General features: G+C 64.0%; 54 protein-coding genes and 2 tRNA genes (2 of these 56 only partly in view). 30 read left to right on the top strand and 26 right to left on the bottom strand.

The genetic code is table 11. From position 1 onward, the window contains the following. On the top strand, positions 1-9 hold the 3' portion of the coding sequence (locus ACTJKX_RS04210; protein WP_440724460.1) for a tyrosine-protein phosphatase. Its footprint begins 888 nt before the window's first position; 9 of the gene's 897 nt are visible here — the last part of the coding sequence; its start codon lies beyond the left edge, outside the window; the stop codon is at positions 7-9. A 39-nt stretch (positions 10-48) separates the two neighbouring features. On the opposite strand, the gene ACTJKX_RS04205 is transcribed toward ACTJKX_RS04210, so the two are convergent. Beyond that, a tRNA-Ile gene (locus ACTJKX_RS04205) sits at positions 49-124 on the bottom strand. Positions 125-271: 147 nt separating this feature from the next. On the opposite strand from ACTJKX_RS04205, the gene ACTJKX_RS04200 reads away from it, so the two are divergent. Both ACTJKX_RS04200 and ACTJKX_RS04195 read left to right on the top strand, forming a co-directional pair. Continuing rightward, positions 272-985, top strand: a complete 714-nt coding sequence (locus ACTJKX_RS04200; RefSeq protein WP_311934386.1) for an SIMPL domain-containing protein — start codon at positions 272-274, stop codon at positions 983-985. Between the two features lie 194 nt (positions 986-1,179). Further along, a complete protein-coding gene (locus ACTJKX_RS04195; protein WP_082979703.1) occupies positions 1,180-1,665 on the top strand; it encodes an Lrp/AsnC family transcriptional regulator in 486 nt (161 codons plus the stop codon). Here ACTJKX_RS04195 and ACTJKX_RS04190 read toward each other — a convergent pair. From ACTJKX_RS04190 to ACTJKX_RS04175, 4 genes are all read right to left on the bottom strand, one after another. Next, the gene (locus ACTJKX_RS04190; protein WP_394309757.1) at positions 1,662-2,144 is read right to left on the bottom strand and encodes a hypothetical protein; all 483 of its coding nucleotides are present in this window, start codon (positions 2,142-2,144) and stop codon (positions 1,662-1,664) included. The genes ACTJKX_RS04195 and ACTJKX_RS04190 overlap by 4 nt on opposite strands. A 144-nt stretch (positions 2,145-2,288) precedes the next feature. After that, complete coding sequence (greA, locus tag ACTJKX_RS04185; RefSeq protein WP_311934384.1) at positions 2,289-2,762, bottom strand: transcription elongation factor GreA; 474 nt, start codon at positions 2,760-2,762, stop codon at positions 2,289-2,291. Between the two features lie 122 nt (positions 2,763-2,884). Continuing rightward, the gene (carB, locus tag ACTJKX_RS04180) at positions 2,885-6,190 is read right to left on the bottom strand and encodes a carbamoyl-phosphate synthase large subunit (RefSeq protein ID WP_394309759.1); all 3,306 of its coding nucleotides are present in this window, start codon (positions 6,188-6,190) and stop codon (positions 2,885-2,887) included. A 235-nt stretch (positions 6,191-6,425) separates the two neighbouring features. Further along, on the bottom strand, positions 6,426-6,644 hold the full coding sequence (locus tag ACTJKX_RS04175; protein WP_440724459.1) for a hypothetical protein: 219 nt from the start codon (positions 6,642-6,644) through the stop codon (positions 6,426-6,428). A gap of 211 nt (positions 6,645-6,855) precedes the next feature. Here ACTJKX_RS04175 and ACTJKX_RS04170 point away from each other — a divergent pair, with 211 nt between their 5' ends. Beyond that, positions 6,856-7,053, top strand: coding sequence for a DUF6795 domain-containing protein (locus ACTJKX_RS04170; RefSeq protein ID WP_440724458.1), 198 nt, complete (start codon positions 6,856-6,858; stop codon positions 7,051-7,053). Positions 7,054-7,395: 342 nt separating this feature from the next. Here ACTJKX_RS04170 and ACTJKX_RS04165 read toward each other — a convergent pair whose 3' ends face one another. The 3 genes from ACTJKX_RS04165 to carA all read right to left on the bottom strand — a co-directional run bounded on the left by ACTJKX_RS04165 (position 7,396) and on the right by carA (position 10,992). Next, on the bottom strand, positions 7,396-8,265 hold the full coding sequence (locus tag ACTJKX_RS04165) for a LysR substrate-binding domain-containing protein (protein ID WP_367625699.1): 870 nt from the start codon (positions 8,263-8,265) through the stop codon (positions 7,396-7,398). A gap of 442 nt (positions 8,266-8,707) precedes the next feature. Further along, positions 8,708-9,772, bottom strand: a complete 1,065-nt coding sequence (locus tag ACTJKX_RS04160; RefSeq protein WP_367625698.1) for an extensin family protein — start codon at positions 9,770-9,772, stop codon at positions 8,708-8,710. A 20-nt stretch (positions 9,773-9,792) separates the two neighbouring features. Continuing rightward, positions 9,793-10,992, bottom strand: a complete 1,200-nt coding sequence (gene carA / locus ACTJKX_RS04155) for a glutamine-hydrolyzing carbamoyl-phosphate synthase small subunit (RefSeq protein ID WP_311934377.1) — start codon at positions 10,990-10,992, stop codon at positions 9,793-9,795. Positions 10,993-11,237: 245 nt separating this feature from the next. On the opposite strand from carA, the gene ACTJKX_RS04150 reads away from it, so the two are divergent. Continuing rightward, positions 11,238-11,699: a GatB/YqeY domain-containing protein gene (locus tag ACTJKX_RS04150; RefSeq protein WP_311934376.1), complete on the top strand. Its 462-nt coding sequence runs from the start codon at positions 11,238-11,240 to the stop codon at positions 11,697-11,699. Positions 11,700-11,774: 75 nt separating this feature from the next. Next, the gene (locus tag ACTJKX_RS04145) at positions 11,775-12,914 is read left to right on the top strand and encodes an alpha/beta hydrolase (RefSeq protein ID WP_394309764.1); all 1,140 of its coding nucleotides are present in this window, start codon (positions 11,775-11,777) and stop codon (positions 12,912-12,914) included. A gap of 3 nt (positions 12,915-12,917) precedes the next feature. On the opposite strand, the gene ACTJKX_RS04140 is transcribed toward ACTJKX_RS04145, so the two are convergent. Then, positions 12,918-13,844 (bottom strand): NAD-dependent epimerase/dehydratase family protein, encoded by a 927-nt coding sequence (locus tag ACTJKX_RS04140; protein ID WP_394309766.1) that lies wholly within the window; start codon positions 13,842-13,844, stop codon positions 12,918-12,920. 56 nt (positions 13,845-13,900) lie between these two features. Between ACTJKX_RS04140 and ACTJKX_RS04135 the strand changes: the two genes are divergently transcribed. Beyond that, positions 13,901-14,839: a LysR family transcriptional regulator gene (locus tag ACTJKX_RS04135; RefSeq protein WP_440724457.1), complete on the top strand. Its 939-nt coding sequence runs from the start codon at positions 13,901-13,903 to the stop codon at positions 14,837-14,839. Positions 14,840-15,340: 501 nt separating this feature from the next. Continuing rightward, complete coding sequence (locus tag ACTJKX_RS04130; RefSeq protein ID WP_440724456.1) at positions 15,341-16,666, top strand: porin; 1,326 nt, start codon at positions 15,341-15,343, stop codon at positions 16,664-16,666. A gap of 86 nt (positions 16,667-16,752) precedes the next feature. Here ACTJKX_RS04130 and ACTJKX_RS04125 read toward each other — a convergent pair whose 3' ends face one another. Next, positions 16,753-16,887 (bottom strand): hypothetical protein, encoded by a 135-nt coding sequence (locus ACTJKX_RS04125; protein WP_440724455.1) that lies wholly within the window; start codon positions 16,885-16,887, stop codon positions 16,753-16,755. Positions 16,888-17,092: 205 nt separating this feature from the next. On the opposite strand from ACTJKX_RS04125, the gene dnaG reads away from it, so the two are divergent. Beyond that, complete coding sequence (gene dnaG / locus ACTJKX_RS04120) at positions 17,093-19,000, top strand: DNA primase (protein WP_440724454.1); 1,908 nt, start codon at positions 17,093-17,095, stop codon at positions 18,998-19,000. Positions 19,001-19,515: 515 nt separating this feature from the next. Then, positions 19,516-21,519, top strand: a complete 2,004-nt coding sequence (gene rpoD, locus ACTJKX_RS04115) for an RNA polymerase sigma factor RpoD (protein ID WP_311933054.1) — start codon at positions 19,516-19,518, stop codon at positions 21,517-21,519. Between the two features lie 164 nt (positions 21,520-21,683). On the opposite strand, the gene ACTJKX_RS04110 is transcribed toward rpoD, so the two are convergent. From ACTJKX_RS04110 to ACTJKX_RS04100, 3 genes are all read right to left on the bottom strand, one after another. Then, complete coding sequence (locus ACTJKX_RS04110) at positions 21,684-24,857, bottom strand: efflux RND transporter permease subunit (RefSeq protein WP_394309774.1); 3,174 nt, start codon at positions 24,855-24,857, stop codon at positions 21,684-21,686. 10 nt (positions 24,858-24,867) lie between these two features. Then, positions 24,868-26,034, bottom strand: a complete 1,167-nt coding sequence (locus ACTJKX_RS04105; protein ID WP_440724453.1) for an efflux RND transporter periplasmic adaptor subunit — start codon at positions 26,032-26,034, stop codon at positions 24,868-24,870. 348 nt (positions 26,035-26,382) lie between these two features. Next, the gene (locus ACTJKX_RS04100) at positions 26,383-26,625 is read right to left on the bottom strand and encodes a hypothetical protein (RefSeq protein WP_440724452.1); all 243 of its coding nucleotides are present in this window, start codon (positions 26,623-26,625) and stop codon (positions 26,383-26,385) included. Positions 26,626-26,676: 51 nt separating this feature from the next. On the opposite strand from ACTJKX_RS04100, the gene ACTJKX_RS04095 reads away from it, so the two are divergent. The 4 genes from ACTJKX_RS04095 (at position 26,677) to ACTJKX_RS04080 (ending at position 29,953) form a co-directional block, all read left to right on the top strand. Next, a complete protein-coding gene (locus ACTJKX_RS04095; protein WP_311933059.1) occupies positions 26,677-27,120 on the top strand; it encodes an HlyU family transcriptional regulator in 444 nt (147 codons plus the stop codon). A gap of 85 nt (positions 27,121-27,205) precedes the next feature. After that, a tRNA-Arg gene (locus ACTJKX_RS04090) sits at positions 27,206-27,282 on the top strand. A 170-nt stretch (positions 27,283-27,452) separates the two neighbouring features. Beyond that, positions 27,453-29,075 (top strand): ABC-F family ATP-binding cassette domain-containing protein, encoded by a 1,623-nt coding sequence (locus ACTJKX_RS04085; RefSeq protein WP_394309782.1) that lies wholly within the window; start codon positions 27,453-27,455, stop codon positions 29,073-29,075. Between the two features lie 119 nt (positions 29,076-29,194). Beyond that, a complete protein-coding gene (locus tag ACTJKX_RS04080) occupies positions 29,195-29,953 on the top strand; it encodes a YbaY family lipoprotein (RefSeq protein ID WP_440724451.1) in 759 nt (252 codons plus the stop codon). A gap of 12 nt (positions 29,954-29,965) precedes the next feature. Here the strand turns inward: ACTJKX_RS04080 and ACTJKX_RS04075 are convergent, their stop codons facing one another. Next, positions 29,966-30,856 (bottom strand): LysR family transcriptional regulator, encoded by an 891-nt coding sequence (locus tag ACTJKX_RS04075; RefSeq protein WP_440724450.1) that lies wholly within the window; start codon positions 30,854-30,856, stop codon positions 29,966-29,968. A 110-nt stretch (positions 30,857-30,966) separates the two neighbouring features. Between ACTJKX_RS04075 and ACTJKX_RS04070 the strand changes: the two genes are divergently transcribed. From ACTJKX_RS04070 to ACTJKX_RS04055, 4 genes are all read left to right on the top strand, one after another. Continuing rightward, on the top strand, positions 30,967-31,641 hold the full coding sequence (locus ACTJKX_RS04070) for a cysteine hydrolase family protein (RefSeq protein WP_440724449.1): 675 nt from the start codon (positions 30,967-30,969) through the stop codon (positions 31,639-31,641). Next, positions 31,641-31,973 (top strand): GYD domain-containing protein, encoded by a 333-nt coding sequence (locus ACTJKX_RS04065; protein WP_440724509.1) that lies wholly within the window; start codon positions 31,641-31,643, stop codon positions 31,971-31,973. The genes ACTJKX_RS04070 and ACTJKX_RS04065 overlap by 1 nt, the downstream gene beginning before the upstream one ends. Before the next feature lie 111 nt (positions 31,974-32,084). Next, complete coding sequence (locus ACTJKX_RS04060; protein WP_440724448.1) at positions 32,085-32,894, top strand: transporter substrate-binding domain-containing protein; 810 nt, start codon at positions 32,085-32,087, stop codon at positions 32,892-32,894. 20 nt (positions 32,895-32,914) lie between these two features. After that, positions 32,915-33,586, top strand: a complete 672-nt coding sequence (locus tag ACTJKX_RS04055) for an amino acid ABC transporter permease (RefSeq protein WP_149254617.1) — start codon at positions 32,915-32,917, stop codon at positions 33,584-33,586. Between the two features lie 4 nt (positions 33,587-33,590). Here the strand turns inward: ACTJKX_RS04055 and ACTJKX_RS04050 are convergent, their stop codons facing one another. Continuing rightward, complete coding sequence (locus tag ACTJKX_RS04050; protein WP_440724447.1) at positions 33,591-34,058, bottom strand: N-acetyltransferase family protein; 468 nt, start codon at positions 34,056-34,058, stop codon at positions 33,591-33,593. A 200-nt stretch (positions 34,059-34,258) separates the two neighbouring features. Here ACTJKX_RS04050 and ACTJKX_RS04045 point away from each other — a divergent pair, with 200 nt between their 5' ends. After that, positions 34,259-34,675 carry a VOC family protein gene (locus ACTJKX_RS04045; protein ID WP_149254616.1) on the top strand — a complete coding sequence of 139 codons (417 nt, stop codon included), beginning with the start codon at positions 34,259-34,261 and terminating at the stop codon, positions 34,673-34,675. Positions 34,676-34,681: 6 nt separating this feature from the next. Here the strand turns inward: ACTJKX_RS04045 and soxR are convergent, their stop codons facing one another. Next, positions 34,682-35,125, bottom strand: a complete 444-nt coding sequence (gene soxR, locus ACTJKX_RS04040; RefSeq protein WP_440724446.1) for a redox-sensitive transcriptional activator SoxR — start codon at positions 35,123-35,125, stop codon at positions 34,682-34,684. A 122-nt stretch (positions 35,126-35,247) separates the two neighbouring features. Between soxR and ACTJKX_RS04035 the strand changes: the two genes are divergently transcribed. The 8 genes from ACTJKX_RS04035 to ACTJKX_RS04000 all read left to right on the top strand — a co-directional run bounded on the left by ACTJKX_RS04035 (position 35,248) and on the right by ACTJKX_RS04000 (position 41,583). After that, entirely contained in the window at positions 35,248-36,681 is a 1,434-nt protein-coding gene (locus ACTJKX_RS04035) for an MFS transporter (RefSeq protein ID WP_440724445.1), read from the top strand. A 130-nt stretch (positions 36,682-36,811) separates the two neighbouring features. Beyond that, a complete protein-coding gene (locus ACTJKX_RS04030) occupies positions 36,812-37,219 on the top strand; it encodes a hypothetical protein (RefSeq protein WP_149254613.1) in 408 nt (135 codons plus the stop codon). 173 nt (positions 37,220-37,392) lie between these two features. Next, complete coding sequence (locus ACTJKX_RS04025; protein ID WP_367625683.1) at positions 37,393-37,611, top strand: hypothetical protein; 219 nt, start codon at positions 37,393-37,395, stop codon at positions 37,609-37,611. Positions 37,612-37,658: 47 nt separating this feature from the next. Continuing rightward, a complete protein-coding gene (locus ACTJKX_RS04020) occupies positions 37,659-39,065 on the top strand; it encodes a TolC family protein (RefSeq protein ID WP_440724444.1) in 1,407 nt (468 codons plus the stop codon). A 17-nt stretch (positions 39,066-39,082) separates the two neighbouring features. Then, positions 39,083-40,471: a multicopper oxidase family protein gene (locus ACTJKX_RS04015; RefSeq protein ID WP_440724443.1), complete on the top strand. Its 1,389-nt coding sequence runs from the start codon at positions 39,083-39,085 to the stop codon at positions 40,469-40,471. Between the two features lie 21 nt (positions 40,472-40,492). After that, a complete protein-coding gene (locus ACTJKX_RS04010) occupies positions 40,493-40,975 on the top strand; it encodes a cupredoxin domain-containing protein (protein WP_440724442.1) in 483 nt (160 codons plus the stop codon). After that, positions 40,975-41,259: a copper-binding protein gene (locus ACTJKX_RS04005; RefSeq protein WP_440724441.1), complete on the top strand. Its 285-nt coding sequence runs from the start codon at positions 40,975-40,977 to the stop codon at positions 41,257-41,259. The genes ACTJKX_RS04010 and ACTJKX_RS04005 overlap by 1 nt, the downstream gene beginning before the upstream one ends. A gap of 63 nt (positions 41,260-41,322) precedes the next feature. After that, positions 41,323-41,583 (top strand): hypothetical protein, encoded by a 261-nt coding sequence (locus ACTJKX_RS04000; protein ID WP_394309804.1) that lies wholly within the window; start codon positions 41,323-41,325, stop codon positions 41,581-41,583. A 16-nt stretch (positions 41,584-41,599) separates the two neighbouring features. Here the strand turns inward: ACTJKX_RS04000 and ACTJKX_RS03995 are convergent, their stop codons facing one another. The 5 genes from ACTJKX_RS03995 to ACTJKX_RS03975 all read right to left on the bottom strand — a co-directional run bounded on the left by ACTJKX_RS03995 (position 41,600) and on the right by ACTJKX_RS03975 (position 47,454). Continuing rightward, positions 41,600-42,637, bottom strand: coding sequence for an NAD(P)-dependent alcohol dehydrogenase (locus ACTJKX_RS03995; RefSeq protein WP_440724440.1), 1,038 nt, complete (start codon positions 42,635-42,637; stop codon positions 41,600-41,602). Positions 42,638-42,808: 171 nt separating this feature from the next. After that, positions 42,809-44,338, bottom strand: coding sequence for a sugar ABC transporter ATP-binding protein (locus tag ACTJKX_RS03990; RefSeq protein WP_440724439.1), 1,530 nt, complete (start codon positions 44,336-44,338; stop codon positions 42,809-42,811). A gap of 2 nt (positions 44,339-44,340) precedes the next feature. Continuing rightward, positions 44,341-45,300, bottom strand: a complete 960-nt coding sequence (locus ACTJKX_RS03985) for an ABC transporter permease (RefSeq protein WP_440724438.1) — start codon at positions 45,298-45,300, stop codon at positions 44,341-44,343. Then, complete coding sequence (locus tag ACTJKX_RS03980; RefSeq protein ID WP_440724437.1) at positions 45,300-46,334, bottom strand: ABC transporter permease; 1,035 nt, start codon at positions 46,332-46,334, stop codon at positions 45,300-45,302. The genes ACTJKX_RS03985 and ACTJKX_RS03980 overlap by 1 nt, the downstream gene beginning before the upstream one ends. Before the next feature lie 94 nt (positions 46,335-46,428). Then, positions 46,429-47,454 (bottom strand): sugar ABC transporter substrate-binding protein, encoded by a 1,026-nt coding sequence (locus ACTJKX_RS03975; RefSeq protein ID WP_311933092.1) that lies wholly within the window; start codon positions 47,452-47,454, stop codon positions 46,429-46,431. Between the two features lie 211 nt (positions 47,455-47,665). On the opposite strand from ACTJKX_RS03975, the gene ACTJKX_RS03970 reads away from it, so the two are divergent. Genes ACTJKX_RS03970 through ACTJKX_RS03960 form a run of 3 tightly spaced genes read left to right on the top strand, consistent with a single transcriptional unit; the run spans position 47,666 to position 50,872 of the window. Then, a complete protein-coding gene (locus ACTJKX_RS03970) occupies positions 47,666-48,391 on the top strand; it encodes a GntR family transcriptional regulator (RefSeq protein ID WP_440724436.1) in 726 nt (241 codons plus the stop codon). Positions 48,392-48,395: 4 nt separating this feature from the next. After that, complete coding sequence (locus ACTJKX_RS03965) at positions 48,396-49,865, top strand: mannitol dehydrogenase family protein (RefSeq protein ID WP_440724435.1); 1,470 nt, start codon at positions 48,396-48,398, stop codon at positions 49,863-49,865. Beyond that, positions 49,862-50,872: a zinc-binding alcohol dehydrogenase family protein gene (locus tag ACTJKX_RS03960; RefSeq protein WP_440724434.1), complete on the top strand. Its 1,011-nt coding sequence runs from the start codon at positions 49,862-49,864 to the stop codon at positions 50,870-50,872. The genes ACTJKX_RS03965 and ACTJKX_RS03960 overlap by 4 nt, the downstream gene beginning before the upstream one ends. A 212-nt stretch (positions 50,873-51,084) precedes the next feature. Here the strand turns inward: ACTJKX_RS03960 and ACTJKX_RS03955 are convergent, their stop codons facing one another. The 5 genes from ACTJKX_RS03955 to ACTJKX_RS03935 all read right to left on the bottom strand — a co-directional run. Further along, the gene (locus ACTJKX_RS03955; protein WP_367625671.1) at positions 51,085-52,452 is read right to left on the bottom strand and encodes an FAD/NAD(P)-binding protein; all 1,368 of its coding nucleotides are present in this window, start codon (positions 52,450-52,452) and stop codon (positions 51,085-51,087) included. Positions 52,453-52,560: 108 nt separating this feature from the next. Further along, positions 52,561-53,010, bottom strand: coding sequence for an RrF2 family transcriptional regulator (locus ACTJKX_RS03950; protein WP_105865248.1), 450 nt, complete (start codon positions 53,008-53,010; stop codon positions 52,561-52,563). Positions 53,011-53,080: 70 nt separating this feature from the next. Next, positions 53,081-54,466 (bottom strand): LLM class flavin-dependent oxidoreductase, encoded by a 1,386-nt coding sequence (locus ACTJKX_RS03945; protein ID WP_415083685.1) that lies wholly within the window; start codon positions 54,464-54,466, stop codon positions 53,081-53,083. A 166-nt stretch (positions 54,467-54,632) separates the two neighbouring features. Further along, on the bottom strand, positions 54,633-55,826 hold the full coding sequence (ssuD, locus tag ACTJKX_RS03940; protein ID WP_440724433.1) for an FMNH2-dependent alkanesulfonate monooxygenase: 1,194 nt from the start codon (positions 55,824-55,826) through the stop codon (positions 54,633-54,635). 149 nt (positions 55,827-55,975) lie between these two features. Continuing rightward, positions 55,976-56,122, bottom strand: the 3' portion of a protein-coding gene (locus tag ACTJKX_RS03935; RefSeq protein WP_311933104.1) for an SfnB family sulfur acquisition oxidoreductase. 1,113 nt of this gene lie beyond the right edge of the window; the window shows 147 of its 1,260 coding nt (coding positions 1,114-1,260); the start codon falls outside the window, past its right edge; the stop codon is at positions 55,976-55,978.

Below are 56,122 nucleotides of genomic sequence, written 5' to 3'. Positions count from 1 at the left end.
CGGCGCTGACTGGCAGCCACGGGACCAGCAAATTCCTGCGTGGAGGTCTGGTGGGCCCGGAGGGACTTGAACCCCCAACCAGACCGTTATGAGCGGCCGGCTCTAACCATTGAGCTACAGGCCCGGCTGTGCCAGACGCCGCATCTATAGGCAGAGTCTCGCCCAGGTTCAATCGGCATCCGCAATTGCGATGCCCGCCGCAAGCCCGTCATCATCCCGCCGCCTTCGATTGCAAGGTTCCGACCGCAATTTTCTTCACTGGAGTTCACCGATGCTACCGTCTTTCGTCGCCCGCCCCGCCCTCGCCGCCCTGCTGCTGGCCGGAGCGCTCGGCGCCGCTCAAGCCGAGGATTTCAAGCGCGTGGTCGCCATCAACGGGGAGGCGACGGTCGGCGCCAAGCCTGACCTGGCCTATGTCAGCATCGGCGTACAGAGTGCGGGCAAGGTGGCACGCGACGTGCTGACCGCCAATTCCAAGGCAACCGGTGAGGTCCTCGCCGCACTCAAGGCAGCCGGCATCGATGCCAAGGACTTGCAGACCTCGGGCTTCAGCGTGCAGCCGGCGAGCCCCCAGAACAGCAAGTTCTCGTCAAGTTCCGAGGACGGCCCGACCATTGCAGGCTACACCGTCTCCAACACCGTAAACGTGACGCTACGCGACCTGCCCAAGCTCGGCGACATCCTCGACAAGGCTGTCAGCGCCGGCGCCAACAGCATCGAGGGCATCCAGTTCATCGTCTCTAACCAGTCGGTGCTGCTGGATGGCGCCCGCAAGACCGCCCTGGACGATGCCAGGCGCAAGGCCGAGATCTATGCCAAGGCATCCGGCCTGCGCCTGGGCAAGCTGGTGGATTTGAGCGAGAATACCGGCCCGATCGGCGGCGGTCTCTATCGCGCCAAGGCGGTGCAGGATTCGGTGCCGATCGAGTCCGGCGAGAGTACGCTGAACGTGACTGTTTCCGCGCGTTTCGAGCTGGAAGACTGATCCTTCATACCTCCTCCCAGTATCGGACAAGACTCCACGGGCCGGCAGCGCATCTGCTGCAATGCTGGCCCGGCAGATTTTCCGCACACGCAAGTTTGTTTCACGCAGCAAGGCCGATTGGGTAACAAAGATGCTTGCTTGACTGTTCTCCCCGGTTTAGGACGGCGTAACCGCTGTTAATCGGAAAGCTTATCGTGCGCGCACGCCTTGATGCTGTTGACTGGAAAATCCTGCAGGAACTACAGGCCGATGGCCGCATGACCAATGTGGAACTGGCCAAGCGCGTCGGCATTTCCGCGCCCCCCTGTCTGCGACGCGTGCGGGCCCTCGAAGATGCCGGCGTGATCAAGGGCTATCGTACCCTGCTCGACGAAGCTTCTCTCGGCTACGAGATCACCATCTTCGCCATGGTCAATCTGACCTCGCAGGCTGGCGCGGACCTGCAATCCTTCGAGACCTATGTGAAGAATCAGCCCTTGGTGCGCGAATGCTGGATGCTGTCCGGTGACGTCGATTTCGTGCTCAAATGCGTGGCGAAGGACCTACGTTCCTTCCAGGCCTTCGTGGCCGAGCTGACGGCCGGGCCGGCCGTGCGCAACGTCAAGACGGCGCTGACCCTGCGTTCCATCAAGGACGATCCGATCGTTCCCCTCGAACTCGACGTGAGCGAAGGGGCCTAAGCCAGCTTGCTCAGCAGCCAATGGGCATAGCTGGATGCCAGCCAATCATAGCGGCGCGGCGTCGGGTCAGGCACTTCAGGAGCAGCATCCACCGAACTCGTGGTGGCAAAGAGCGGGAAGCTCTTGATCACGCCGCCCGATGACGACAAGAGCGTGACACGGCCATCGAGCGTGTCGACGCTGTCGAAGCTGATCAGGCCGCCATCCGAATCCACGGGAAAACTGATGTCGGTAAGCGCCACCGACAATGTCGCGCCGCCCTTTGCACCGGGCTGGTAGCGCGAGCCGAGCTGCCGGACGAGATTGCGCTGGAGAAAAGGCGGCATGCGCTGGAGCCAGAGATTGCCGCTCCCGCTGACCTGCACCCGGCGGATGACCGGAATGGCCGGATTGTCGGCGTAGGAAGTGGCGCAACCGGTGAGCAGCAGACCGGCACCCATGGCCAGGAAGCTTCTGCGCCCGACATGTCCCGAAGTCATGATAGCCTCCTGCTCACGATATTCACTGTCTATAGAATGCGTCGCGCCGCCAATCGAAGCAAATTCGCGCGACCACACAGCAAAACGCCGCATCCGGTGGGATGCGGCGCATTGTGTCGACAGGGTCTGAGATCGGCAGGCGGCTCAGCGCCAGGCGACGTTGGCGATCTCATAGGCCTTGGGGCCCTTGGGCGTGTTGACCTCGACGGAAACGCCGATCTTCTTGCCCACCAGTGCGCGGGCAAGCGGCGAGCCGATCGAGATCTTGCCGGAGCGCACATCGGCTTCGCTCTCGCCGACGATCTGATAGGTCTTCTCTTCCTCGGTGTCCTCGTCGATCAGCGTGACATGAGCCCCGAATTTGACGGTGTCGCCGGACAGCTTGGTAATGTCGATTACCTCGGCGCGCGACAGGATGTCCTCGAGCTCGGCGACGCGGCCTTCATTGTGGCCTTGGGCTTCCTTGGCCGCATGGTATTCGGCGTTCTCGGAAAGGTCGCCATGGGAACGGGCCTCGGAAATCGCCGCAATGATGCGCGGCCGTTCGATCTGCTGCCGTTCCCTCAATTCTGCCTCGAGCGCGGCATGGCCTGCCGGCGTCATCGGGATCTTGTCCATAGCTTCGTCTTCTCTTTCCAAACGCAAAAAAGATACGCGCCGGACGGACTTCCCCGGCGCGGCTGACATATCGAATTTGCAATATTACGGTACCCCCGCCCCGATGGGCGAAGGCGCCTCCTTCAGAAGTAGGATTGCAGCGCCCGCACTTCCAGATCTCCGCCCTTATTGGCTTTGATCCCCTGCGCAGCCGCCACCGCTCCGAAGAGAGTGGTGTAATATGGGACTTTATGCAAGAGGGCGGCACGTCGCAACGAACGCGAATCCGCCAGGGCCTGCGCACCCTCCGTGGTGTTGAACACCAGCTGGACGCTGCCATTCTTGATGGCATCCACGATGTGGGGACGCCCTTCCAACACCTTGTTGATCCGCGTGGCCTCGACGCCGTGGCCGGCCAGGAACTGCTGCGTACCATCGGTGGCGACGATCGTGAAACCCAGATCGGCAAGCAGCCGCATCGAATCGAGAATGCGCGGCTTGTCGCTCTCCTTAACCGACACGAACACCGTGCCGCCGGAGGGAACGGTGACACCGGCGCCGAGCTGGCTCTTGGCGAAGGCCACGGCATAGTCCCGGTCGAGACCGATGACCTCGCCGGTCGAACGCATCTCTGGGCCCAGCACGGTGTCGACGCCCGGGAAGCGCGCGAAGGGATGCACGACTTCCTTGACCGCGATGTGATCGAGCTTCTTCGCCTTCAGGTTGAAGGAAGCCAGGCTCTCGCCGGCCATGACGCGAGCGGCAATCTTGGCGATCGGCTCGCCGATCACCTTGGCCACGAAGGGCACCGTGCGCGAAGCGCGCGGATTGACTTCGAGCACGTAGATCAGGCCGTCCTTGATGGCGTATTGCACATTCATCAGGCCGCCGACATCGAGGGCCAGGGCCATCGCCTTGGACTGGCGCTCCAATTCGGCCAGGATCTCGGGGCTCAGCGAGCGCGGCGGCAGCGAGCAGGCCGAATCGCCGGAGTGGATACCCGCTTCCTCGATATGCTCCATGATGCCGGCGACGAAGACATCCTTGCCATCGGCGAGCACGTCGACATCGACTTCGACGGCATCGGACAGATAGCGATCGAACAGCAGCGGGTTCTTGCCCAGCAGCGTATTGATCTGGCCGGTCTTGTCGTTGGGATAACGCGTCTTGATCTCGGGCGGCACCATCTGCGGCAAGGTACCGAGCAGATAGTCGTCGAAGGCGACCTCGTCGCGGATGATCGCCATGGCGCGCCCGCCCAGCACATAGGAGGGGCGCACCACCAGCGGCAGGCCGAGATCGGCAACGACCAGGCGGGCCTGCTCGACCGAATAGGCGATGCCGTTCTTGGGCTGGCGCAGGCCGAGCTTGTCGAGCAGGCGCTTGAAGCGGTCGCGGTCCTCGGCGAGGTCGATGGCGTCGGGCGTGGTGCCGAGGATGGGAATGCCCGCCTCCTCCAGCGCGGCCGCCAGCTTCAGCGGCGTCTGGCCGCCGAACTGCACGATGACGCCGTGCAGCGTGCCCTTCGACTTCTCGACCCGCAGGATCTCCAGCACGTCCTCGGCCGTCAGCGGTTCGAAATAGAGCCGATCCGAGGTGTCGTAGTCGGTCGACACCGTCTCGGGATTGCAGTTGACCATGATGGTCTCATAGCCCGCATCCGAAAGCGCGAAGCAGGCATGGCAGCAGCAATAGTCGAACTCGATGCCCTGGCCGATGCGATTGGGACCGCCGCCGAGGATGACGACCTTCTTACGATCGGACGGGTCGGCCTCGTCGGCCGGCGCGCCGACGAAGGGCGGCGCATAGGTCGAATACATATAGGCGGTGGGCGAGGCGAATTCGGCGGCGCAGGTGTCGATGCGCTTGAAGACGGGGTGCACCTCGAGTTCGGCGCGCAGGTTCTTGACCGTTCCTTCCGGAACGCCTGCGAGCGCATCGAGGCGCCGATCGGCAAAGCCCATCGCCTTGAGGGAGCGCAGGGCGCCCGGCGTCTTGGGCAGGCCGATCTCGCGCACCTTCTGCTCGGTCTCGACGATGCCGCGGATCTGGGCCAGGAACCAGGGGTCGACCTTGCACACGCCGTGGATCTCGGTGTCGGACAGGCCAAGGCGCATGGCCTGGGCGATGTTGAGCAGGCGGTCCGGCGTCGGCTTGCCGAGCGCAGCGCGGATGGCATTCTTGTCGTCGCCCTGGCCAAGGCCCTCGATCTCGATCTCGTCGAGGCCGTTGAGGCCGGTTTCGAGCGAGCGCAGCGCCTTCTGCAGGCTTTCCTGGAAGGTGCGGCCGATGGCCATCGCCTCGCCGACCGACTTCATCGCGGTGGAGAGGATCGGCTCGGCGCCCGGGAACTTCTCGAAGGCGAAGCGCGGGATCTTGGTGACGACGTAGTCGATCGTCGGCTCGAAGGAGGCCGGGGTCGCGCCGCCGGTGATGTCGTTCTCGATCTCGTCGAGCGTATAGCCGACGGCGAGCTTGGCCGCGACCTTGGCGATCGGGAATCCCGTGGCCTTGGAAGCCAGCGCCGAGGAACGGGACACGCGCGGATTCATCTCGATGACGACGAGGCGGCCCGTGGCCGGATCGACGGCGAACTGCACGTTGGAGCCGCCGGTCTCGACCCCGATCTCGCGCAGCACCGCGATCGAGGCGTTGCGCATGATCTGGTATTCCTTGTCCGTCAGCGTCAGCGCCGGCGCGACGGTGATGGAATCGCCGGTATGCACACCCATCGGATCGATATTCTCGATCGAGCAGACGATGATGGCATTGTCCGCCTTGTCGCGGACGACCTCCATCTCGAATTCCTTCCAGCCGAGCACACTCTCCTCGACCAGGACCTGGGTGGTCGGCGAGGCGTCGAGGCCGCGCTCGATGATGTCGATGAATTCGGCCTTGTTGTAGGCGATGCCGCCGCCCGTGCCGCCCAGCGTGAAGGAGGGCCGGATGATCGCGGGCAGGCCGATATAGTCCAGCGCCTCCAACGCCTCGGAGAGGCTGTGGGCCAGGCGCGAACGCGGCGTCTCCAGGCCGATCTTGGTCATCGCCTCGCGGAAGCGCTCGCGATCCTCGGCCTTGTCGATGGCGTCGGCGTCGGCACCGATCATCTCGACGCCGAACTTCTCCAAGACGCCCATCTCGGCAAGCTTCAGCGCGGTGTTGAGTGCCGTCTGGCCGCCCATGGTCGGCAAGAGCGCGTCGGGGCGCTCCTTTTCGATGATCTTGGCGACGATCTCGGGCGTGATCGGCTCGACATAGGTCGCATCCGCCAGGTCCGGATCGGTCATGATCGTGGCCGGGTTGGAATTGACCAGGATGACGCGATAGCCCTCCTCGCGCAGGGCCTTGACGGCTTGCGTACCCGAATAGTCGAATTCGCAGGCTTGGCCGATGACGATCGGGCCGGCGCCGATGATCAGGATGGAGGAAATATCGCTACGTTTTGGCATCGCTCGTCCGATTTGGGAGGGCCGGCATGAAAAAGCCGCGGAGGGAACTCCACGGCCAAGAATTCATGGCTCCAGCCTGACTCAATCGGCCCGAACGCGGTTCGGACCGATTGAGTCAGGCTGCGGCGGATCGAGCGGACCGACTAAACCATTTTGGCGTCTTGCGAAAGGGGCCGTTTGCGGACTGTTGCGGAAAGTGACGGTTGCAAGAGGAAATCCAAGGTTCGCCCCGCCCTTACAGCGGCTTTTGCGACGTGCATTTCGCCGTCTGGCCGCTCGGCATGCGCAGGATATAGACATACAGCTTGTCGCGCGGACCGAAGTCCATGACATAGCTATCGATCACCTTGCCCCCGCGCTGGGTCAGGAAGTGGCAGGATTCTTCCGCCTGCACCGCCGGAGGCATCCCCAGCACCACTGCGGTAACGAGTAGGCGAATCAAGGTCCAGGCCATCGGCCCTCCTTTCGGGATGGGATCGTGTTCGGGATCATAAGCGATGATGACGCAACGTCATTCTGAAAAACGGCCCCATTTCGCCATCATCCCCCTCACACCGGTGACTGCCACGTTCCAGTTGTGGAGATTTTGCATGATCGGGCCGCGATTTACCCTGCTTGCCTGCTGCCTGGCATTGGTGGCCTGCCGTCCCGCAGGATGATCCGCCTTGGACCGGCCCAGCATGACAGGCGCGCTTCTCGACGAAGGCCGTCCTGTCGCTGGTGCACAGATCCGGGTGACCAATTCGCATCGGCCAAGCCGCTCGTCATTCACCAGCACCGACCAGCAGGGACGCTTCTCGCTCGGCACCGGCGAAGCCGGATCTGCCTCCTCTAGAGCAAAAGCAAAACGCGTTCAAATGTGAACGCCTATTTGCTCTAACTCTTTGTTTGGACGCGTCTTTGCGATTGTTGGTGACACCGTCAGATCGCAAAACGCTCTCGCGGAGACGTGTTGCGCATCGAAGCGAGTGGCGAGGATTACCACGCAGTCGGGTTGGTTGGGGCCGGTCCCGCTCCCCTCTCCTGCCAGATCGACGCGCGTGCGGCCTATGCCCCGGACAGGCAAGAGCGCTTCTGGAGCGGCAATGATATCGAGTGGAAGCCGGGGTAACCGGTCAAGGCACTGAACTGCAGTAAGGCCGAGGCGGATGCTGGGGAGCACGGTCGCCCTGCAGGAGGTGGAGAGCGGATACGATGTCCCGCCCTCAGCGGGCCTGCGCCAGCACGAAGCGCCGGAAGGCCGCCACTTTGGCCAACGCCAGGGCGCCGGGCGGATAGGCAAGATAGTAGCCATATCCCAATGTGACCTGCCGATCGAACAGCGCTACCAGGCGTCCCTGGCGGATCAGGCCTTCGACCACGCTGCCGACGACCAGGCCCACCCCCTGCCCTGCGAGCGCCAGTTCGATCAGCACGTTCTCGTCGTCGAAGGTCGGTCCGGACTGCGCCAAAGCCGGATCGAGATGCGCAACAGCCAGCCATTCCCGCCAATCGCTGCGGTCCTGGTCATGCAGCAATCGCGCCCGGGCAAGGTCCGCCGGCTCGACGAGACGCAAGCGCTCGACATAATCCGGCGCAGCCACCGGTAGCGTGACGGAGGGGCCGATCAAGTCCGCCGTCAGGCCAGGCCATTTGCCGAGGCCGCCCCGGATGGCAAGGTCGATCCCCTCGGCCACGATATCCAGCGGCGTCTCGGTATGACGCACCGACACCTCGATGTCCGGGTGAAGCTCGGCAAAACGCGGCAGGCGCGGTGCCAGCCAGCGGGCGCCAAAGGAGGGTGTGGTGGTGATCGAGAGCAGGCTCTGCGCGCGCCTGATGCCGGCAACCGCCCGCTCGAGTTCACCGAAGGCCGCGACGGCGGCCGGCAGCAATTGCTGTCCGGCGGCGGTGAGTTGCAGACTGCGGGTGGTGCGCTGGAACAGCTTCGCGCCGAGTTGGTCTTCCAGCACCCGGATCTGATGCGACACGGCGGCCTGGGTGACGTTGAGCGTCTGAGCGGCGCGCGTGAAGCTGAGCGCCCTGCCCGCCACGGCAAACACACGCAGCGCCGGAAGGGAGGGCAGCGTCTCCATGTATTTCACTCACAAGTAAAACTCATGAGTGAGGCACTATATTCAAGCCGAACTCATTTGTCGAATGCCAGAATTTTCCGGACAATAAGCGCTATTCCACCGGATTCTCACAACCGGCGAGGAGGCGTTCATCATGATTGATTCTTATCTGACTGCAGGCCTGACCAGGGGCCTTAGCCTTGCTCTGTCGCCACAAACAGCGCTGCATGGTGAGGGCCGGCCGGCCCCTCGAGAAGCAAGCGAGCCGCCCAGGCGAACGAAAGCCCCGCTCATGGCGCGCCTCGCCAGGTTCATGACCTTGGCCCGCGCCGAACCGCTGCCGTCATGCCCGGACACCGCGAAGGCCGCCAACCTTCACGGCTGAAGGCCGGCCGTCGATAATGGCCGGCCGAGAGCGTCGATAATGGCCGGCCGAGAGCGTCGAGGAGAAAAGAAGAGGGCCTTACCGGCAGCTCTTCCAGCGGCCGAGATCCATGTGGAAATGGTCCTCGTGGTAGCCATCCGAGCCGGGGCCTAGCACGACCTGGAACACGCCGCAGGTCACGCCATGCACCTGTTTCAGGAAGGCGGCCTTGGCGCCCCCGCCCTTGAAGTCATGGCGGACGGTGATCTCCTTGCCGCTGGCCGTGATATAGCCGGAAATGTCGATGGCATTGCCCTTGGCGTGCTCGGACAGCTTGGCGCCGCGAATATTGTTCATGCCACGGCAGACATAGGAGGCGGCAACCTTGATGGCGACGACGTTCTCGCCGAGATATTGCTTGGCGGCGGCCTGCATGCCGGCTTCCCAGCGCACCAGCCCATTCACCATGGCGTAGTCGACGGTCGCGGCCGGCACCAGCGTGGTGCGGCTGCTCGGCCCCAGCGCCATCAGGCGATAGGGCTGTGCGACGCTGCAGGCCCCCTTGACGATTGCCGCTTCCGGTACGGCGCGCGCCAGATTGTTGATGGCGATGCCCGCCCCCGGCATGCCGCCAAGCATGGCGACCTTGGTCTCCGGCGGCGGTGCGTTGACGCCGGGATTGGTAGTCATGCGGTCATCGATGCCGCCAGGTCGGCGCACGGGCAGCGGCACGAAGGCATGCGACAAGGTTCCCGGCGGCAAGGCCGCGTCGGGCTTGGCGTTCGGCGTGGCATCGGCCTGGGTCGACGCTCCATCGGGCTCCGGCCCCGCCATGTCGATATCGGTATCCGGACGCTCCGGCGGCAAGGGCGTGTCGGCGGCATAGGCCGACACCACGGGAGAGTCATTCGGGCGCGGACGCTCCGGCGGAGTGGGCACACCACCATGCACGATCAGGTCCGGCAGGCCTTCCAGCCCGGTCGAAGCCCGGATGGCCCGCATCTGGCTGGGCTTGGGCTTGAGGGGCGGCAACGGCTTGGCGTTCGCCGCGGCGATGCTCTTCTGAAAGTAATCCGGCAGAGGAACCAGAGCCCCGTCTGCCGATTGCGCCGACGCAGTGGCGCAAGAAACCACCAGGAAGAGACAGGCGACGCTTGCTCGCATGCACACTGCTCCGGTTGCGATCAGGCGTTGTGTTGCGCAACTGCGGCAACACCATGGCGAGACGCCATGTTTTCGACAAACCGCTTAAAGAGGTAGTGGCTATCCTGTGGACCAGGCGACGCCTCGGGATGGTGCTGCACCGAGAACACCGGCTTGCCTGTGACGGCGATGCCGCAATTGGAACCGTCGAACAGCGAGGCATGGGTTTCGATCACGCCGGCCGGCAGGCTGTCGCGATCCAGCGCAAAGCCGTGGTTCATCGAGACGATCTCGACCTTGCCGGTGGTGAAATCCTTGACCGGGTGGTTGGCCCCGTGATGACCCTGCTTCATCTTGGCCGTGCGGGCACCGAGCGCGAGGCCGAGCATTTGGTGGCCGAGGCAGATGCCGAAGATCGGAATATCCTTTTCGAGCAGCGTCTTGATCGCCGGCACCGCATATTCGCCGGTGGCGGCCGGATCGCCCGGGCCGTTGGAGAGAAAAATGCCATCCGGCTGCAGAGCGATGATCTCCTCGGCCGGGGTGGTGGCCGGAACCACGGTGACGGCGCAGCCAGCCGCTGCCAGCAGGCGCAGGATGTTGCGCTTCACGCCATAATCGATGGCGACGACTTTGTATTGCGGGGCGTCCTGCTTGCCGAAGCCCTGCGACCATTCCCAGGTGGTCTGGTCCCAGTCGAAACGCTGGGCCGTGGTCACCGGCGGCACCAGGTCGAGACCGTCCATCGAGGGCAGGCCGGCGGCCTCGCGCTTCAGGGCTTCGACGTCGAAATTACCGTCGGGATCGAAGGCAAGCACGGCATTGGGCATGCCGCCCTCGCGGATACGGGCCGTCAGCGCCCTGGTATCGATGCCGGCAATGCCGGCGATGTTGCGGGCCTTGAGCCAGGCATCGAGATGGCGACTGGCGCGGTAATTGGCAGGCTCGGTGATCGGCGCATGCAGCACCACGCCCCTCACCCCGGAGGAAGAGGCCATGTTGACCGTCTCGATGTCCTCGTCATTGACGCCGACATTGCCGATATGGGGGAAGGTGAAGGTGATGATCTGCCCGGCATAGGACGGGTCGGTGAGGATTTCCTCATAGCCGGTCATCGCGGTGTTGAAGCACAATTCACCCGCCGCCTTCGTCACGGCGCCGAGCCCGGTGCCCTCGATCACGGTGCCGTCTGCGAGGACCAGGAGCGCGGTTGCCTTGGGTTCCGCCCAGCCATTTTCCATCTGTCTAGTCCTTGCGCTCGCTTGTGTGACGGTCATTTTCATCTTAAGTGCCGGATGAATGGCGGCGGCATACTCGGCTCCGCCCGGCAGTCGCGGCGGAAAGTAGGGGGCGGACGGCTTGCCGTCAACCCTTGGACACACTCGAAATCATCAGCATTTTCAATGATTTGAGGTGATACCACCAAATATTTCGCTGCCACGTGCCGCTCGGTGAACAATTTTGATTCCAAGAAAGGTAGGGCATCATGTCTCTGCGTGACGATTTCACCACCGCCGTCAAGGACGCCATGAAGAGCGGTGACAAGGCTCGCCTGTCGGTCGTGCGTATGATCCAGGCCGGGCTGAAGGATCGTGACATCGCCGCTCGTGGCGGCGAGCATGACGGCAAGATCCCGGAAGCCGAGATCTTGTCGATGCTGCAGAAGATGATCAAGCAGGCCCACGAAACGCTGGAGACCGCCGTAAAGGCCGGCCGCGACGAAATGGCGGCAGCCAGCAAGGCCGAGATCGAGACGCTCTCCTCCTTCCTGCCCAAGCAGATGGACGTGGCCGAGACCAAGGCCGCCATCGCCGCCGTCGTGGGCGAAATCGGCGCTGCCGGCGTCAAGGACATGGGCAAGGTCATGGCCGTGCTCAAGGAGCGCTTCGCCGGCCAGATGGATTTCGGCAAGACCAGTCCGCTGGTCAAGGAAGCGCTCGGCGGTTAAGGACGTCGAAACTCCGGGCTTTTCCGAGACTGATGCGCCCGCTAGATTGCCGGCCGCTGCAACGATGAGGCTGGCATGGCGCCTTCACCACGCTTCCTGGTTCGGTTTTCGGTGATCCTGCTTGCCCTGGCCGGCTTGGCGTCCTGCGCCGACCGGCCCGGTGCGTTGATGCTGCATCCGGTCTCGGCATCGGCCGGTATCGGCACGCCCGTCAACATCCTGGTCGCCACCACCCGCCAGCGCTCCGAGACCGACAAGCGCGACTTCACCGCCAAGCGCAATTTCGGGCTGAGCTACGAAGCCTACACGATCTCGGTGCCACCCAACCATGCCGTCGGCAATATCGAATGGCCGAAGAAACCTCCCGGCAATCCGGCCGTCAACTTCGTGGTGACCAACTCGGCTCCCCTCGACCAGGCTCGCTTCGATGCGGCGGTGGTGAAGGACACCAAGGGCACCGGCGAAGTCATCGTCTTCGTGCACGGCTATAACACCAATTATCAGGAAGCCGTCTATCGGGTTGCCCAACTCGAGAAGGACAGCGGCTTCCCCGGTGCCGTGGTCGCCTTCGCCTGGCCCTCGCTCGGGACCTTGACCGGCTATGTCGCCGACCGCGAGAGCACCACCTATTCGCGCGATTATCTGGAGAACACGCTGAACGGCCTTGCCCGCACGCCGGGCGTCAAGCGCATCCACATCATAGCGCATTCCATGGGCAACTGGCTGGCGGTGGAAACCCTCCGCCAGGCCCGGATCCGCGGCAACTCGGCCTTCCTGCCCAAGCTCGGCGAAGTCTTCCTGATGTCGCCGGATATCGACATCGACGTCTTCCGCACCCAGCTCGACACCATCGGCAAGCTGAATCAACCCATCACCGTCGCGATTTCGCGCGATGACCGGGCCCTCGGCTTTTCGCAGCGGCTGGCGGGCGACGTACCGCGCGTCGGCAATGTCCTGATCGACAACAAGAAGGCCCAGGAGGCCATTGCCCATTACGGCCTGCGGGTCATCGACATGTCGGACGCCAAGAGCCTGGATTCGATGAATCACAGCAAGTTCGTCGGGCTGCTGCCTTCCCTGAATCAGATGGCCAAGAATGATGCGGCGGCTGCGCGCGGCAATCCGATCTCCCGAACCGGGCTGTTCGTCGTCAACACGGCCGGCACCCTGCTCCAAACCCCCTTGCGTCTGGGCGAAGCCATCGTCGGGCAGTGAGATTCAAGATTTTCGGAAGCTGGCGGCGGTGGCCGAGATGCCCTGTTCGAGCGGCATCGGCCGGAAGCCGAAATAGCGCTCGAAACTGCTGCCATCGACCAGGAACGGACGGTCGTGCTGATAGGACGTCTCGGTCCACTCCCCGAGAAAGGGCACGAACCGGCCCATCACCTTCTGCAGCCAGCCCGGAAGCGCTTGCAAGCGCGGCTTCACGCCGAGTGCGGCGGCGGCCATGCCGATCACCGCGCGCGGGGTGCGCGCCGGAGCGCAGGGCATGATCCAGGCCCGGCCATAGGCGTCATCCGCCGCATCGGCGAGCAGGATCGCCGCCGTAGCGACATCCGGCGCATAGGCGAAGGCGTGCGGCTCGTCTGCGGCGATGCCCAGCTGTGCGGCGCGGCCGGCGGCCAGACGACCGATGGCCTCCTGGCCGAGTACCGACAACACCACGCCGGGACCGTAGAAATCGGCCACCCGCAAGGCCGCGGTCTTCACCGCGCTCATAGCCTGCCACTGTCGTGTAATGGCGGCGCGCACCCTGCCCTTGCGGCCCGGGGCATCGAGGGGGGTGTTCTCGTGGAGCGGCCCGCGCTGGGGACCGTGCATATAGAGGTCGTCGACAAAGACCAGACGCGCGCCGTTCGCCTCGCAGGCTGCCAGCATATTGGTCATCAGCCGGGGCCAGTCCCTCTCCCAGATGGCCGCGTCATAGGCGAGGCCGATGGTGCAGATCAGCACATCGTGCCCCTGAAGCGCGGCAGTCAGGCTGGCTCGGTCGAGAGCATCGCAGGCTCGAAACCGCGCGCCGGACGGCAGATTGGCGGGCTCGCGTCGCTGGGCGACAAGCGCCTCGCGTCCCGCATCCGACAGCTGGCGTGCAACGGCGCGGCCGATGGGCCCGTAGCCCAGGATCATGATCTTGGCAGGCATGGTGCGTTCTCCTTGATGAGGAGACGCTAGCAACGACTATACCATAATTCCAATGCATGCTTTATATCCAATACATGCGTGACGTGCATTTGAAGGCGATCGATCTCAACCTCCTGACAGCCCTCGGCGCCCTGCTCTCCCAGCGCAGCGTCAGCCGCGCGGCGCGCGAGATCGGGCTCAGCCAGCCGGCGATGAGCCGGGCGCTCGATCGCCTGCGCCATCTGTTCGGCGACGAACTGATGCTGCGCTCGGGCGCGGGCATGGTACTCACGGCACGTGCCGAAGCCTTGGCGCCGCAAGTGCAGGAACTCCTGGCCGATATCCGCGCCCTCGTCACCGAACCGCTTTTCGATCCTTCCACCGAGCGCCGCACGCTTCGGATCGCGGCGGTCGATTCGCTGACAACCCTGCTCTTTCCCGGCGTGATGGCGCGGTTGCTCCGGGAAGCCCCCCATATCGACCTGCGGGCCGTGCCGATCGGAACGGATATCGCCCATCGCCTGCAAAGCGGTGACATCGACATGACCTTCGCCCTGGCCAATTACCCGCTCGCGGCCGGGACCCACAGCGAGATGCTGATGGACGATCGCCTCGCGCTGATCATGCGACGCGATCATCCCGCCGCGCGGAACGGGCCGCCCAGTCTGGCCGCCTATGCCGCCCTCACCCATGTCACCGTCTCTGTCTTCGGCGACGGCAGCACCGAGGCGGATGCGGCGTTGGCCGCGGCGGGCCTGGAACGGCGCATCGGCCTGACCACGCCGCATTTCACCTCGGCCCTCATGGCCGTTGCCCGCACCGACATGGTGACCGTGCTTTCCCGCGCCTTCGCCCGGCAATTCGCGGAAGCCTTCGATCTCGTTCTGCTCGAGCCCCCGCTCGAGCCAGCCGATCTGAAGGTCACCATGGTCTGGCACGCATCCCGCAAGCATGATCGCCTGCTCGCCTGGCTGCGGGGAATATTCAAAGAGGTTGCCGCCGACATGGCGGCATAAACCTTGCTGAAGGCTCCGGCTTCCAACCAGGGGCTGCGAAATACAACCCATGGACGTTTTTCAGCATCATGGCGTAACGGATGCGTGCACGCCGAGAACGCATCCTGTCTAGAAGAGGGCCGACCCGATCCAGACTTGGCGAGAACGGCTCTCCAAGCCTCTGACTTTTTTTGATTACCTAGAATTATTTTGAATTCTATAAATAAATTTTATGAATATACACATATATTACAAATATTTATTTCAAAAAATAAGTATTTCATAAAATTGTCATAAAACTATATGTGGCTTTTTAGAGACACTTCCTAGTTATAAATACGTCACACCAATCAAAAGTTGTATTTTCAATTGTGAATCTTTTGAAGATTCCGCAAAGACGCCTCGGTTCCCGTTCGGCGGGTGCCTGGCCGTCGTCTCGCCTTTCGAGCGAATTGACCGGGCCCCGACGCCGGAACGAGCCAGCCCGATGCACTCAATCCAATTTGCTCAGTGAGCCTTCAGATGACGATGAAATCTCTCCTCCTCGGCGCCGCGGCCAGCCTTGCCGCCCTTGCCACCGCCCAGGCCGCCGACCTCCCCATGACCAAGGGGGAAGCCGTCGAATATGTGAAGGTCTGCTCCGCCTTCGGCCCCGGCTTCTTCTACATCCCCGGCAGCGACACCTGCCTCAAGATCGGCGGCGAGATTCGCGCCGACTATCGCTTCTACAACCAGAGCGGCGACGGTTTGTCCGGTAACAACAATTACCGCGTCGATGGCTATAAGCAGAACCGCAACATCCACAGTTCTGCTTTCAATACCGAAGCACGTATCTCCTTCGACGCCCGCACCCAGACCGAATTTGGCTTGCTGCGCTCCTTCTTCCAGATCCGCGGCAACAGCCATCCCATCAACTGGGATTCCTCGAAGGACACGTCCGGCAACACCTTCTCGATCAAATACGCCTACATCCAATTTGGCGGGTTAACCGCCGGTTATGCGCACTCCTTCTTCGGCTTCTACGACCTCGACTTCGGCAACACAGTCTGGGGGCCCTATTACGCCCAGTCCAACGTTGTGAATCTGTTGGCCTATACGGCCGACTTCGGTGGCGGCTTCACGGCGACCCTCTCGATCGAAGACGGTCGCGACCATCGTCAGAATGCTTTCCGCAGCACACAGCAGGGCGGGCAGCAAGTGCCCGACGTCGTCGGGCAGATCCGGTTGAAGCAAGACTGGGGTTCGGTGTCGGTGCAGGCGGCTGCACATCAGTATCGCACGGCCGAACCTGCGGTTGACGCCAACGGCGTCCTGATTCCTGCAGGCACGGCTGGCTATTATCCCCGCGAGAATAAGTGGGGCTATGCAGTGGGCGGTACGTTGCTCGTCAACATCCCCGTCATTGACAAGGGCCACTTCGTGATTGAAGGCCAGTATGCCGATGGCGCGCTGGACTATCTCGGTATCGGCTCCAGCAAGCTCAAGGGCCAGGACTTCTTCGTGACGTCCAACAATCGGACGATCGACGGCGGCAAGGGCTGGTCGGTAACGGCTGAACTTGGCGGCAACTTCACGCCGCAGTGGGGTGCCAACCTGGTCGGCGCCTATATCGACACCACCTATGACAAATTCAGCAATCTCGGCGACCGCAAGGTCCAGGAGTATTCGCTGACGGGCAATCTGACCTATACAATCGTCAAGGGCCTGACCGTCACCGGCGAAGTGACCTACACCCATCAGCAGATCGACAATCTGTCCTATGTACCGGCGGCTGGCGTTGCTGCGATCGCCCGCGACGCCAAGTCGGACTTCTGGACCGGCGGCGTGCGTATCAAGCGTACCTTCTGATCCGTCTCTGCGATCATCACATCAAGAAAGGCCCGGCTTTTGCCCGGGCCTTTTTCATGTGCTCCGTTCCATGATTGGTAGCAAGGCTAAAGGAAATCCTCGGGATGCCAGAAGCCGGGTCGATCCCGAATGAGGGAGATGCCGCCGCAGACCAGCACTACGAGAAAGGCAATGGCGCCCATGATCCGTGCGATGGCGCCGATACTGTCAATCAGTCCCATGATCTCGGCCAACGGCTCCTGCCCGCGCATGGCATTGCAAGCAATCATCGAGAGCGGGCGTTTTCATGGCCGCAAGCCGCCATCACTCCTCCCGGAGCATGGATGGCTCCAACGCCCTGAGGACAACGGGGAAAGATTCGACTCACCCCTCCGTGCTAGACTGAGGGCTCTTGCGTCGATAGCCATCGTCCTCACATAAGAGCCCATGAAATACCCACCTTCCCTGCTCGACGAGATCCGTGCCCGGCTGCCCGTGTCGGAGGTGGTCGGCAGGCGCGTCAAGCTCAAGAAGCAGGGCCGGGAATGGCGCGGCCTTTCGCCCTTCAACGCCGAGAAGACGCCGTCCTTCTATGTCAACGACCAGAAGGGCTTCTATCACTGCTTCTCCTCGGGCAAGCATGGCGACATTTTCCGCTTCCTGAGCGAGGTCGAGGGCATTTCCTTCCCCGAAGCGGTGGAGCGTTGCGCCAACGATGCGGGCGTCACCCTGCCCAAGATGACGGTGGAGGATGTCCGCCGCGAGGAGCAGCGCGCCTCGCTGCATGAGGTGATGGAGCTTGCCGCCACCTTCTTCCAGTCCCGCCTGCAGGCGCGGGAAGGCGCCGCTGCCCGTGGCTATCTCGCCGATCGCGGCCTGACGCCGGCGATCCAGGCCGAATTCGAGATCGGTTACTCCCCGAACGAGAAATTCGCCCTGCGCGATCATCTCGCCGGCAAGGGGGTCGACCGCGATGCCATGATCGAAGCGGGCCTGCTCATCCATGGCGAGGACATCCAGGTCCCCTATGATCGCTTCCGCGACCGCATCATGTTCCCCATCCATGACGTGCGCGGCAAGGTGATCGCCTTCGGCGGCCGCGCCATGGACAAGGAGGCATCCGCCAAATATCTCAACTCGCCCGAGACATCGCTCTTCCATAAGGGCGCCTGCCTCTACAACCATCATCGTGCCCGCAAGGCCGCCCATGAGAAGGGCGGCGTCATCGCGGTCGAAGGTTATGTCGACGTCATCATGATGAGCGTGGCGGGCTTCGGGCATACGGTCGCCCCGCTCGGCACGGCCCTCACCGAAGACCAGCTCAACCTGCTCTGGCGCATGAGCGAGGAGCCGGTGCTGTGCTTCGACGGCGACAAGGCCGGCCGGCGCGCCGCCTACCGCGCCGTCGACGTAGCGCTGCCACAGATCGGACCGGGCAAGACCTTGAAATTCGCGCTGCTGCCGGGCGGGCAGGATCCGGACGAACTGGTACGCAGTTCGGGTGCCACGGCGGTTTCGGAAGTCCTGCAAGGTGCCCTTCCCCTGTCCGACATTCTCTGGGAACGGGAAACGCAGAGTGGTGACTTTTCGACGCCGGAGCGGCGGGCCGCACTCGAACGCAAGCTGATGGATGCGTTGGCGCCGATCCGCGACGAAACGGTGCGCAAGCATTATCGCGCGGACATGGACAACCGCCTGCGCAGCTTCTTTGCCCCGGCCCGGGCCGCCCAATCCGGTTTTGCAGGCGACCCGCAACGGGCGTGGCGCCAGGGCGGCGGCCGGCGCGAAACATCGCAGGCCACGCATCTGGTGACACCCGCGGTGAGGGAAAGTGCACGCATGCGGGGTGGCCATGGCAGCATTCCCGCGCGCGAGGCCCTCATCCTGGCCGTCGTGGTCGCTCATCCCTATTTGCTCGACGACCATTGCGAATTGCTGGCAGGGCTCGAATTCGAGAATGTCGAGGCGAGCCGCCTGCGCCAGGCTTTGGTCGACTGCGTGGCACACGGCCTGCGCGAATCAGTTGCGCTCGAAGCAGAGCTGATGCTGCAGGGATTCGAACGTTTGCTTGCCCATATCGCCGCTTTGAGCGGTCCAACCCACTTTTGGGTGCGACGGGACGCCGCGTTTCCCGACGTTCGGGACGGATTCGTGCATGCAGTGGCCTTGCATCATAAGAATCGTACGCTACATAAGGAACTCAGGCTCGCCCAGGCGGCCATGGATCAGGACTTCACCGAAGAGAATTGGGCTCGGCTCACCGACATCAAGGCACAGATCGCCGCGATGGAAGGAACCGAGGCAACGATCGAGGGGTTTGGAGCTTCGTCCGGGCGGACTTCGCGAGCCGTGTAGGAGCTGTCAGGGTTAACGGCGGATTAGCCATTACCCCGGTAGTGATAGCGCCAGTTCCTGGAACTGGATTTCGATTCTGGCAGTTGCTGCAAGGCGTTGCATGGGCGAATCGAAGGTCTTTCCCAGGGCGCTGGAGCAAGGCGGCGACAAGTCGGGTGGCTCCGGGTACCGGATGCTGCCCTTTTTGGTGTTGGCGAACGGTCCGGGTAGGCGGGAACTTCCCGCGAAGTGCAGGGTTTTGGGCCAGGGTTCCCACCCGATACCAAGATCGGGCGCCAAGGCCTTGAAGTTGTTCGGAATTGCTCGGACGCGCCGGCAGGCGAATCTGAGAGTTTCCACATCGGGTTTGGCACAGGGTGCGCGGATGCGCCAGTGCTTGCGGACCAAAATCTGTGGTCCCGGAGAATTGGCAATCGCCGGGCTCGGACCGGCAGGGACGTATTGCAGGATTTCAGAGCTCTACCCGGCGGGGCGAGCTGCGAAATCCTGCTTTGAGCGAGTGAGGGAAAGCAACGATGGCGAAAAAGGAAGCTGACAAGGAAGAAACGCCGGACACCGAAGCGCCGAGCCAGGACAGCCCCTTGCTCGACCTGTCGGATGCCGCGGTTCGCGCCTTGATCAAGCGCGCCAAGAAGCGTGGCTATGTCACGCATGAAGAGATCAACAACGTCCTGCCTTCCGATCAGGTCGATGGCGACCAGATCGAGGACGTGCTCGCCATGTTCTCCGAAATGGGGATCAATGTCGTCGAGAACGAAGAGAACGAGGAGTCCGAGGAGGCTGCTCAGGGCGAGGAGGAGGAAGCCGAGGGCGGCGACCTCGTCGAGGCCACCACCTCTTCACGGGCGATCGCTTCCACCACCACGGCCAAGGAGCCGACCGACCGCACCGACGATCCCGTGCGCATGTATCTGCGCGAGATGGGAACGGTGGAGCTCTTGTCCCGCGAAGGCGAAATCGCCATCGCCAAGCGCATCGAGGCCGGCCGCGAGGCGATGATCGCGGGGCTTTGCGAAAGCCCCCTCACCTTCCAGGCCATCATCATCTGGCGCGACGAGCTCAATGACGGCAAGATTCTCTTGCGCGACATCATCGACCTCGAAGCGACCTATGCCGGCCCCGACGGCAAGAACCCGCCGGCAGTGGCGGGTGAAGGCGAGGCCGAGGCCGGCGAGGCCGAGCAGCAGCAGATGGACGACGACGCCTTGCCGCCGATGGACGGTGACATGGACGAAGACGACATGGAGAACAACGTGTCGCTCTCGGCCATGGAAGCCGAGCTCAAGCCCAAGGTGCTCGAGACCTTCGATCGCATCGCCGACGACTACAAGAAGCTGCGTCGCCTGCAGGACGTGAATGTCGAGAGCCGGTTGCAGAACCGCTCGCTCTCGCCGTCGCAGGACCGCAAATACAAGAAGCTGAAGGAAGAGATCGTCGTCAACGTCAAGAGCCTCTCGCTGAACCAGGCGCGTATCGATGCCCTGGTCGAGCAGCTCTACGACATCAACAAGCGCCTGATCAGCTATGAAGGCCGCCTGATGCGCCTGGCCGAGAGCTATCGCGTCGACCGGACGGACTTCCTGAAGACCTATCAGGGCTCGGAGCTCGATCCCAAGTGGATCCTGCGCGTTTCCAAGCTCGGCTCCAAGGGCTGGAAGGAGTTCGTGGCCCACGAGCTCGAGACCATCAAGACGATGCGCGAGGACATCCACAACCTCGCCACCGAGACCGGGCTCGAGATCACCGAGTTCCGCAAGATCGTGCATATGGTGCAGAAGGGCGAGCGCGAAGCCCGCCAGGCGAAGAAGGAAATGGTGGAGGCCAATCTGCGCCTCGTCATCTCCATCGCCAAGAAATACACCAATCGCGGCCTGCAGTTCCTCGACCTGATCCAGGAAGGCAATATCGGCCTGATGAAGGCGGTCGACAAGTTCGAGTATCGCCGCGGCTACAAGTTCTCGACCTACGCCACCTGGTGGATCCGGCAGGCGATCACCCGCTCGATCGCCGACCAGGCCCGCACCATCCGCATCCCCGTGCACATGATCGAGACGATCAACAAGATCGTGCGCACGTCGAGGCAGATGCTGCACGAGATCGGCCGCGAGCCGACCCCGGAGGAACTGGCCGAGAAGCTCGCCATGCCGCTCGAAAAGGTGCGCAAGGTGCTCAAGATCGCCAAGGAGCCGATCTCCCTGGAAACCCCGATCGGCGACGAGGAGGATTCGCATCTCGGCGACTTCATCGAGGACAAGAACGCCATCCTGCCGATCGACGCGGCCATCCAGTCCAATTTGCGCGAGACCACCACGCGCGTGCTGGCTTCGCTGACCGCCCGTGAGGAGCGCGTGCTGCGCATGCGCTTCGGCATCGGCATGAACACCGACCACACGCTGGAGGAAGTCGGCCAGCAATTCTCGGTGACGCGCGAACGTATCCGCCAGATCGAGGCCAAGGCCCTGCGCAAGCTCAAGCATCCGAGCCGCTCGCGCAAGCTGAGGAGCTTCCTCGACAACTGATTCCCCGGAGCGCGGACTTCTCAGCGACATGCAAGCATGTCGCGATATCCGCTCTTGGAAGCTGAGAGCACACCAAGAAAGGGCGCGAACCTCACCGGTCGCGCCCTTTTTTCGTAGGATGTTGCTTCCAAGAGCGGACTGGAAGTCCGCGCTCCGAAGAGGCGCTACTCCGCAGCCGGCGCAACCTCCGCCGGCTTGGCCTCCTTCTTCTTCCTGCCGGGCGCGATCAGGCGCATGGTGACGTAGAACACCGGCGTCAGGAACAGGCCGAAGAAGGTGACGCCCAGCATGCCGAAGAACACGGCGGTGCCGAGAGCCTGGCGCATTTCGGCGCCGGGGCCTGTAGCGATCAGCAGCGGCACCACGCCCAGGATGAAGGCGAAGGCCGTCATCAGGATCGGGCGCAGGCGCAGGCGGCAGGCCTCCACCACCGCTTCGATCGGGCTCTTGCCATCCCGCGCCTCGGCCTCGCGCGCGAACTCCACGATCAGGATGGCGTTCTTGGCGGCCAGGCCCACCAGTACGATCAGGCCGATCTGGGTGAGGATGTTGTTGTCCATGCCGCGCGCCATCACGCCGAGCAGCGCCGAGAGCACGGCCATCGGCACGATCAGGATGATGGCGAGCGGCAGCGACCAGCTTTCATACTGGGCGGCCAGCACCAGGAAGACGAACAGCACCGACAGGGCGAAGATGAAGATCGCGGTATTGCCGGTCGCCCGCTCCTGGAAGGCCAGGTCCGTCCATTGGAAGCTGGTGCCCTGCGGCAAGGTTGCCTTGGCCAGGGCCTCCATCTCGTCCAGGGCCTGGGCCGTGGAGACGCCCGGGCCGGCATTGCCCTGCAATGGCACGGACGGGTACATGTTGTAGCGCTGGATCAACTGTGGGCCGGAGACCTCCTTCACCTCCACCAGCGTGCCGAGCGGCACCAGGGCCCCCGACGCCGAGCGTACGCGCAGGCCCCCGATCTGTTCGGGATCGTTGCGGAAGCGCTGGTCGGCCTGGGCTTGCACCTGGTAGACGCGCCCGAACGCATTGAAGTCATTGACATAGGCCGTGCCGAGATTCTGCTGCAGCGTGTCGAAGATGTTGGTGATCGGCACGTTCAGGATCTCGGCCTTCTGCCGGTCGATATTGAGGAAGAGCTGCGGAGAATTGGCCGAGAAGGTGGTGAACACGCCCGACAGCTTCGGATTCTGGCGCGCCTTGCCCATCATCTCATAGGTCGAAGCAAGGATGCGCTGGATGTCCGAGCCCAACCGCTCCTGCACCTGCAGCTTGAAGCCGCCGGCATTGCCGATACCACGCACCGGGGGCGGCGGGATGGCGATGATGAAGGCCTCCTCGATCACCTGCATGCGGCCGAACAGGTCCTTGATGATCTTGTCGGCCGTCAGCCCTTCCTTGAGGCGCTCCTCGAAAGGCTTGAAGGGCACGAAGACCGCAGCCGAATTGGTGGCATTGGTGAAGGTCGCGCCAGAGAAGCCGGCAAAGGCGACGGCATCCTGCGCACCGGGCGTTGCCCGCGCGATTTCCGAGACCCGCCGGGTGACGGCATCGGTGCGCGAAAGCGCGGCACCGTCCGGCAGCTGCACGACCACGATGGCATAGCCCTGGTCGAGCGTCGGGATGAAGCCTTGCGGTACCTTCTGCACCGCCCATACCGTGCCGGCCAGCAGTCCCGCATAGAGCGGAAGCATGATGATCTTGCGCCTGACGACACGATTGACGCTGGAGGCATAGCCATTGGACAGGCCATCGAAGCCGCGGTTGAAGCCGCCAGCCAGGCTCTTGCCGAGCTTCGTCAGAGGGTTGCGCGGCGGCTCGTGACTGTGCGGCTTAAGCAGGATCGCTGCGAGCGCCGGCGACAGGGTGAGCGAGACGAAGGCGGAGAGGAAGGTCGAAACTGCGATCGTCAGCGCGAACTGCCGATAGAACTGGCCCGATATCCCAGGAATGAAGGCGGTGGGAATGAAGACCGCGCCCAGCACCAGGGCGATGGCGATCACCGCCGTGCCGACCTCGTCCATGGTTTCATGCGCCGCATCGCGCGGCGACATGCCCAGGCTGATGTTGCGCTCGACATTCTCCACCACCACGATGGCGTCGTCGACCACGATACCGATCGCCAGCACCATGCCGAACAGGGTCAGCGTATTGAGCGAAAAGCCGAAGACGGCCATGATCGCACAGGTGCCGATCAGTGAGATCGGAATGGCGATTACCGGGATGAGCGCCGTGCGCCAGCTCTGCAGGAAGATGATGATCACCACCACCACCAGCACCACGGCCTCGCCGAGGGTGTGGTAGACGGCATTGACCGATTCCGCGATGAACTGGGTGGGATTGTAGACGATCGAATAGGCGATGCCGGGCGGGAAGGACTGCTTGAGCTCCTCCATCTTCTTGATGATTTCGTCGGCGGCCTGCAGCGCATTGGTGTTCGGGCGCTGGAAGATCGCCAGCGCTACCGCCGGCTTGCCATTGAGATAGGAATTGGTGACGTAATCCTGGGCGCCGAGTTCGACGCGCGCCACGTCCTGGACCCGGACGAGCTGTCCGTCCGGGGTCGAGCGCACGATCACGCGCCGGAACTGGGCGACGTCCTGGAAGCGCCCCTGCGTGTTGATGGTAACCTGGAAGGCCCCGCCCGAACTGGTCGGCTCCTGGCCGATGGCGCCGCTGGAAACCTGGACGTTCTGGGCCTGGATAGCCTTGACCACGTCGGACGAGGTCAGGCCATAGCTGGCCAGCTTGTCCGGATCGAGCCAGACGCGCAGGCTGTACTGGCGCTCGCCGAAGATGGTGAGATCGCCGACGCCATCGAGACGCAGGAGGTCGTCGCGTACATTGTTGCGGGCGTAGTTGGAGACGTAGAGCTGATCATAGCGGTCATCCGGCGAGAACATGTGGATGACCATCATCAGGTCGGGCGAGGACTTCAGCGTGGTGACGCCGAGGCGCCTGACATCGTCGGGCAAACGGGGCGTCGCGATGGCCACCCGGTTCTGCACCAGCACCTGAGCGGTATCGAGATCCGTACCGAGCTTGAAGGTGATGGTCAGCGACATCGAGCCATCGTTGGAGGCATAGGAGGACATGTAGAGCATGTTCTCCACGCCGTTGATCTGCTGCTCCAAAGGCGTCGCCACCGTGGCAGCAACGGTCTGGGCATTGGCGCCGGGATAGCTGGCGCGCACCACGATGGTGGGTGGTGCGATCTCGGGATATTGCGCAACCGGCAGGCCGAGAAAGGCGATGGCGCCGACAAGGGTGATCACGACCGCCAAAACCGAAGCAAAGATCGGCCGATCGACGAAGAAATGGGCAAACCGCATGACCGCTCTCTCAGTTGGCGGCTGCGACGGCGGTCGCCGGCAAGGTCGTCAGCTTGGGATCGACCTTGATACCCGGTCTCACCCGCATCAGCCCATTGACGACGATGGTCTCGTCACCCTTCAGCCCTTCGCGGATGACGCGGTAGCCGTCCACGCGCGAGCCGACACGCACCGGCTTCAGCGCGATGGTGTTGTCGGCACCGACGACATAGACGACACGCCGATCCTGGTCGGAACCGAGCGCGTCCTCGGGCACCAGTACGCCCTTGTATTTGTCGGAACCGAGAATGCGGATGCGGCCGAACAGGCCGGGCACCAGAGCCAGGTCCTTGTTCTCGAACACGGCGCGGGCCCGCATGGTGCCGCTGGCGGCATCCAGGCGGTTGTCCGTGAAGTCCATATGGCCCTTGTGGATGGGCTCGCGCTCGTTGGAGGTGGCGACCAGGACCTCGTTGAGATTGCCGTCGCTGGAGACGCGCAACGACCCGGTCGAGAGCTTCTGGTAGGCGAGATAGGAGCGCTCGTCGACGTCGAAATAGAAATTGATCGGATCCATCGACACCACATTGGTGAGGACGGTCTCGTTTGCGTTGACGAGATTGCCGAGCGAGACCAGCCGGCGCGACATGCGGCCACCGATCGGTGCCTTGATCTCGGTGAATTGCAGGTCGAGCTTGGCGCGGTTCAAGGTTGCCTGCGCCCGGTTGAGGTCGGCCTTGGCTGTCGCAAGCGTCTGGGTGCGCTCGTCATAGATCTGGCCGGTGATGTTGCCGGACTTGCGCAGATTCTCGGCCCGGCTGACGTCGCCCGCGGCGAAATCCACCCGCGCCTTGGCTGCCTCGACGCCAGCCTGCGCCTCCTCGAGGGCGGCCTGATAGGGGCGCTGGTCGATGGTGAAGAGCGGATCTCCCGCCTTGACGATGGCACCGTCGATGAAATGGATCTTGTCGACATAGCCCGAGACCCGAGCCCGGACGTCCACGCGGTCCACCGCTTCGAAGCGGCCGATGAAATCGTCATATTCGACGACGTCCTTCACCACCGGCTTGGCGACGGAAACCGGGGGTGGCGGTGCATTCTGGGCGATCGCCGCCGTCGAGAGCCCCAAGGCCAGCAGGGTGCCGATGACGGCATCGCGGCCATGCAAACCATCTAGTATCATCTTACCTTCACGCATCGCTGCCCCTTTATGGACCCTGGTGAAAAATCAATAAGTTAGCGAAAATCGGCACCAGGCATACCGACGCGCCCGTCTGCCGGGTCCGTCGACAATCCCGATGCCGGCTCCCTTGTCCGGCAAAACTGAAAATGAAATCCCCGCGGCTCCCCGCCGTCTTGTGGGGTTCCTAGATCTTGGTCTTCCCGCGGCAATTTCAAGGCCACGGGATGAAGAGCGATGCGGAAAAAAATGCGCCCCCGCGCTCCGAAGAGGCGCTCCGCGGCTTGGCATTGAGGCCAGCTTCGAGGATTCCCACCGGCGGGCCGTCCTCGCTGAGAACCGGAATCCTGTTTACGGCGTAAGGCTTTAGCGACGCCAGCCGCGATGTCGGTGGCTGCGATACTCCCAGGCATGCCCGTTCTTGCCATCGGGCGGATCCTGGATTGCTTCGTCGCAGGCACCAAAGAAGCGGTACCAGGGCAGGATGCATTCGAGCCTGGCATTGTCGGCGTAGCGCTCGCCTTGAGGGCGGGAGGCCGCGTGTCCCGTACCTGTCCCAGCATAGAACCCACCCATCACGATCATGCTGGCGAGAATGAGCTTGTTCATGTCTGTGTCCCAGGAATCGCTGCCGCATCTCGTAGCGGCCGGCAAATTCTAGTGAAGCACGCCGGCTGGAGCAAATCCCCGCAGCCCCTGCGCGAAAGCTCGTCCTCCCACAACCGGGCGGAACATGCGCCCATTGGCGACAGGCGTCAATGCGGCTATCGTGCGGGCCTTGATCAATCAGACTGGGACTTTGCCGTGGCCTCCTTCCTTAAATCCCTCTCCTCTCTGTTCGGAGGCAAACGCGAATCGGATGGTGAGCCCGCCCCCAAGGGCGACGGCGAGGAATACAACGGATTCACCGTGCGTCCGGCCCCCTACAAGGAGGGAGGCCAGTATCAAACCTGCGGCTATGTGGAAAAAGAGATCGGTGGCGAACTCAAGAGCCACAAGTTCATTCGGGCCGATCGTTTCGCCAGTTTGGACGATGCCGTGCAGTTTTCCCTGACCAAGGGCAAGCAGCTGATCGACGAGCAGGGCGAGGGTTTATTTCGATAATGTGAAAAAAAGCGCGAGGGGGGCTTGCATCCCCCGCTTCGCTTGGTTATCAGACCGCCCATGGAAGCGCCGGTCGCTTCCCAGCGCGCCCGTAGCTCAGCTGGATAGAGCATCAGACTACGAATCTGAGGGTCAGAGGTTCGAATCCTTTCGGGCGCGCCATTCTCTCCTTTCCTTCACATTGTCAGTTATTTGCGGGCATGAGCTTAAGTGCCATCCCATGCCTGCGAGGAATGACTGATCTGTCCTTCCTTCTCCGGGCATTGGAGGCTTCCTCAAAATCCCGGCATCGCGTAAGAGCGCGGTTCCCTATTCATTGACCGCACCGCATCATGATCCGCCTCGAAAACATCTCCAAGCAGAACGGCAACCAGATTCTCTTCATCGAGGCTTCGGCCACCCTGCAGAAGGGCGAGAAGGTCGGGCTCGTCGGCCCCAACGGCGCCGGCAAGTCCACGTTGTTTCGCATGATCACCGGCGAGGAGGAGACCGATGAAGGCCGCGTCTCGGTCGATCGCGGCGTGACCATCGGCTATTTCGACCAGGATGTCGGTGAGATGGCCGGCCACAGCGCGGTCGCCGAGGTGATGAACGGCGCAGGGCCGGTCAGCGAAGTCGCGGCCGAGTTGAAGGAACTCGAAGCAGCGATGGCCGATCCGGACCAGGCCGACAACATGGACGCGATCATCGAGCGCTATGGCGAGGTGCAAGGGCGCTTCGAGGAACTGGGTGGCTATGCGCTCGAAGGGCGTGCCCGCGAGGTGCTGGCCGGTCTCAGCTTCAGCGAAGCCATGATGGACGGCGATGTCGGGGCTCTCTCCGGCGGCTGGAAGATGCGTGTGGCGCTGGCCCGCATCCTGTTGATGCGCCCCGACGCCATGCTCCTCGACGAGCCGAGCAACCATCTCGACATCGAGAGCCTGATCTGGCTGGAAGAGTTCCTCAAGGGTTATGAAGGCGCCCTCCTGATGACCTCGCATGATCGCGAGTTCATGAACCGCATCGTCTCCAAGGTGGTGGAAATCGACGGCGGCACGCTGACCAGCTATTCGGGCGATTACGAATTCTACGAGCAGCAGCGCGCCCTCAACGAAAAGCAGCAGCAGGCGCAATTCGAGCGCCAGCAGGCCATGCTCGCCAAGGAGATCAAGTTCATCGAGCGCTTCAAGGCCCGCGCCTCCCATGCAGCGCAGGTGCAGAGCCGGGTGAAGAAGCTGGAGAAGATCGACAAGATCGAGCCGCCGCGCCGCCGCCAGAGCATCGCCTTCGAATTCCAGCCGGCACCACGTTCGGGCGACGACGTCGTCAGCCTGAAGGAGGTGCACAAGGCCTATGGCGATCGCAGCATCTATGATGGCCTCACCTTCCAGGTTCGCCGCAAGGAGCGCTGGTGCGTGATGGGCATCAACGGTGCCGGCAAGTCCACCCTGCTCAAACTCGTCGCCGGCACGACCGACCCCGACAAGGGCACGGTCGTCCAGGGCGGTAGCGTCAAGATGGGCTACTTCGCCCAGCATGCCATGGACCTGCTCGACGGCGATCGCAGCATCTACGAGACACTGGAGGATGCTTTTCCCCAGGCGGGTCAGGGCTCACTGCGGACTCTCGCCGGCTGCTTCGGCTTTTCGGGTGACGACATCGAGAAGAAATGCCGTTTCCTGTCGGGCGGCGAAAAGGCCCGGCTGGTGATGGCCAAGATGCTCTATGATCCGCCGAACTTCCTGGTGCTGGACGAGCCCACCAACCATCTCGATCTTGCCACCAAGGAGATGCTGATCGCGGCCCTGGCGCAATATGAGGGCTCGATGCTGTTCGTCTCGCATGACCGGCGCTTCCTCGCCGCTCTCTCCAACCGGGTGCTGGAGCTGACGCCGGATGGCATCCACCAATATGGCGGCGGCTATACCGAATATGTCGCCCGCACCGGGCATGAGGCGCCGGGGCTTCACAGCTAAGGCTGGGCCTTCCGAATTCCGGCCAAGGGTGTGGGCGGCGCGTCAAGCTGCTAGGCTAGCCAAAGAGGCCGGTGGTCCGGACTGTGCTGCGCCCCTCGCCTTTGAAGGAGTGATACCCGATGATCAATCGCTGGCGACCTATCGTACTAGCCTGCGCCCTGCTCGGCCTGCTGCTTCCCGCGAGCGAAGCATTCGCAAGGCAGCGTACCCTCGCCGGTACGGTCAGCTATCGCGAGCGCATCGCTTTGCCTCCCTCGGCGGTGGTCGAGGTCAAGCTCGTCGACGTCTCCCTGGCGGACGCCCCGGCTCGAACACTGGCGCGGACATCGTTTCGATCCGGCAGGCAGGTGCCTATTCCCTATCGCCTGCGCTATGACGACAGGGTGCTCAAGCCGTCGGGCCGCTATGCCCTGGAGGCGCGCATCAGCGTCAATGGGCGCCTGTGGTTCCTCAACACCACACACCACGCCGTCGCCGCGGGCGAACCCATCAATGGCGACATTCAGGTCGATCGTGTCGGCCACGCGGCTGAAGCGGGTCCTGCAGGTCCCGGCGGACGCTGGCTGGCCGAGGACATCAATGGCCACGGCGTGGTCGACAACGCCCAAAGCGTGCTCGAAATCGCCGCCGACGGCAAAGTCTCCGGCCGCGGCGGCTGCAACGGCATGGGCGGTAGTACCGTGATCAAGGGCTCGCGCATCCGCTTCGGGCAGATCGTCAGCACCCAGATGGCCTGCCCTCCCGCCATCATGGATCAGGAAGGCAAGTTCCTCAAAGCCCTGCAGGCCGCCCGCAGCTGGCGCATCGATGCCGCCCGCAACAAGCTGCTGCTCCTCGATGCCAGGGGCCGCCGGATCCTCCTGCTCTCCCGCATGTAGCCGCCCCGGCTCTTACGACCCGACGCGCTCGACAAGCCGCTCCATCAGCGCCTGCAGGAGCGGCTCCTCCGCCCGGTCGACGGGGCAGAGGATATAGTAGGCCGCCGCGGCGTTGATCGAGGTGGCGAAGGGCTGGATCAACCGGCCCTCGCGCAGCAAATTGCGCGTGAGCACGTCCGAGACCAGCGCCAGCCCCTGCCCCTGCACGGCGGAGGCAATCGCCTGCGCCACCGAAGCCACGCGCACGCTGGCGCTGCCTTGCAGATTGACCCGCGCCGCCACGCCCCAACGCGCCCATTCCTCGCCGCGATCCTCGTGCAGCAGCGTGATACCGTTGAGCTTGCGCTCGCGGTGCTGCAGGTCAAGCCTCGGAAACAGGGTCGGGGCGCATACTGTCCGCAGCCGCACCTCGCTGAGCAGGCGCCAATACCGTCCTGGAAAAGGTGGATTATCATAAACGATGGCGACATCGCTGGCCTGCCAATCCACCTCGGCGGCGGTTATCGCCTCGTTGATGGCCAGGTTGGCGATGTTGCGGTTTTCCGCAAACTCCACCGCCACCGCACTCAGCCAGGCGACCCCGAGCGCAGTCGGCAGGGACAGTGCCAGGCTCTGCTGTGGGGTCGCTGCGCCCCGGCTGCGGCAGTCGCGCGCCGCCCCATCGAGCTGGCCAAGGCTGACGGCGACTGCCTGGGCAAAATCGCGGCCAGCCGGCGTCAGCGCAATGTTGCGCCCTGCCCTTTCGAACAGGACGATCCCCGTCGCTTCGCCGAGCTTCTTGAGTTGCAGCGAGACCGCGCTCGGGCTGAGATTGAGCTCCTCCGCCGCCCGGCGAAGGCTGGCCAGCCGGGCCGTCGCCTCGAAGGCCGGAAGATATTGCAGATAGATCAGGGGCCGGGCCACGGTGCCTCGCAGGATAATTGATGAATTTAATAGAACAATTTTGGTTAAAATAAATCGTTTTTTGAGAACGATTTCGGGTGCTATCCAGGAAGGCGAAAGGGAGCACCCCGATGATCAAGGCAACACCATTCGATTATCCCTATGATGGCCGGCTCGATCCGCGCAGCACGGCGCTTGTTGTCATCGACCTGCAGGAGGACTTCCTTTCGCCGACCGGCTATTTTGCCAGGCAGGGTTATGATCCCAGCCCGCTTCGAGCCATCCTGCCGACGGTCAACCGGCTGATCGACGCCGCCCGCGCCGCCGGCATCCGTATCATCCATACCCGCCAGGGCTATCGCGGCGACATGGCGGACATGACCCCTTACGAAAAATGGCGACGCAGCCGCGCCGGCCTCGACGGCACGCAGGTTCTGCTGCGCTCGGGCCCGGGCTTCGAGATCGTCTCCGACATCGAGGTGCGCCCCGAGGACATCATCGTCGACAAGACTTGCAACGGCGCCTTCACCTATACTGATTTCGAGCACGTGCTGCGGGCCCAGCGCATCACTCATCTGCTCTTTTCGGGCTGCACCACCGATGTGTGCGTTCACACCACCTTGCGCGAGGCCTGCGACCGCAACTTCCAGTGCCTGACCATCTCCGATGCCTGCGCCAGCGGCGACCAGCGCGCCCATGAGGCGGCGCTGCACATGGTGACGGTGGAGAACGGCATCTTCGGCGCCCTGACGGATTCGGCCGCGGTGCTGGCCGGCCTCGCCAAGCTGCCGAGGGCCGGCGCGTGATGCCGGATCGCGGCGCACCCCAGCGCTACATTTCCCTGATGCGCCTGACAGCCAAGGGGCTGGCCGAGCTTGCCGACAGCGCCGGGCGGCGGCAGCTCAGCGAGGAGCGTGTCGCCGCGCTCGGCGGCCGTTCCATCGCCTTCTACGCCGTGCTCGGCGCCTACGACTTCGTCCAGGTCTTCGAGATGCCGAGCGTTGAGGCGATGATGCAATATGTGCTCACCGCGCGTCGCGACGGGCATGTCGATCCGCTCATTCTCCCGGCCTTCGACATACAAGCCTATGGCGGGATCATCGGACGCATCCAGGCAACGGACACCCTGGGAACCTGAAGCGCTTTGCGGCGTGACGGAGCCGCCAAGAATCACAAAGACACGTCGAAACATGAGTCGGAGCGTGCCAGCGTTCAGCCATGAACACGCCTTGCTCCAGGGGAACCAGTCATGACAGCAAAATTCGTGACCATGGTCGCGCTGGCGACGCTCGCCAGTACTGCGGCACTCGCAGAGCAGCCGAGCTTCGTTTCGGACGGATCGCTCAATATTTGCACTACCGCAGCGTTTCCACCCTTGACCTACAAGCGCTCGCCCGGTGACCTGACGCCTGTCGGCATCGACGTCGAGATCGCCGAGGCATTGGCCAAGGCTTGGGGCGCCAGCACGACCTACACCGTCACCGACTTTTCGGGCCTCCTGCCGACGCTCGGCTCGGGACGCTGCGGCCTGATCATCAGCGGCATCTATGTCAATGACGAGCGCCGCAAGACCTATGACGGCGTGCGTTACATGAAATCGGCCACCGTGCTGGTGACCAAGGCCGGAAACGGCGCCATCGGCAAGCCGGACGATCTCAGCGGCCTCAATGTCGCGCTGGAGGCTGGCACCTATTACAAGGAAGAGCGCCTGGATCCCCTCAACAAGACGCTCGAAGCCGCCGGCAAGGCCCCAGTCACTATCCACAATTACCCGACCCAGCAGGCCGCCTACCAGCAGGTGATGGTGGGTCGGGTCGATGCGACGCTGACCGAGGAGGCCGAGGGCGCGTTCCGGGTCGCCGACGCCAGGGACACGCTCCAGATCGCCTATACATGGCAGTCGGACTTCACCTACGGCATCTATATGCGTCGCAAGGATGGCGACCAGGCAGTGGTGCGCAAGGCCCTGAGAAAACTGCGGGATGACGGTTTCTTTGCCGGCCTCGCCCAGAGATACGGCCTCAAGTCTGCTGTCTTCGACGTCGACTACGACAAGTAGCCGAGAGCAGTGGCATCGACATGTCCTTCGATCCGGCTCTCCTCCTGACGGCACTGACCACCCCGGCCATGCTGCAGGGCGCGGCCATCGCCCTGGTCCTGTCCGTCATCGTCTTCGCCGTCTCGTTCTTCGTCTGCCTGCCGCTGGCGCTGTGCCTGAATTCACGCAAGGCGATACGCAATGGCTCGGCGCAGTTCTATGTCTGGGTGTTCCGCGCCGCCCCGCTCATCCTGGTGCTGCTCTTGGTGTGGAACGGCTCGCCGCAGTTGATGCCCTTTCTGCTCAAGGCCGGCTGGTTCACGCCCTTCGTGGCGGCCGCAATCTCCTTCACTCTGGTCACTGCCGCCTATATGGCGGAGATCATGAAGGGAGCTCTGCGCTCGATCGGTGCGGGACAGGGCGAAGCGGCGACGGCTCTCGGCCTCACGCGACTGCAAGCCTTCCGCTTGGTGATCCTGCCGCAAGCCCTGCGTGTCTCGCTGCCCGCTTTGGTCAACGAGTTCATCAACCTCCTGAAGGTGACCTCGCTCGCCTATGTCATTTCGCTGCGCGAGATCATGGCGGTGGTGAACGATGCTATCGCCGCCTCCTTCCGCTTCGTCGAATGGTATTGCGCCGCCTTGATCTATTATCTCGCCATCGTCTCGCTGTTCATGCTGGCGCAATCGATCATCGCGCGCCGCCTGCAGTGAAGCCTCAAGGCTTGACGAAGAGAATGGTGGTCAGCCCGCTCTGCCATTCCTCGTCAGGATAGCGTCCGGCCTCGCGATAGCCGCGCGAGTGGTAGAAGGCCTGGCTTGCCTGGTTGAAGGTATCGGTTTCGAGGCGCACCTGTGCAAAGCCGGCCGCCGCGATCGCGGCCTCCGCTCCATCCATCAGCCGCTGTCCGAGTCCCTTACGAGCGTGACGGGAATGAACATGCAGGGCGTCGATGAAATCGCCTTCCCAGCGTATGAAGCCCACCACCTCGCCGTCGATCTCGGCAACCAGGCACTCCAGCCCATGCTCGTCGATGAAGCGGTCGGCGACACCGGAGGTCAGATAGCGCTCGACGGCAGCCGGCGTGATGTTGGGCCGCCAGGTGCTGTCGAATGTATCCCGGAGGATTGCCTTCAACGCCGGCTTGTCCGCCTCGCCGCCCTGCCTGATCACAACGACATCCATTGCCATCCGTCCCGATTGCATGCCTGCCCGATGCGGGCTCTTGCGCTTCACGCTGCCTTACCCCGATTCTCTGCGGCTCCCACGCCCGAAGCGCGGAGAGGTAACCGGCCCACATTCTCGCCACGTCATCGTGGAAGGAAGTGCCGGCCGATGCCGAACAGGCGCTGGGATGACGACCGCCCTTTCTGGAGGAAATGCCGATGAAACTGACGGTCCAGCCTTTCCTGATGTTCCAGGGACAAGGCCAGGCGGATGCCGCCATGAACCTCTATGTTTCCCTGTTTCCCGACGGCGAGATCCTCGACGTCGAGCGTTACGGCGCTGGTGAGATGGGGTTGCCGGGCTCCATCAAGAAGGCACGCTTCAGCATCGCCGGCCAGAGCGTGATGTGCATCGACAGCCCCGTGCAGCACAATTTCACCTTCACGCCGTCCTTTTCGTTCTTCATCGACTGCGAAACGAGTGAGGACCTCGATCGCCTCTTCGCGGCCCTCTCCCAGGACGGCACCGTCTTCATGGCTCTCGACGACTATGGATTCAGCCGCCGGTTCGGCTGGGTCGCCGACCGTTTCGGCGTCTCCTGGCAGATCAACCTGCCGTTCGAGGCTCCCGCCTGAGCCGCATCATTCTCCAGCCTCCTGCATCAGCCGGATCGGCCCGCTGCCCGCATCGGCGAGCCGATCGTCGGTGTTGAGCAGGGTGCAGCGCTCCATCGACAGGCAGCCGCAGCCGATGCAACCGGTCAGCTCGTTGCGCAGGTTCTGCATCAGGGCGATGCGGTGGTCGAGCTCGTCGGCCCAGTGCGTGGCGAGCCTTTCCCAATCGCCGCGGGAGGGCGGACGATTGTCGGGAAGCTCGGCGAGGCGCGCCCGGATCTCCGCCAGCGAGAAGCCGAGCTCCTGCGCCACCTTGATCAGGGCGACGCGGCGCAGCACAGCCCGGTCGTAACGCCGTTGATTGCCCTGGCTGCGCCGGCTGCGGATCAGCCCCTTGCGCTCGTAGAAATGCAGCGCCGTCACCGACACGCCGCTGCGATGAGCAAGGTCGCCGACGCTCAGTTCAGCCATGGATCGTCTCCCAAAAAACCGCTTGACCTTAACTTAAGTAGAGGTTGTAGGCCAGACGAAGTCGCGATGCTGAAGTGACATCGGACCTTGTTCGAGATGGATGTTGCGAGTTGGAGCCGAGGATGGACACGCAGGTCGGGACGGGAACCCAAGCCCATTGGCGCGAGATCGCGGTCGGCCGTTATGCCGGCGCGACAGCCACGCTCTGCCTTGGCGTTGCCCTGTTCGCCTTCAACAGCTTCCTGGTCTCGACCGCCCTACCCTCGGCGATCGACGAGCTTGGCGGTGCCTCGCTGATCGCCTGGTCTGTCAGCCTCTATCTGATCTTTGCCATTCTCGGCGGCTCGATTGCGGCGCTGGCCAAGGGTCGCCATGGCGCACGGGCGGCACTGATCGGGGCAGCTCTGCTGTTCACGGCCGGCACCCTGCTTGCGGGCTTTGCTCCCGCCATGGCCGTGCTGCTGGTGGGACGCGCCCTGCAGGGCTTCGGCGAAGGCCTGATCGCCGCGGTCTGCTATGCCCTGATCCCGGAAATCTTTCCCTCGCGCCTGGTACCCAGAGTGTTCGGCGCCGAGGCTATGGTCTGGGCAGCGGCGGCCTTCGGCGGCCCGGCCATCGCCGGCATCATCAGCGAGACCGTGTCCTGGCGGGCCGCCTTCCTGGTCAATGTACCGCTCTCGCTGATCTTCATCGTCCTGGTCCTCAAAGTAGTGCCGCATGGAGCCCGACAGGAGGCGGCAGCGCTTCCCCTCGTCCAGCTCGGTGCGATCGGAGCTGGCATGGCCGCGGTGATGATCGCGGACGTGGCCGGCGGCACCGGCGCCGCCATGCTGCTGCTGGTGCTGGCCGCACTTTTCTATGTCGGTGCCGTCTACAGCGACCGGCGTTCGCCGGCGCGGCTCTTCCCCAAGGACGCCTTTCGGCTCGACAAGCCCATCGGCCTCGGCCTGTGGATCGTCTTCCTGATGCCGATGGCCCATTCGGCGGCCTCGGTCTATCTCGTCTACCTGATCCAGCATCTCTGGGGCTACGGTGCCACGCTGGCGGGCGCGCTCAACGCGGTAATGGCCGTGTTCTGGAGCCTGGTCGCCATCGCGGTGGCGAGCGTGGGCTCGCATCAGATCCGCCGCCGGCTGATCTGTCTGGGCCCACTGTTCCTGGTGCTGGGCCTCATCGCCATCATTGTCGGGCTCTGGCTCACCGACATCGTACTGCTCGTCGGCGGCCAGGTCCTGATCGGGGCGGGTTTCGGCGCGAGCTGGGGCTATCTCAGCCAGGGGCTGATGGAGGCTTCACCGGCGGAGGAGCGCAACCGCACCTCGGCCCTGCTGCCCACCCTGCAATCGGCCGCCTATGCCATCGGGGCCGCGGTGCTCGGCTTCGTGGCCAACGCAAACGGCGCAGGTTCCGCCACCACGGGTCCGCAATTGCAAGAGGCTATGCTGGCCGTGTTCGTGCTCGCCATTCTGATCGCCCTGCCGGGTGTCTTCGCGGCACTGAAACTGGCGCCGCATTTGTTCAGGGAAGCGGAAAAGGTGCAAGAATGCCCTGCGTAAGACCATCTATGCTACGGCAACCGACAACTTGCGGCTCCGCAGCGCCAATCCGCGCGAACAAACAGATCCGCATCATTCGCCCAAATGGTAACTTGTCCTTCCCACATGGGAACCTTCATACAAAGGTCCCATGATTCGCCCGCTTCGCCCGTTCCTGTGCCTAGTGCTCGCATTGCTTTTCGCAGTGACGACCGTGGGCTGGGCGATGGCGAGCACGCGCATGGCCGGCGACCAGGCCATGAGCCACCATGCCGCCGGCAAGGAGGCCGAGACGCCGCATCATGGCGATGAAGCCGCCATGGAAGGAATGTCCTGTCATCCGCCGGCGCCATGCGGCAATGAAAATAGTGCCGGAGAAGCCGCCTCTACCTGCTGCGCCTTCGCCTGCCACGTTGCGGTGGAGACCGATGCTCCCCTCCTGAATGCGCGCACCTTTACCATCGCCATCAAGCGCTCCATCAGGGAACAGGACTCGCCGATGTCGATGCTGTCGCTGCTCGACAGACCGCCGAGACAAGCCGAAGCGTCCGTCGGCTGATTCCGCCCGTTCCATCCTCCGGTCGATGCCCCTGCATTGCCGGAACCTGCGCGGGCTCGGCCGACCGGTCGCGATGCACGGCGCCTGACGCCCTGCATTCCGCCTTGTCCCCAGAACCGGCGTGCCGGCCGCTGCCTTGACGGCAGCCCGGACGCCGCTGTCCGAGAAATTCCATGAAAATCGCCGTCCCGACGGTTCTCGCCGTCGTCCTGTCTGCTTGTGCGCCGCCGCCCAGGCTCGCCGTCGGCCCTGATCCCGCCAATCCCGCCTCACCGGTCCCGCGCCTGCGATACACGCCCGTCACCGCGGGGACCGTGGATTTCCGCCCAGTCGATCCCAAACCCTGGGTGGAGCGGAACGACAGCGTCGCTCCCCGACGGAAGGAGCCATGATGTCCCGGTTTCCATCCCACTCCATCGCGCGGCCGAAGAGGCTGGCGATGCTGACTTCTCTCGCCTTCACTCTGGCAGGCTGCGCCAGCTTCACGCCCGACGGCGGCATGGCACCCGTCAAGGGGAGAGTCGCTGCGGAACTCGGCAAGGACACGGTCAAGATCACCTCGCCGGCCGAGGCAGCCCAGGCCAAGGCCCGTGTCGCTGTCCTGCTCGCCAAGCCGCTGACCGCCGACAGCGCAGTGCAGATCGCCCTTCTCAACAATCGTGGTCTGCAGGCCGAGTACAACACGCTCGGAATCTCCGAGGCCGCCTATGTCGCGGCGAGCCTGCCGCCGAGCCCGACCTTCCAGCTCGAACGCGTGGTAGCCGGCGGCGAACTCGACATCGAACGCCGCCTGGTGGCAAACCTTCTGGCCTTGCTCACCCTGCCCGCTCGCCGCGACATCGCCAGGACCCAGTTCGAGGCGGCGCGCTACCGGGCCATCGAGGCGACCTTCCGCCTCGCCGCCGATACGCGGCGGACCTACTACCGCGCGGTCGCGGCCCGACAGACCGTCGGCCTCTTGCAGAAGGCAAGGCTCTCGGCCGAAGCCGCCGGTGATCTCTCGCGCAAGCTCGGCGAGACCGGCGCCGCCACCAAGCTCGACCAGGCGCGCTCGGCCTCCTTCTATGCCGAGGTCGCCAACCGCCTCGCCGAGGCAAGGCTCCAGGCCGGCACCGAGCGCGAAGCCCTGATTCGCCAGCTCGGCCTGTGGGGCAACGAGACCGACACCAAACTGCCCAGCACCCTGCCGAATACACCTGGGAAGCTGCCGCCTTCGACAGAGATCGAGGCGCAGGCCATCCGCAAACGTGTCGACCTGATCGCCGCCCGGCTCGACCTCGACGCCATGGCCGCCGAGCTCGGCCTGACGCAAGTGAGCCGCTATGTCTCCCTCCTCGACCTCACGGGCCTGGCCAACTACGCCCGCGCCAGCGAGGACGGCGTGAAGAAGCGCGACTATCCCCGCGGCTTCGAGCTCGAAGTGCAGATCCCGCTGTTCGATCTCGGCGAGACCGGCGTGCGGCGTGCACGCGAGACCTACATGCAGGCGGTGAACCGCCTGGTGGAAAAGGCCGTCACCGTGCGCTCGGAAACGCGCGCGGCCTATCTCACCTATCGCGGCCGGCACGACATCTGGCGCCAGTACCGTGCCCGCATCCTGCCGCTGCGCAAGACCATCAACGAGCAGGCGGTGCTCGAATATAGCGGCATGCTGATCGACGTCTTCGACCTGCTCACCACCACGCGCGAAAGCCTCGACGTCAGCGTCGCCGCCATCGGGGCCCAGCGCGACTTCCTCATCGCCGGCGTGGATTTCCAGGCTGCCCTCATCGGCGGCGGCTCGGCCTCATCGTCGGGCGGGGAAACCGCCATGGCCGCCGCACCTGCCGCCGGCGCGGCGCATTGATCACGGGAGATGACATCATGACAGTATCCCGCCGTTCCCTCCTCGGCGCCGCAGCCTTGATCAGCGCTGGCGCCATCTCCGGCCGTGCCCAGGCGGCCGCCATCCCCGAAGCGCCCAGCATGAAGGAGGCCGGCATGCAGCCCCCGCTCGTACCGACCAGTGGGGTCGACTACAATCCCGTGGTCACGCTCAATGGCTGGACGCTGCCCTGGCGCATGAATGGCGACTGGAAGGAATTCCATCTCGTCGCCGAGCCGGTGGTGCGCGAGATCGCCCCCGGCATGGTCGCCCATCTGTGGGGCTATAACGGCCAATCCCCCGGCCCGACCATCGAGGCGGTCGAGGGCGACAAGGTGCGCATCTTCGTCACCAACAAGCTGCCCGAGCACACCACCATCCATTGGCACGGCCAGTTGCTGCCCAACGGCATGGATGGCGTCGGCGGCCTGACCCAGCCGCACATCAAGCCCGGCAAGACCTTCGTCTACGAGTTCCAGCTGCGCAAGAGCGGCACCTTCATGTACCACCCGCATGCCGACGAGATGGTGCAGATGGCGATGGGCATGATGGGTTTCTTCGTCGTGCACCCGCGCGACCCGGCCTTCCGCCGCGTCGACCGCGACTTCGTCTTCCTCATCAACGCCTACGACATCGAGCCGGGGTCCTATGTGCCCAAGGTGGCGGAGATGACGGACTTCAATCTGTGGACCTGGAACAGCCGGGCCTTTCCGGGCATCGATTCCCTCGTCTGCGGCAAGGGCGACAAGGTCAGGGTGCGCTTCGGCAACCTCACCATGACCAACCATCCCATCCACATGCATGGCTACGACTTCAAGGTCTCCTGCACGGATGGCGGCTGGGTGCCGGAAGCGGCGGCCTGGCCGGAGGTGACCATCGACTGCGCCGTCGGGCAGATGCGCGCCTTCGACTTCACCGCCGATGCCGAGGGCGACTGGGCCATCCATTGCCACAAGTCGCACCACACCATGAATGCCATGGGCCACGACGTCCGCAACTATATCGGCGTCGACAAGAAGGCCGTCGCGGCCAAGATCCGCAAGCTCGTGCCCGACTACATGCCGATGGGATCCGCCGGCATGGCCGACATGGGCGAGATGGAAATGCCGTTGCCCGACAACACCCTGCCGATGATGACGGGCTTCGCCCAGTTCGGCGCGGTGGAGATGGGCGGCATGTTCTCGGCGGTCAAGGTCCGCCAGGGCCTGGCCTCCGGAGACTACAAGGATCCGGGCTGGTTCAAGCACCCGGAAGGCACGGTCTCCTATGAATGGACCGGAGCGTCGAAGAACGCCTTCCACGCGCCCTCCCTTCCCGCGAGCCGCAGCAGCACGGCCGAAGTCCGGGTGGTCAAGCCCGGTCGGCGTTCGACCCACGATCAGCACTGACCCTCAATGAAAGGAGCATGGATGTTTTCGAAAATCCTGTTTGCGACCGTTGCCCTGGCCCTGGTGCCCGGCCCGGCTTTGGCCGATGCCGGCCATGGCGGCGCGCGCGCCTATGGCGAGCCCGGCGATGCCAAGAAGCCGGCCCGCACCATCGCCATCACCATGCGTGAGAGCGACGGCAAGATGATGTTCATCCCCAGCAAGATCGAAGTGCGCCAGGGCGAGCAGATCAAATTCGTCCTGCGCAACAATGGCGAGATCGACCATGAGATCGTGCTGGCCACCCTGGCCGAAAACCTCAAGCACGGCGCGGAAATGCAGAAAAACCCGGACATGGAGCATGACGATCCCAATGCCCGGCGCCTCAGCCCCAAGAAAACCGGCGAAATGGTCTGGAAGTTCACCAAGGTCGGCGAGTTCGACTTTTCCTGCCTGATCCCAGGCCACCGCGAAGCCGGCATGACCGGCACCATCGTCGTCACCACCAAGACAGGAGCTCTCTAATGCGCAAACTCTTTTTCGCCCTCACCCTTTCGACCTTTGCCACCGCCGCTCTGGCGCAAACCGCCCCGGTCAGCGGCGAAGTCACCAAGATCAACGAGGCCCAGGGCAAGATCACCCTCAAACATGGCCCGATCAAGAATCTCGACATGGACGGCATGACCATGGTCTTCGCCGTGGCCGATCCGGCCATGCTCGAGACGGTCAAGGCTGGCGACAAGGTCTCCTTCGAGGCCGACCGCGTCAACGGGCGCCTGACGGTGACCAAGATCGAGAAGGCGAAATAGCGCTGGATACGACCTGCCCCCTTCCCCGGAAGGGGGCCATCGAAACCACGACAGGTTCCCGGAATGCACAGAGTTCTCTTGATAGCCGGAATTCTGGCTGGCCTCGTTTCGACCGAGGCTGATGCCGGCGATGGCGCGCTTGCAGGCATATTGGCGCGCAATGACTGCCTCGGAGCGAAGATCACTTCGATCTATCGCTCAGACTCCACATCGGTATTCCAGGCCAATTGCGGCGGCACCTCCCACCGCATCCTCGCCGTGGAATGCGGCACCGCGAGGTGCCGCATTCTGCATCGCAGCGACGAATATGGCGAGGCCGAATAGCCCCGCCCTTCGCCCGTCAGCCTTCCATCAGGATCTGCAGCTTCACGTCCGTGGGCAGGGCCTTGGCGGCCCGCTCGAAGGCCGCGATGGATTCCTCGAAGGCATAGGTGCCGGTGATCAGCGGCTTGAGATCGACCTTGCCCGAGCCGATCAGCGCCAGAGCGCGGTCATAGATGTTGGCATAGCGGAACACAGTCTCGATGCGCACTTCCTTGGCGATGGCGCCGGGGACGTCGAAAGTGACCGGCTCCACCGGCAGGCCGACAAGCACAAGCGCGCCGCCGGGCCGCACCAGGTCGAAGATGCCATTATAGGCCTTGGCGCTGCCGCTCGCCTCGAACACCACGTCGGCGCCCCAGCTGTCGGTCTCCCGCGCAATGGCGGTGGCGAAGGTTTCCTTGGTGAGGTCGACGGGGACGATGCCGTCATAGCGGCCGGCAATCTCAAGCTTTTCCTTGCTGAAATCAGAGATCAGCACCTTGCTGCAGCCGCCGGCCAGGGCGGCGAGCGCAACCATGATGCCGATCGGGCCGGCGCCGATCACCGCCCCGACGTCGCCGGGCGCGATGCCGGCGCGGGCCGCCGCCTGCATGCCGACCGCAAAAGGCTCGACCATCGCCCCCTCGGCGAAGGAGACGTTATCGGGCAGCTTGTAGGTGAAGGCGGCCGGATGCACCGTGAAGGGCGTGAGCACGCCATGCACCGGCGGCGTCGCCCAGAAGACCACGGAGGGATCGACATTGTAGATGCCGAGCTTGGAAGCCCGCGAGCTGAGATCGGGAATGCCCGGCTCCATGCAAACGCGGTCGCCGGCCTTGAGGTTCGTCACCTTCGAGCCGACCTCCACCACGGTGCCGGCCGCTTCATGGCCCAGCACCATCGGCGCGTTGACGATGAAATTGCCGATGCGGCCATGGGTGTAATAATGCACGTCGCTGCCGCAGACGCCGACGGTATGCAGCGCGATCTTCACATCGGTTGGGCCGACTTCGAGCGGGAGATCGATCTCGCGCAGCGACAATTCGTGCTGGCGTTCAAGGACAAGGGCGCGCATGGATTTCCTCCGGTTTCGGGCTGACGTCGCCGAAGAGCCGGCGCGTATTCATCCGACATTATCGCCAGTTTGTTGCGGCAATCAACCAAGTCCGGCGACCAGCGACGGCAAGCCGCCGGACATATTACCAGCTATCGGCGCCGACCGGTGGCATCGATGGCAAACCGGCCTTCACGCCGCATCGAGCTTATGGATCAGGTTCATGATGCCTTCGCTCATGGCGCCGTAGTCGCGGCTGTTGTGCAGGTCTCCCGCCACCCGGTAGCCGTTCATCACCACGATGCGGTCGGCCAGGGCGATCATCTCCGGCATGTCGGAGGTGATCAGCAGGATCGAGGTACCGGCATCCGACAGTTCGCGAATCAATTCATGCAGATAGGCCTTGGTCTTGATGTCGATTCCAACCGAGGGTTCGTCGATGATCAGGAGCCGCACCCCCGCAGCCAGCCACTTGGCCACGCTGATCTTCTGCTGGTTGCCGCCGGACAGATTGCCGACGATCTGGCCCAGCGAAGGCGTGCGCACCTCCAGCTTGCGGATATAGGGCTCGGTGGCCTTGCGCACGGTGCGATCCGTGAGCATGCCGCCGAAACCGGCGAGCTTGCGCCAGATCGCAATGCCGGCGTTGTCCAGTACCGAATGCAGGAGGATGAGCCCCTCCTGCTTGCGATCCTCGCTGACATAGCCGAGCCGGTGGGTGTGGATCGCCTCGCCCACACTGGTGATCGTCACCTCCTTGCCGTCGAGCCTGATGGTGCCCGACGTCGCCGGCTGCAGCCCCATGATCGACTTGGCGAGTTCGGTGCGCCCTGCCCCGACCAAACCATAGAGCCCGACGATCTCGCCGCGGCGCACGGTGAGATCGATGTCGCGATGGCCGAAGGGCGTGGCCACCTTTTCGAGCTGCAGCACGGGCGGTGCCCCGGCATGGTCGCGCGGCTTCCAGTCCGGGATCTGCTCGCTGCGTCCGATCATCAGGCGCACGAGGTCCTGGCGGCCGAGCCCCTCCATCGAGCGGCTGTCGCAGGCATTGCGGCCGTCGCGGAGCACCGTGACCTGGTCGCAGATCTCCTGCACCTCCTCCAGCTTGTGGCTGACGAAGAGCATGCTGACGCCCTCGTCCCTGAGCTTCTTGAGCAAGGCGAACAGGGCGACGGTCTCGTGCGGCGTCAGGGAGGCGGTCGGCTCGTCGAGCAGCAGCACGCGCGAACGTAGCGACAGAGCCTTGGCGATCTCGACGAGCTGCATCTTGGCGACGCTGAGCTGCGAGACCGGGGTGGCCGGGTCAAGCTCGAGCCCGAGCACGTCGAGCCAGCGCCGCGCCTCGGTATTCACCGCGGCATAGTCGATCGGCTTGAACAGGCTGGCGCTCAGGCGCTCCAGCATGATGTTCTCGCCCACGGAAAAGCGCGGGATGAGGTTGCGTTCCTGATGCACGACGCCGATGCCCCTGGCGATGGCGTCGCGGGTCGAGGCGAAATAGGCGGGTTGTCCATCCACCACCAGTTCGCCCTCGTCTGGCCTGAGCACGCCGGTGATCAGCTTGATCAGCGTGGATTTGCCGGCGCCGTTCTCGCCCAGCAGCGCATGGATCGACCCCGGGCGCAGCGAGATCGAAACGCCCTCCAGGGCCTTCACCCCGGGGAAGAACTTGCTGACGCCGCGCGCCTGGAAGACCGGTGCCGAAGTCTCTGCCGCCATGTTCAGATCCTCTTCAGGCCGCTGTTGACGCGGATCTCGCGCCATCGGTTCATGCCGACAGCCCACAGAATCAGGGCACCGAGAACGACCTGCACCAGGAAGGGGTCGATATGGAAGAGCACGAGCGCCTGGGTGATGATGGCGACGATGATCACGCCGAGCAGCGTGGCGAAGCTGGAGACGTGACCGCCGGCGAGCACGGCACCGCCGATCACCGGCGCGGCGAAGGAGAGGATCAGCCAGTCGTCACCGATGGTCGGCTGGCCGATCTCCAGCCGCGCCACCAGCGCGATGCCGGCCAGGGCCGCCAGCAGGCCCGAAATGGCGTGGGCCGATATCACGGTCCGAGACACCGAAATGCCCGACAGTTCGGCCGAATGGGCATTGCCGCCCACGGCCAGGATGAAGCGCCCGAGCGGCAGGCGGTTGAGCAGGTACCACATCGCCGCGAACACGATGGCTGCGGGGATCACCAGCCAAGGCAGCGGCCCCAGGACGGTGGTGTTGCCGAAATCCTTGACGCTCTGCGGCACGCCATAGAAGGGCTGCGCCTTGGTGATGGCGAGGTTGATGCCCTTGAACACCGACAGGGTGGCCAGGGTGATCACGAAGGCCGAGATGCCGGTGCCGGCGATGAAGGCCCCGTTGACGATGCCGGCCAGCAGGCCGATTCCCGCCGCCAGCAGGGCGGCCAGCGGCGCAGGCAAACCCCAGACCTGCATCATGCCGGCAAAGGAGATCGCGGCGAGCCCCCCGATAGCCCCGACCGCCAGGTTCATCTGCCCGATAGCGATGATGATCATCTGCGAAAAGGCGATCAGCATGTTCACGGTGATGGCGAGCAGCAGCACCTGGATGTTGAGTGGCGACAGGAAGGACGGATTGAAGCTGCCAATGAGGGCGATGGCCACCACTGCGATGGCCAGGGGGCCGAACCAGTCTGTCTGCATGAAACGGGGCATCACACCATCCTCCGATGGGCGAGATAGGAACGGCGCGCCTTGTCGATCAGCACGGCAGTGAGCAGCAGGCAGCCGAGGCACGCCTGCACCCAGAACTCACCGATCTGTAAGAGCAGCAGGCCGTTGGTGAGCATCGTCACCAGGATGGCACCGAGCACCGTGCCGCTCACCGAGACCCGCCCGCCGCTGAGCAGCGTGCCGCCGAGCACCGGGCCGAGAAAGGCGGGCAGCAGCCAGTCCTGCCCCAACTGTCCAGCCATCGAGGGAATGGCGGCCCCGGTACGCGCCACAACGAGCATGGCCGTGATGGCGGCGAGCGCGCCCGACAGCATGTGGCAGAGGATGAAGATGCGTCCGACTCGCACGCCGGAAAGTTCGGCAGCCTCGGGCCGGGCGCCGGCCGCCAGCATCTCGCGGCCGAGAACGGTGAAGCGGTAGAGCAAGCCGAGCGCCACGGCCACGACAAGGGCGACGACGAGAAGCGGCGAGACCAGGCCGAACAAACGCAGCCGCCCGAAATTGGAGAAGTCCGCCGGTATGCCGCGGAAGGATTGCGCCTTGGTCAGATAGATCATCATTCCGAAGAAGATGCTCATGCTGGCCAGAGTGATGATGAAGCTGTGCAGGCCGGAACGCACCACCACGAAGCCGTTGATCCAGCCGAGCGCCGCCGCCAGGGCGATGGCGCCGAGGGCGGCAACCGGCCAGGGCAGGCCCACCAGTTCCACCAGAGCGCCGAAAGCCATGGCCGCGCAGACGCCGATGGCACCGACCGCCAGGTTCAGTCCGCCGGTGACGATCACCACCATCATGGACAGGCCGACCATGATATTGACGGCGGCGACGCGCCCCAGCGTGAACTGGTTGAAGGGCGAAAAGAAGCCCTTGGTGGCGAGGCCGAACAGGCCGGCGAAGACCACGATCAGGACCAGCAGGCCGAATTCGTTGGTCAGGTAGAAGCGCACCGTGCCGCTTTGCATCGGCTTGCCGGTCGCCGGGGCGAGCGTTGCGGTTGGGGATTCGTCACCGGCCATCGGCGGATCTCGGCTCCGTAGGAATACAGGTCGGAACGGGCCGAGACATCCTTCCCACCACATGGGACGGGATCCGAGCCTCGGCCCTTACCGCTTACTTGCAGGTCAGATAGGTCTTCTCGAAGCTCGCCAGCAGCGTCTTGGTGATGCCCTGCATGGCCGAGATGTAATTGTCGACGCCTGAGGCATCGACGAAGACCGTGCCCGAATCGATGAAGTGGCTGGTCAGCGCATTGGACTTCCAGGGCGCATCGGCCTTCACGGTGCAGCCATTGCGCAGCTTGTCGGCGGCGAAGGAACCGATATAGCCCTGGCCATAGGGGTTCTGCAGCATGGTGCCGCTGACGAAACCGTCCTTGATCGCCTTGAGCACCACCTCGTCATGGTCGATGCCGACCATCTTGATGCGCTTGTCACCGATCTTGCGCAAGGCGTTGGAGGCGACCACCGCCGGCACCCAGGCCGTGGTGACGATACCGTCGATCTCGCCGGCATGGGCGGCGAGATAGGCATTGATCTTCTCTTCCGCCGGCTCCGGCGCGTCGATGTCGGCGATGACCTGCACCACCTGCCCGCCTTCTTCCTCGGCGGCCTTCTTCACCGCGTCGATGCGGAGCTGCGTGTTCGGGTCGACCAGGAAGCCGGTGAAATGAGCGATGCGCTTCTTGCCGCCCATCGCCTTGAACAATTCCTTGGTGCCGAGATAGGCCGAATTGCCGGTATCGGTGCCGAGGCAGAAGGCCGCCTTGGAGGGATCCTTCAGACAGCCGGCCAGCGCCATCACCGGCGCGCCGGTATCGGCCAGTTCATTGGCGGTGGCCACCGAGCCGACCGGATCGCCCGGGAAGATCAGGAAGGCATTGTAGCCCTGCGTGACCAGGCTCTCGAGCAGTTCGTTCTGCTGGCTGAGCTCCCATTTCTGCGGAACCTTGTAGTCGGCTGCGCCAAGGCCGAAATCCTTGGCCGCATCCTTGCCGGCCTGGTCCCAGGCGGCGAAATAGGGATGCGGACCGCCAGGCACCAGCGCCACCTTGGTATCGTCGGCGGCCAGGGCCGGCAGGGTACTGGCAAACAGGGCAGCCACAGCCGCGCAAGCAAAGAGCTGACGTCGAACGAACATGAAATTCCCTCCCTCTGGGCATGACGTGCCGCGGGCGCTCCTCACATCGTTCGGCCCCGCTTGACAGAGATGGATACTAGGATCCAAGCTCGACATATGCAACAGTGTTCGCGAGATGATGGTCGCGAACGTCACCTTTCCTGCATGCCATTCCGATTCAGGATGAAGCGCCATATCATTGCGATCATTACGGTTTTAAAGGAGCCGGCCGATGTCTGCCTTGCCCAATAAACAGCCCGGGCCGGACGATGACGGGCTGGGCTTTGCCGTCGACATCAATCGCAAGCACCCGGTGGGCGATCAGATCTACGAGGCCCTGAAGCAGGCCATCATCACAGTGAGGCTGATGCCCGGCACCTCGATCAGTGAGAATCGCATCTGCCGCCATTTCGGCGTCTCGCGCACGCCAGTGCGTTCGGCGGTGGTACGGTTGAGCGAGGACGGCCTGATCGACGTCTATCCCCAGCAGGGCAGCTTCGTCTCTCCCATTCGCCTGGCCGAAGTGCGCGACAGCCATTTCATCCGCAAGCATCTGGAGCTGGCCCTGCTGCGCGAGGCGGCGGCCCGCTGGACATCGGCCAAGAGCGCCGAGGCCCGCGCCATCGTGGAAACGCAGCGCCAGGCCATGCTCGCCGATGACAAGGATCGCTTCTTCGAGCAGGACGAGCGCTTCCACTATGCCTTTGCCGGTTTTGCCGAGCGCGAAGGCGTCTGGCCGACCATCCTGCAGGTCCGTGCCCGCCTCGCCCGCTTCGTGCGGCTGTTCGGCACGCCATCCCGTCTGCCCCTGGTGCTGGAGGAGCACCTGGCCGTCCTCGATGCCCTCGACGATGGCAAGACGAACGAGGCCGCCGATCGGCTGGAACGGCATCTCGACATGATCTTCACCATGCTTGCCCAGTTGCCGGACGAGTACGGACCCTATGTTACGGAGTAGCCCGATGCGTCTCAACGCCACGACCCTCGCCCACCTCAAACCCGGCATCGCCACACCGCGCTACGATCGGACCGCCATCCGGCCCGGCATCGTGCATCTGGGCACCGGCGCCTTCCATCGGGCGCATCAGGCCGTCGCCATCGATGATTGCCTGGCACGCGGCGAGACGGATTGGGCCATTCTCGGGAGTTCGCTGCGCGGCAGTCAGACGCGCGATGCCCTCGCCCTCCAGGATGGCCTCTATACGCTCGCCATACGCGACAGCGGCCGCGAGGACCTGCGCGTGATCGGTTCCGTGCTTGGCGTTACCGTTGCGCCGGAAAATCCAACCGTCCTCCTCGACCAGCTTACAGACCCGGCCATCCGGATCGTCACGCTGACCGTCACCGAAAAAGGCTATGCCGTCGATCTCGGCAGCGGCGGCCTGAGGCAGGACCATCCCGACATCGTGCATGATCTTGCCAATCCGCAGGCGCCCCGCTCGGCCCTCGGCTTCCTGGTGGAAGCGATCGCACGCCGCCGCCGCGACGGCAGCCCTCCCTTCACCGTCCTGTCCTGCGACAATCTTCCGCAAAACGGACGGACGCTGAAACGCGTGCTCGGCGAGTTCGCAACGTTGCGGGACAAGGATCTGGCCGCCTATATCGCCGGCGAGATCCCCTGCCCCTCCTCCATGGTCGACCGCATCGTGCCGGCGACGACCGATGCCGATCGCGCGGCCATTTCCTCCTCGCTCGGCCTCGAAGACGCCTGGCCGGTGCTGGGTGAGCCGTTCAGCCAATGGGTGATCGAGGATAGCTTTGCCGCCGGACGGCCGCGGCTGGAGGAAAGCGGGGTCGAGTTCACCGACGATGTCGAGCCCTTCGAGCATATGAAGCTGCGCCTGCTCAACGGCACGCATTCCACCATCGCCGCAGTAGGGCGGCTGGCCGGCTACGACTTCGTGGCGCAAGCGATCGCCGATCCCGTGTTCCGCGACCTGATCGAACGCTATTGGCAATGTGCGATCCCGACGCTCGCCATCCCGGCTGATCGGGCCTTCGCCTATACGAGGCAGCTTCTCGCCCGCTACGAGAACACCTCGCTGCATCACCGCACCGCGCAGATCGCCTCCGACGCGTCGCAGAAATTGCCGCAGCGTATTCTGTCGCCCCTGCGCGACTGCCTCGCCAAGCGCTTGCCCTGCGGCCCGCTCGTCTTCGCCGTCGCCGCCTGGATCCGTTCCTGCGGCGGCAGCGACGACCAGGGCCGTCCTCTCCCCCTCAACGATCCGACCTTCGAAGCCTGGACCGGCCAGCCCGACCAGCGCAGCACCGCGCCGCAGGCCGTGGTCGAGGCTTTTCTCGGCCTTTCTGCTGTTTTCGGCGAAGACCTGCCCCGCAGTGCGGCCTTTGTCGACGATCTGCAGGCGGCCTATCGGGCGATCGCCGCCCAGGGCGTCCTCGGCGCCGCCCAATCCTGGAGGCAGAAATGAGAGCCCTGAGCTGCGACGAACCCGGCAAGCTGAGCATCATCCAGCGCGACGAGCCGCGCCCTGCGGGGAATGAGGTGCTGGTGCGCATTCGCCATGTCGGCGTCTGCGGCACCGACTATCACATCTTCCACGGCAACCAGCCCTATCTGAGCTATCCACGTGTCATCGGACATGAGCTCGGAGCCGAGGTCGTCAGCGCGCCGCCGGGATCGGCCCTGCGCACCGGCCAGATCGTCTCGATCATGCCGACGATCTATTGCGGCCACTGCCGCGCCTGCCGGATGGGCAAGACCAATTGCTGCCAGCACCTGGAAGTCCTCGGCGTGCATCGTGACGGCGGGGCCTGCGACTTCATCGCCGTGCCGGAAGCCAACGTCATTCCAGCCGATGGCCTTACGGCGAGGCAGGCGGCCATGGTAGAATTCCTGGCCATCGGCGCCCACGGCGTGGCACGCGGCGGCATCGGGCCGGGGCAGCGCGTGGCCATCGTCGGCGCAGGCCCCATCGGCATCGCCGCCGCCGTCTTCTCCAAGGTGGCCGGCGCCCATGTCAGCGTGGTCGACATGAATCCGCGCCGCCTCGCCTTCTGCGCGGACCAATTGGGGGTGGATGCCGTCTTCGAGGCTTCGGCCGATATCCGCGACCGCCTCGACCAGGCGACGGGCGGCGATTTCTTCGATTGCGTCATCGACGCCACCGGTAGCCCCGGCGCCATGCAGAAAGGGTTCGATCTCGTCGGCCATGGCGGCGCCTATGTGCTGCTGTCGCTGGTGCGCGCGGACATCGCCTTCAATGATCCCGAGTTCCACAAGCGCGAAACCACGCTCTATGCCAGCCGCAATGCGGTCCGGCAGGATTTCGAAACCGTGCTGCAGGCCATGCGGAACGACAAGGTGCCCCTGCAGGCGCTTGCCAGCCACGAGGGCGGCCTGGACGATGCGCCGGGCCTGATACCGGAATGGTCCAAGCCGGAGACCGGCGTGATCAAGGCGATTCTGAGCGTTTAGGACTTGAGAAAATCGTGTATCGACTGGTTGTCATCCCCGGCGAGGCCGAAAGCCGAGGGAAGGGGATCCAGGGCTCATTAGGCGCAGTTCCTGGTCCCTGGATCCCCTTCCCTTCGCCCTCTACTCGCTTTGCTCGCGAGCGGCTCAGCCGGGGATGACGGAGCACTTGTTTCTGGACGCCTCCTCAGGGCGTATGGGCGGGCGACAGCCTTTCAGGGTGCCACCGTCAGCAGATTGCCCGCCAGCTTGGCGACCTGCTGGCGGATATCCGGCACGGCGACGATCTCCCAGAACGTGCCTGAGGTGATCGGCCCCACGGCGAAGAGCCGATTCGAGGGCACGCCATCGGCCCCCAGCACACCGCAGTCGAGGCCGACATCCAGCCCGAGGCCGAGCCTGTCGGGCCGTACCAAGCCCTCGGCGAGCAACTGGCGCAGAATCGGATTCTCGGTGGCGGTGACGTCGGCCGCACGCCCGCGGCATTCGAAGACGGCATCGGCATCGATCCGCCTTTCGGACGCGCCGGTACGGGCAGTATAGCGCACCACGACGCGACCGCCCTGTGGATCGAAGCCGGTAACGCGCCCCGCCACGATGGCGAGTTGTCCGGTCTGGCGCGCGGCCTCGATCCGCGCCGCGGCGTCCGGCGCCATGCGATGGCGATGGATGTCCCACCAGGCCCGGGCATGGCGCAGAAAACGCCGGCGGGCCTCCTGCGACAGGCTGCGCCACAGAGGTTGGGTATAGGGACGCAGCCCATCGACGATGGCGCGCCAGTCGCCCCCCGCCTTCTGGTGTTCGGCTACGAGCCGGCGCAGCCAGCGCGTCAGGTAGACGATGCCCGTGCCATAGGGGATGTCGGCGGCGTCGAGGCGCAGCGGCTGCACTGGCCTGTGTGCATGCGGGCTGAGGCCGCGCCTGGAAATCGCGGTGATCCGGCCGCGATGCCCGGCATGCAGCAAGGACAGGACCCGGTCGGCCATGGTGAGGCCGGTCCCGACGATGACGACATCGGCATCGGGAGAAAAGGCCGCCGGACCTGCGTCGAACCACCCGTCGAAACGCCACGGAGCCGGCGGCAGCTTGGGGCCCTCATTGCCGGTGGCGAGAATGGCGATGTCGGCGTGTAGCCGCTCGCCCCCGCCCAGTTGCACAACGACGCCCTGCCCCGTGTCGGCAAAACCCACCGCCTCGTCCTGCACGATGGCGAGGCGTCGGCTGCCGGGCCGCTGCACGAGATGCGGCGAGAGCAGATCGGCGAGATAGTCGCGATAAAGACGCCGCGGCGCGAAGGACTGCGCGTCCGGACAATGGCTACTGCTGTGCTCGCCGACCCAGCGCCAGAAATGGTCGGGATCGTCAGGATAGGCGCCCATATTGGCAGCGCGCACATTCAGGAGATGATCGGGATGGCTGGTGCCGTAGGCGATACCGGCGCCAAGCTCCCGGCTCTTCTCCACCAGCGTCACACGCAGTTCGGGATGGTGATGACGCAGGAGATGGGCCGTCATCAGCACCCCGCTCGCTCCGCCTCCGATGACCACGATATGCCTGGAGGAGACGGAAGGGCTGGTCGACATGCTGCACGCTTCAATTAATCTACCATTTTGATAGATCAAACACGTGCGTCCGACAAGCTGTCCCGGTCAGCGAATTGCAGGCAAACGCCCCTGTTGCCGGCCAATCGGTCAGATGTGGTACATCAGGGTCAGGTCGTCGAGATCCGCCAGCGCCCGCATTTCGGCAAGGGTGCGGTTGTCGAGCACGGTGGAAATGGCCTGGCGCACTTCCAGCATCATCAGGCGCACGGCGCACTGGCTCTCGTCGGAACAGTCGTCACAACGCTGATAGGCCGTTCGGCTGGCGCAGGGAATGGGTGCGAGCGGGCCGTCCAACACACGCACGATATGGCCGACGCGGATCTCGCTTGCCGGCCGGCCCAGGACATAGCCACCACCCTTGCCCTTCTTCGAATGCAGGAAGCCCGCATTCTTCAATTCACCCAGAATCGTATCGAGGAACTTCTTGGGAATGCCGTTCTGTTCGGCGATATCGGAGACCAGACAAGGCTTGCCCGGCTCAGCGCCGGCCAGATGCACCATTGCCTTGAGGCCATATTTGCCCTTTTTCGTCAGCATGCGGCCCCCGGACTGCGATTCGGAATTCCCCTTCCGCCCTCTGGTAATCGTAAAAGGGCTGATTTGCTACTCATGCCGTCTCTAAAGCCTGCCAAAGCTGGCGATAATCTGCTGCCGTATGACTTTCTGACAGGCGCGCAGAGCCGCCGAAGAGCTTCTGGCGTAGGGCGCCTTCGGCATAGGCCGTCTTGTAACGTCCCCGCCGCTGCAGTTCCGGCACCAGCAGATCGGCGACATCGCGGAAGGTCTCCGGGCGCACCGCAAAGGCGAGGTTGAAGCCGTCAATCCCCGTTTCATCGACCCAGGCTTCCAGTTCGTCGGCAACTCTGGCGGGCGAGCCGACAACGAGCGGGCCGATGCCGCCGATCGCCACATGCTCGGCGACTTCGCGTACCGTCCAGCGGCGATCGGGATCGGCGCGGGTGATATTCTCGAGCGCCGAGCGGCCGGCCTCGTTCTCGACATGCTCCACGATCGCATCGGGATCGAGCTGCGAGAAATCGACACCGGTCCAGCCCGACATCAGGGTCAGAGCCCCCTCGTGATCGGCATAACGGCGATAATCGGCGAGCTTCGCCCTCGCCTCTTCATCCGAGGGCGCCACGATCACGGTCAGCAGCGTAAAGATCAGAATGCTGGCGGGATCGCGGCCGATCCGCGCGGCCGCCTGCCGGATGGCAGCCACCCGGCTGGCGATCACCTTGCGGCTCGGCCCGGAAATGAAGACGCATTCGGCATGCCTCGCCGCAAAGCCCAGCCCCGCCGGCGACGTCCCGGCCTGGTAGAGCACGGGCGTGCGTTGCGGCGAAGGTTCGCTCAGATGCAGGGCGTCGATGCGGAAATGCGGTCCGTCATGCTGCACCTTGCGTACCCGCTCGGGTACGGTGAAGACGCCGGCTTCAGCGTCCGCGACCACAGCGTCGTCGGCCCAGCTTCCCTCCCAGAGCTTGTAGACCGCGGCCATATAGTCCTCTGCGATGGCGTAGCGATCGTCATGCGCCGTCTGCCTGTCCTTGCCGGCCCCACGAGCCGCGCTGTCGAGATAGCCGGTGACGATGTTCCAGCCGATACGCCCTTCCGTCAGATGGTCGAGCGTGGACATGCGGCGCGCGAAACCATAGGGCGGCTCATAGCTCAGATTGACGGTGACGCCGAAGCCCAGATGCCGCGTCACTGCCGCCATGGCCGGCACGAGTAGCAGGGGGTCGTTCACCGGGATCTGCGTGGCATGCTGCAGGGCCGCCGCGCCATTGCCGCCATAGACGTCGTAGACCCCCAGCACGTCAGCCAGGAACAGCCCGTCGAACAGGCCCCGCTCCAGAATGCGGGCGAGGTCGAGCCAATAATCGAGCCGGTTATAGGAGCGCGAACGATCCCTTGGATGGCGCCACAGCCCGGGGGACTGGTGCGCCACGCAATTCATCTCGAAGGCATTGAAACGGATGGGTTTGGACATCACTTGGCTTCTTTACCCTCCCCTGGAGGGGGAGGGTCGGCCTGAAAGGCCGGGGTGGGGTGAAGAGGCACTGGTCGCGATGATGATGGAAACAGCTCTATCCTGCAAAGAAATCACCCCACCCCGGACTTCGTCCGACCCTCCCCCTCCAGGGGAGGGTAAGAACCTATCCCGCCGCCGTCTTGCGGTGGGAAGGCGCCACGACATTGGCGATGACCTCACCGAAGGGGCCAGCATTGCGGGCAGGCCCGAGGTCATTGCCGGTGGTCTTCTTCAGCGGAAGCTTGGGGAAGACCAGTTCGGCGAAGCGATAGCACTCCTCCAGATGCGGATAGCCGGAGAGGATGAAGCGGTCGATGCCGAGCGCCATATATTCCTTCATGCGCTCGGCGACCTCGTCCGGGTTGCCGACCAAGGCAGTGCCGGCGCCACCGCGCACCAGGCCGACGCCGGCCCATAGATTGGGGCTGATCTCCAGCTTGTCGCGCGAACCGCCATGCAAAGCCCGCATCCGGCTCTGCCCCACCGAATCCATGCGCGCGAACACCTTCTGGGCCGTGGCGATGGTCTCGTCGTCGAGCTTGGAGATCAACGCGTCCGCCGCCTGCCAGGCCTCGGCCGAAGTTTCACGCACGATCACATGCAGGCGGATGCCGAAAGAGAGCGTGCGTCCATATCTGGCGGCGACCGCCTTGGCATTGGCGATCTTCTCGGCCACCTGCTGGGGCGGCTCGCCCCAAGTCAGGTAGACGTCGACATGCTTGCCGGCGACCTCGTTGCCAGCCTCCGACGAGCCGCCGAAGTAGAGCGGCGGATAGGGCTGGTTGACCGGCGGATAGAGCAGCACGCCATCCTCGATGCGCAGGTGCTTGCCCTCGCGGGTGACCTTGCCGCCCTGCAGCAGCTCGCGCCAGATATCAAGGAATTCGTCGGTAACCTCGTAGCGTTCCTTGTGGTCGAGGAAGACGCCGTCCCCCTTCAATTCCACGGGATCGCCGCCGGTGACGACATTGATGAGCAGGCGACCATCCGAGAGCCGGTCGAGCGTCGCCGCCGAGCGGGCCGCGAAGGCCGGCGTGGTCAGGCCGGGACGGATCGCCACCAGGAAACGCAGGCGCTTGGTCAGCGGCACCATGGCCGAGGCGATGACCCAGCTGTCTTCGCAGGATCGCCCGGTAGGCAGCAGCACCCCAAAATAGCCGAGGTCGTCGGCTGCCTTGGCAATCTGCGAGAGGTAGCCGAGCGAGACATGCCGGGCCCCCTGCTCGCTGCCGAGATAGCGCCCGTCGCCATGGGTCGGCAGGAACCAGAGCACGTCGGTTTCCTGGGCAGGCGGGGGCAGGTCGAGATCATAGGGCATGGTAAAGTCTCTGGTCGTATACTTGGACATTGCCGGGAAGCGACGAAAGCGCCGACTTTGTCAGGAAAGGAGCTGGATTGCCGGGTCAAGCCCGGCAATGACAAAGGTCGAGCGGGTTGGATTTCCAGTGTTCATGGACAATCCTCCGGTCAGATGGCGCCGTGGCGTGGCGGGTTGATGCCATTGAGCCAGTAGTCGCCGATGGCGCGATATTTCCAACGCACGGGATCGTGCACGGTGTGGGTGCGGGCGTTGCGCCAGAAGCGGTCGAAACCGAACTGGGTCTGAGTGGCGCG

This window comes from Labrys sp. 22185, assembly GCF_052045555.1.
GTDB lineage: Bacteria > Pseudomonadota > Alphaproteobacteria > Rhizobiales > Labraceae > Labrys > Labrys neptuniae.
The sequence above is the reverse complement of the archived record's forward strand: the minus strand, read 5'-3'. Positions and strand labels throughout refer to the sequence as shown.

Coding starts and splice junctions, on each gene's coding strand:
- ACTJKX_RS04200 (WP_311934386.1), top strand. CDS start 272: ATGCTACCGTCTTTCGTCGCCCGCCCCGCCCTCGCCGCCCTGCTGCTG.
- ACTJKX_RS04190 (WP_394309757.1), bottom strand. CDS start 2,144: ATGACTTCGGGACATGTCGGGCGCAGAAGCTTCCTGGCCATGGGTGCC.
- greA (WP_311934384.1), bottom strand. CDS start 2,762: ATGGACAAGATCCCGATGACGCCGGCAGGCCATGCCGCGCTCGAGGCA.
- carB (WP_394309759.1), bottom strand. CDS start 6,190: ATGCCAAAACGTAGCGATATTTCCTCCATCCTGATCATCGGCGCCGGC.
- ACTJKX_RS04175 (WP_440724459.1), bottom strand. CDS start 6,644: ATGGCCTGGACCTTGATTCGCCTACTCGTTACCGCAGTGGTGCTGGGG.
- ACTJKX_RS04165 (WP_367625699.1), bottom strand. CDS start 8,265: ATGGAGACGCTGCCCTCCCTTCCGGCGCTGCGTGTGTTTGCCGTGGCG.
- ACTJKX_RS04160 (WP_367625698.1), bottom strand. CDS start 9,772: ATGCGAGCAAGCGTCGCCTGTCTCTTCCTGGTGGTTTCTTGCGCCACT.
- carA (WP_311934377.1), bottom strand. CDS start 10,992: ATGGAAAATGGCTGGGCGGAACCCAAGGCAACCGCGCTCCTGGTCCTC.
- ACTJKX_RS04150 (WP_311934376.1), top strand. CDS start 11,238: ATGTCTCTGCGTGACGATTTCACCACCGCCGTCAAGGACGCCATGAAG.
- ACTJKX_RS04145 (WP_394309764.1), top strand. CDS start 11,775: ATGGCGCCTTCACCACGCTTCCTGGTTCGGTTTTCGGTGATCCTGCTT.
- ACTJKX_RS04140 (WP_394309766.1), bottom strand. CDS start 13,844: ATGCCTGCCAAGATCATGATCCTGGGCTACGGGCCCATCGGCCGCGCC.
- ACTJKX_RS04135 (WP_440724457.1), top strand. CDS start 13,901: ATGCTTTATATCCAATACATGCGTGACGTGCATTTGAAGGCGATCGAT.
- ACTJKX_RS04130 (WP_440724456.1), top strand. CDS start 15,341: ATGACGATGAAATCTCTCCTCCTCGGCGCCGCGGCCAGCCTTGCCGCC.
- ACTJKX_RS04125 (WP_440724455.1), bottom strand. CDS start 16,887: ATGGGACTGATTGACAGTATCGGCGCCATCGCACGGATCATGGGCGCC.
- dnaG (WP_440724454.1), top strand. CDS start 17,093: ATGAAATACCCACCTTCCCTGCTCGACGAGATCCGTGCCCGGCTGCCC.
- rpoD (WP_311933054.1), top strand. CDS start 19,516: ATGGCGAAAAAGGAAGCTGACAAGGAAGAAACGCCGGACACCGAAGCG.
- ACTJKX_RS04110 (WP_394309774.1), bottom strand. CDS start 24,857: ATGCGGTTTGCCCATTTCTTCGTCGATCGGCCGATCTTTGCTTCGGTT.
- ACTJKX_RS04105 (WP_440724453.1), bottom strand. CDS start 26,034: ATGCGTGAAGGTAAGATGATACTAGATGGTTTGCATGGCCGCGATGCC.
- ACTJKX_RS04100 (WP_440724452.1), bottom strand. CDS start 26,625: ATGAACAAGCTCATTCTCGCCAGCATGATCGTGATGGGTGGGTTCTAT.
- ACTJKX_RS04085 (WP_394309782.1), top strand. CDS start 27,453: ATGATCCGCCTCGAAAACATCTCCAAGCAGAACGGCAACCAGATTCTC.
- ACTJKX_RS04080 (WP_440724451.1), top strand. CDS start 29,195: ATGATCAATCGCTGGCGACCTATCGTACTAGCCTGCGCCCTGCTCGGC.
- ACTJKX_RS04070 (WP_440724449.1), top strand. CDS start 30,967: ATGATCAAGGCAACACCATTCGATTATCCCTATGATGGCCGGCTCGAT.
- ACTJKX_RS04065 (WP_440724509.1), top strand. CDS start 31,641: ATGCCGGATCGCGGCGCACCCCAGCGCTACATTTCCCTGATGCGCCTG.
- ACTJKX_RS04060 (WP_440724448.1), top strand. CDS start 32,085: ATGACAGCAAAATTCGTGACCATGGTCGCGCTGGCGACGCTCGCCAGT.
- ACTJKX_RS04055 (WP_149254617.1), top strand. CDS start 32,915: ATGTCCTTCGATCCGGCTCTCCTCCTGACGGCACTGACCACCCCGGCC.
- ACTJKX_RS04050 (WP_440724447.1), bottom strand. CDS start 34,058: ATGGATGTCGTTGTGATCAGGCAGGGCGGCGAGGCGGACAAGCCGGCG.
- ACTJKX_RS04045 (WP_149254616.1), top strand. CDS start 34,259: ATGAAACTGACGGTCCAGCCTTTCCTGATGTTCCAGGGACAAGGCCAG.
- soxR (WP_440724446.1), bottom strand. CDS start 35,125: ATGGCTGAACTGAGCGTCGGCGACCTTGCTCATCGCAGCGGCGTGTCG.
- ACTJKX_RS04035 (WP_440724445.1), top strand. CDS start 35,248: ATGGACACGCAGGTCGGGACGGGAACCCAAGCCCATTGGCGCGAGATC.
- ACTJKX_RS04030 (WP_149254613.1), top strand. CDS start 36,812: ATGATTCGCCCGCTTCGCCCGTTCCTGTGCCTAGTGCTCGCATTGCTT.
- ACTJKX_RS04025 (WP_367625683.1), top strand. CDS start 37,393: ATGAAAATCGCCGTCCCGACGGTTCTCGCCGTCGTCCTGTCTGCTTGT.
- ACTJKX_RS04020 (WP_440724444.1), top strand. CDS start 37,659: ATGCTGACTTCTCTCGCCTTCACTCTGGCAGGCTGCGCCAGCTTCACG.
- ACTJKX_RS04015 (WP_440724443.1), top strand. CDS start 39,083: ATGACAGTATCCCGCCGTTCCCTCCTCGGCGCCGCAGCCTTGATCAGC.
- ACTJKX_RS04010 (WP_440724442.1), top strand. CDS start 40,493: ATGTTTTCGAAAATCCTGTTTGCGACCGTTGCCCTGGCCCTGGTGCCC.
- ACTJKX_RS04005 (WP_440724441.1), top strand. CDS start 40,975: ATGCGCAAACTCTTTTTCGCCCTCACCCTTTCGACCTTTGCCACCGCC.
- ACTJKX_RS04000 (WP_394309804.1), top strand. CDS start 41,323: ATGCACAGAGTTCTCTTGATAGCCGGAATTCTGGCTGGCCTCGTTTCG.
- ACTJKX_RS03995 (WP_440724440.1), bottom strand. CDS start 42,637: ATGCGCGCCCTTGTCCTTGAACGCCAGCACGAATTGTCGCTGCGCGAG.
- ACTJKX_RS03990 (WP_440724439.1), bottom strand. CDS start 44,338: ATGGCGGCAGAGACTTCGGCACCGGTCTTCCAGGCGCGCGGCGTCAGC.
- ACTJKX_RS03985 (WP_440724438.1), bottom strand. CDS start 45,300: ATGCCCCGTTTCATGCAGACAGACTGGTTCGGCCCCCTGGCCATCGCA.
- ACTJKX_RS03980 (WP_440724437.1), bottom strand. CDS start 46,334: ATGGCCGGTGACGAATCCCCAACCGCAACGCTCGCCCCGGCGACCGGC.
- ACTJKX_RS03975 (WP_311933092.1), bottom strand. CDS start 47,454: ATGTTCGTTCGACGTCAGCTCTTTGCTTGCGCGGCTGTGGCTGCCCTG.
- ACTJKX_RS03970 (WP_440724436.1), top strand. CDS start 47,666: ATGTCTGCCTTGCCCAATAAACAGCCCGGGCCGGACGATGACGGGCTG.
- ACTJKX_RS03965 (WP_440724435.1), top strand. CDS start 48,396: ATGCGTCTCAACGCCACGACCCTCGCCCACCTCAAACCCGGCATCGCC.
- ACTJKX_RS03960 (WP_440724434.1), top strand. CDS start 49,862: ATGAGAGCCCTGAGCTGCGACGAACCCGGCAAGCTGAGCATCATCCAG.
- ACTJKX_RS03955 (WP_367625671.1), bottom strand. CDS start 52,452: ATGTCGACCAGCCCTTCCGTCTCCTCCAGGCATATCGTGGTCATCGGA.
- ACTJKX_RS03950 (WP_105865248.1), bottom strand. CDS start 53,010: ATGCTGACGAAAAAGGGCAAATATGGCCTCAAGGCAATGGTGCATCTG.
- ACTJKX_RS03945 (WP_415083685.1), bottom strand. CDS start 54,466: ATGTCCAAACCCATCCGTTTCAATGCCTTCGAGATGAATTGCGTGGCG.
- ssuD (WP_440724433.1), bottom strand. CDS start 55,826: ATGCCCTATGATCTCGACCTGCCCCCGCCTGCCCAGGAAACCGACGTG.